This is a genomic window from Castellaniella denitrificans (assembly GCF_042653765.1).
GTDB lineage: Bacteria > Pseudomonadota > Gammaproteobacteria > Burkholderiales > Burkholderiaceae_B > Castellaniella > Castellaniella denitrificans.
The window spans coordinates 347869-404544 of the sequence record NZ_JBHSEZ010000001.1; the positions used below are offsets into that span (position 1 = coordinate 347869).

A 56676-nucleotide genomic window follows, 5' to 3' on the forward strand; every position below is an offset into this window, starting at 1 on the left:
GCCGCCGACGGCTACCTGTTCGCCGCCCCGGAAAACCTGGCGGCGCTCAGCGGCGCCATGAAGGAATGCCTGGACCGCAACTACTACCACGTGCTGGACCGGATCAACGGCCGGCCCTACGGCGCCCTGATCACCGCCGGCTCCGACGGCGACGGCGCCCGCCGGCAGCTCGAGCGCATCTGCACCGGATGGCGCCTGAAGGCCGTCGCCCCGACCCTGATCGTGCCCATGCGGGCCCAGACGCCCGAGGCCATCCTGGCGCCCAAGACCGTGCCCGACGACTGGCTGGCGCGCGGCGCCGAGCTGGGCGGCACCCTGGCCGCCCTGCTGCTCTGACCGTTCGCACTACCCGGCGCGCGGGATCTTCGGGTTCTCCCTGATAAATTCGGTAAAATCCCGACAGGCCCGTTTCAAGGCACCCGTCTGCAAGCCCGGAGCACCCTCATGACCCACGTCGTCACCGAAAACTGTATCAAGTGCAAATACACCGACTGCGTCGATGTCTGTCCCGTGGACTGTTTCCGCGAGGGGCCCAATTTCCTGGTCATCGACCCCGAGGAATGCATCGACTGCGCCGTCTGTGTGCCCGAATGCCCGGCCAACGCCATCTTCGCCGAGGAAGACGTCCCCCAGGACCAGCTCGACTACATCCCCCTGAACGCCGAACTGTCGCCCACCTTCAAGCCCATCAACCGCTCCGTCAGCCCGCTGGACCGCGCCGACGACTGGAACGGCGTCGCCGACAAGCTCAAGTACCTGGAACGTCCCTGAGTTCCGCCCGCGGCCGGCGCACGCCGCCGGCCGTTCCGTCTGCAAAACCCCACATTCGGGCCGTATATGGTTCATATACGGGAAATTCCGGTAGCGCCCTGTCACGATTCCCGGTACTTTAGGTCCGGATGACCGATACTCCGGCGCGCGATCCGCTCCGGACCAGACTGACGGGAACGCCTACTCATGCTGTACGACCTGCACGAGCTCCAACGCTCGATCCTCGCCCCCTTCACGGCTTTCACTGAAACCGGTTCACACCTGTTTTCCAACCCCTACAGTCCGCTGGCCTACACCCCGCTGTCGCGGCAGTTCGCCGCCGCCTACGAACTGGCCCACCGCGTGGGCAAGGACTACGAAAAGCCGGCCTGGAACCTGGCCTCCACCCAGATCGGCGGGCGCGAGGTCGCCGTGCACGAGGACACCGCCCTGGCCCTGCCCTTCTGCCGCCTGGTGCATTTCCGCCGCGACACCCGCCGCCACGATCCGCGCGTGCTGCTGGTGGCGCCCCTGTCCGGGCACCACGCCACCCTGCTGCGCGACACGGCGCGCACCCTGCTGCCCAACCACGAGGTCTACGTCACCGACTGGATCGACGCCCGCATGGTGCCGGCGGACGAAGGCACCTTCGGCCTGGACGACTATGTCCGCTACGTGCAGGCCTTCCTGCGCCACCTGGGTCCCGACACCCATGTGATCTCGGTCTGCCAGCCCACGGTGCCGGTCCTGGCCGCGATCTCCCTGCTGGCCGCCGCCGGCGATTCCTGTCAGCCGCGCAGCATGGTCATGATGGGCGGCCCCATCGACACGCGCAAATCGCCCACCCAGGTCAACCGCCTGGCCACGACCAAGCCCTACGAATGGTTCGAGGACAACCTGATCCACCGGGTGCCGCCGCGCTACCCGGGCGCCGGCCGGCTGGTCTACCCCGGGTTCCTGCAGCACGCCGGCTTCGTCGCCATGAACCCGGACCGGCACCTGAAGTCCCATTACGACTTCTACCTGCACCTGCTGCGCGGCGACGACAGCGACGCGGAAGCCCACCGCCGCTTCTACGACGAATACAACGCCGTGCTGGACATGCCGGCCCGCTTCTACCTGGACACCATCCGCATCGTCTTCCAGGAATTCCGCCTGCCGTGCGGCACCTGGACCATCGACGGCGAACGGGTCGATCCCTCCGCCATCCGCAAGACCGCCCTGATGACCATCGAGGGCGAACTGGACGACATCTCCGGCCAGGGCCAGACGCACGCCGCCCATCATCTGTGCGCCAACCTGTCCCCGTCCATGCGGGAAATCCACACCGCCGCCGACTGCGGCCACTACGGCATCTTCTCCGGACGCCGCTGGCGCCAGCAGATCTGTCCTAAAATTTCTTCCTTTATCCGCGCCCACGCCTAAGCGCGACTGGCCGTTTATCTCCGGGGGACGGCTCGCGCCGTCCCCCGTGCATTTCCACTGCCGTGCCTACACTGACCGACACCCTCGACGCCCTGCTGCCGCAGACCCAATGCACGCAATGCGGCTACGACGGCTGCCGTCCCTACGCCCAGGCCATGGCCGAGGGCCTGGCCGACCTCAACCGCTGCCCGCCCGGCGGCCCGCGCGTGATCGAGGCCCTGTCGCGGGCGCTCGGCCGCCCGGCGCGGCCCCTGGACCCCGCCCGCGGCACGCACCAGCCTTTCCGGGTGGCGCTCATCGACGAGGCGCATTGCATCGGCTGCACCCTGTGCATCCAGGCCTGCCCGGTGGATGCCATCCTCGGGGCCAACCAGTGCATGCACACCGTCATCGAGGCCGACTGCACCGGCTGCGAACGCTGCGTGGCGCCCTGTCCGGTGGACTGCATCGCCATGGTCCCCGCGGGCCGCGACTGGACCCCGGACGACGCCGACGCCGCCCGCCAGCGCTACCAGGCCCGCAACGCCCGCCTGCGGGCGCGCCACGACGAGGCCGCGGGCCCCGCCGCGCGCACCCTGGCCAACAAGCCCGTCCTGGCCGCCCCCGACCCTCACGACAAACAGGATCGCATCGCCCAGGCCCTGGCCCGGGCGCGCGCCCGACGCCCATGAAACGCGCCGCCATCGAAGAATGCTTCCGCCGCCTGCGCGAAGCCAACCCCGAGCCCAGGACCGAACTGGAATACGGCAGCGTCTTCCAGCTGCTGGTGGCCGTCATGCTCTCGGCCCAGGCGACCGACCGTTCCGTGAACCTGGCCACCCGCGGCTTCTTTCCCGGGCACGGCACGCCAGAAGGCCTGCTGGCGCTGGGCGAGCCGGGACTGGCCGAGGCGATCCGCACCATCGGCCTGTACAAGACCAAGGCGCGCAACGTCATCCGCACCTGCGAACTGCTGCTGGAACGGCACGGCGGCCAGGTCCCCGACCGCCGCGAAGACCTGGAGGCCCTGCCCGGCGTCGGCCGCAAGACCGCCAACGTGGTGCTGAACACGGCCTTCCGCCAGCCCGTCATGGCCGTGGACACGCACATCTTCCGCGTATCGAACCGGACCGGCATCGCCCCGGGCAAGACCGTGCTGGCCGTCGAGCAGGCGCTGCTGCGCCGGGTGCCCAAGGAATACCTGCTGGACGCCCACCACTGGCTGATCCTGCACGGCCGCTACGTCTGCGTGGCCCGCAAGCCGAAATGCCCCCAATGCCCGATCGCGGACCTGTGCGAGTACCCGGACAAGACCCGCCCGGACGGCACCTGAACCGCCCCGCCGCCCGGGTCCGCCGGGCCGTCTGGGCGCCGTTACTGCACCGCAATATCCGGCCAATGCCGCGGCAACTCTGTAAAACCCCTATGGAGTCACGGCCCGGACCGTTCCATACTTGAAGCATTCCGCCAACGGGCGCCGCACTGCGACATGGGACACAGGGCATCATGGGCACAGAACCCAGCATCATTCTCGAAACCCGCCGACTTTCAAAAACCTTCCTCGGCTTCACCGCCGTGGACAACGTGGATCTGAAGATCCAGCGCGGCCACATCCACGCGCTGATCGGCCCCAACGGCGCCGGCAAGACCACCTGCTTCAACCTGCTCACCAAGTTCCTCGTGCCCAGCCAGGGCCAGATCTTCTTCGACGGCCAGGAAATCACCGGCGACAAGCCGGCCGAAATCGCCCGCAAGGGCATCATCCGCTCCTTCCAGATCTCCGCCGTCTTCCCCCAGCTCACGGTGCTCGACAACGTGCGCATCGCCCTGCAGCGCGCCACCGGCACCTCCTTTCACTTCTGGCGCAGCGAAACCAGCCTGCGCCACCTGGACGGCCGGGCCATGGAACTGCTCGCCGAGGTCGACCTGGCCGACTTCGCCTCCCAGATGACCGTGAACCTGCCCTACGGCCGCAAGCGCGCCCTGGAAATCGCCACCACCCTGGCCATGGAACCCAGCCTGATGCTGCTCGACGAGCCCACCCAGGGCATGGGCCACGAGGACGTCGACCGCGTCACCCGGCTCATCAAGCAGGTCAGCGCCGGGCGCACCATCCTGATGGTGGAACACAACATGAAGGTGGTCTCCTCCATCGCCGACCGCATCACCGTGCTGGCACGCGGCGCCGTGCTGGCCGAAGGCGACTACGCCGCCGTCTCGAACAACCCCGCCGTGATGGAAGCCTACATGGGCACCACCCAGGGCGAACTCGAAGGGGCCCATGCATGAGCCTGGCACTCGAAATCTCCGATCTGCACGCCTGGTATGGCGAATCGCACGTGCTGCACGGCGTGGACATGCGCGTCGAACCCGGCCAGGTCGTCACCCTGCTGGGGCGCAACGGCGCCGGGCGCACCACCACGCTGCGCGCGCTGCTGGGCCTGACCAGCCGGCGCACCGGCTCGATCCGCATCCAGGGCACCGAATCCATCCACCTGCCCACCTACCGCATCGCGCACCTGGGCATCGGCTACTGCCCGGAGGAACGCGGCATCTTCGCCTCGCTGTCCTGCGAGGAAAACCTGCTGCTGCCGCCCACCGTGGGCGACACCCTGGGCGGGGGCATGTCGCTGGCCGAGATCTACGACATGTTCCCCAACCTGCTCGAACGGCGCCACTCGCCGGGCACCCGCCTGTCCGGGGGCGAGCAGCAGATGCTGGCCGTCGCCCGCATCCTGCGCACCGGGGCCAACCTGCTGCTGCTCGACGAGATCTCCGAAGGCCTGGCGCCGGTGATCGTGCAGGCGCTGGACCGCATGATCCGCACCCTCAAGTCCAAGGGCTACACCATCGTCATGGTCGAGCAGAACTTCCGCTTCGCCGCGCCCCTGGCCGACCACTTCTACGTCATGGAACATGGCCAGATCGTGGAACAGTTCCCCGCCAGCCAGCTCCAGGAAAAGCAGTCCACCCTCGACAGCCTGCTGGGCGTCTGACCGACACCCGCCCCTTTCTCACCGATCCGCCGGCACAACCGGCACATACAGGAGACTTCCCATGAAACTGCGTACCCTATCCGCCGCGCTGGCCGTTGCCGGCCTGGGCTTCGGCCTATCGGCCCAAGCCGCGGGGATTTCCGACGACGTGATCCGCATCGGCTTCATCGCCGACATGTCCGGCGTGTATGCGGACATCGATGGCAATGCCGGGGCCGACGCCATCCGCATGGCGATCGCCGACATGGGGGGCGAGATCAACGGGAAGAAGATCGAACTGCTCACCGCCGACCACCAGAACAAGGCCGACATCGCCTCGGCCCGGGCCCGCGAATGGTTCGACCAGCAGCACCTGGACATGCTGATCGGCGGCACCAACTCCGCCACCGCGCTGGCCATGGCCGCCGTCGCGGCCGAAAAGAAGAAACCCTTCCTGGTGGTGGGGGCCGGTTCCTCGGCGCTGACCAACGCGCAATGCACGCCCTACACCGTCCACTACGCGTACAACACCGTCGCCCTGGCCAACGGCACGGGTTCGGCCGTGGTGCGCGAAGGCGGCAAGACCTGGTTCTACCTGACGGCCGACTACGCCTTCGGCCATTCCCTGGAACAGGACACGATGAAGGTCGTGGAAAAATCCGGCGGCAAGAACCTGGGCGCCGTGCGCGCGCCGCTGGCCACGACGGACTTCTCCTCCTTCCTGCTGCAGGCGCAGAGCTCGGGCGCCCAGGTCCTGGGCCTGGCCAACGCGGGCGGCGACTTCATCAATTCCGTCAAGGCCGCCAAGGAATTCGGCATCACCAACACCATGAAGCTGGCCGGCCTGCTGGTGTTCATCAACGACGTCCACGCCCTGGGCCTGGAGAACACCGCCGGGCTGTACCTGACGACCGCCTGGTACTGGAACCAGGACGACGCCTCGCGCGCCTGGTCCAAGCGCTTCTTCGAGAAGCACAACCGGGCGCCGTCCTTCCTGCAGGCGGGCGACTATTCCGCCGCCAAGACCTACCTGGAAGCCGTCAAGGCCACCGGCACCGACGACGGCGACGCCATCATGAAGCAGCTCAAGAGCGTCAAGATCAACGACATGTTCATCAAGAACGGCTACGTCCGCAAGGACGGCCTGACGATGCACGACATGTACCTGGCCCAGGTGAAGAAGCCCGACCAGTCCAAGGCGGCCTGGGACTACTACAACATCGTGCGCACCCTGCCGGCCGAGTCGGTCTACGGCGCGGAATCGACCTCCACCTGCGCCCTGCTCAAGCAATAAGCGGCGCATGAGCTCCGGATTCCCGCCTTCGGGCGGGAATCCGCGATCCGCGACACCCCTTCCGCCCGATTCCGCCGCAGCCCTATGACACAACTTTTCGGTGTTCCCATCCAGGCCCTGCTCGGCCAGCTCCTGCTCGGCCTGGTCAACGGCTCGTTCTACGCCGTGCTCTCGCTGGGGCTGGCCGTCATCTTCGGCCTGCTCAACATCATCAATTTCGCCCACGGCGCGCTCTACATGCTGGGCGCCTTCGTCGCCTGGATGGGCCTGCAATACCTCGGACTGAACTACTGGGTCATGCTGGCCGCCGCCCCCGTGGTCGTGGGCCTGTTCGGCATCGTCCTCGAACGCCTGCTGCTGCGCCGCCTCTACAAGCTCGATCCGCTCTACGGCCTGCTGCTCACCTTCGGCCTGACGCTGCTCATCGAAGGGCTGTTCCGCAGCTTCTACGGCGTCTCGGGCCAGCCCTACAGCACCCCCGCCCTGCTGCAGGGCGGCGTGAACCTGGGCTTCATGTTCCTGCCCATCTACCGCGCCTGGGTCGTCGTGGCCTCCATCCTGGCCTGCCTGCTGACCTGGTTCGTCATCGAAAAGACCCGCCTGGGCGCGCTGCTGCGCGCCGGTACCGAAAATCCCAAGCTGGTCGAGGCCTTCGGCGTGAACGTGCCGCTGATGATCTCGCTCACCTTCGGCTTCGGCGTCGGCCTGGCGGGTTTCGCCGGCGTGCTCGCCGCCCCCATCCTGCAGGTCTCCCCGCTGATGGGCTCGAACCTGATCATCGTCGTCTTCGCCGTGGTGGTCATCGGCGGCATGGGCTCGATCCTGGGCTCGATCGTCACCGGCCTGGGGCTGGGCGTCATCGAAGGCTTCACCAAGGTCTTCTGGCCCGAGGCCTCCAGCACCGTGGTGTTCATCATCATGGTGATCGTGCTGCTGACTCGCCCGGCCGGGCTGTTCGGGAAAGAATCATGAATCGACAACTGATCGCCTATCTGGCCGCCATCGTCCTGCTGGCGGCGCTGCCCGCGCTGGGCGGCTATCCGATCTTCATCATGAAGGTCATGTGCTACGCCCTGTTCGCCTGCGCATTCAACCTACTGCTGGGCTACACCGGGCTGCTGTCCTTCGGCCACGCCGCCTTCCTGGGGCTGGCCGCCTACGCCTGCGGCCAGTCGCTGACCGCCTGGGGCTGGCCCACGCTGGCGGGGCTGATCTTCGGCACGGCGGCCGCCGCCGTGCTGGGCCTGGTGTTCGGGCTGCTGTCCATCCGGCGCAGCGGCATCTATTTCGCCATGATCACCCTGGCGCTGGCCCAGATGCAGTTCTTCTACTTCCTGCAGGCGCCGTTCACCGGCGGCGAGGACGGCCTGCAGGGCATCCCGCGCGGCAGCATCCTGGGGCTGGATCTGAGCCAGGACATCAACCTGTACTACGTGGTGCTGGTGATCTTCGTGCTGGGCTACGCCCTGATCTGGCGCACCGTGCACTCGCCCTTCGGCCAGGTCCTGAAGGCCATCCGCGAGAACGAGCCGCGCATGATCTCGCTGGGCTACGACGTGGACCGCTTCAAGCTGCTGGCCTTCGTGCTCTCGGCCACCCTGGCCGGGCTGGCCGGAGCCACCAAGTCGCTGGTGTTCGTCTCGGCCACGCTGTCGGACGCCACCTGGCAGATGTCGGGCATGGTGATCCTGATGACGCTGATCGGCGGCATGGGCACGCTCACCGGCCCGGTGCTGGGCGCGATCATCGTGGTGGCGCTGGAAAACAAGGTCGGCGAGTTCGGCCGCTTCCTGATGCACCAGACCGGCATCGAATGGTTCCGCGTCCTGGGCGAATCGGTCACCATCGTCATCGGCCTGATCTTCATCGTCTGCGTGCTGGCCTTCCGCCGCGGCATCGTCGGCGAGTGGCTGGCCTGGCGGCAGAGGGCCGGCTGATCCGTCATCCGGTCGATGCAGTCAACAAAAATGGCCCTGACGGGCCATTTTTGTTGGGGGATGCGCTCTCAAGAACGCGGCTGAGCGCCGGCAAGCCCCAGATAGCTCTCGATGACGCGGGGGTGGCCGGCCAGCATGCGCGATTCGCCTTCCAGGACGACGGCGCCGGTTTCCAGGACATAGCCGCGGTCGGCCACGTGCAGGGCCGCGCGGGCGTTCTGTTCCACCAGCAGGATGGACACGCCGGTGCTGCGCAGCTGGGCAATGGTCTGGAAGATCTCGCGGACCACCCGGGGCGCCAGGCCCAGGCTGGGCTCGTCGAGCATCAGCAGCGCCGGGCGCGCCATCAGGGCGCGGCCCAGCGCCAGCATCTGGCGCTCGCCGCCCGACAGCGTCCCCGCCGCCTGGCCGGCGCGCTCCCGCAGACGCGGAAACAGCGCGTAGACCTCGTCCAGGGTGTCGCGCCAGCCGCGCACGCCGGCGCGGTACAGGCGAAAGCCCCCCAGCAGCAGGTTGTCGCGCACGGACATGCTGGCGAACAGTTCCCGGCGTTCCGGCACCAGCGACAGGCCCTGGCCGACGCGGCGCTCGATGTCCCAGCCCTGCACTTCGGTGCCCTGGAACACGACCGAGCCCCGGCTGTGCCCCCGCAGGGGCAGCGCCCCCATGATGGCGCCCAGCAGCGTCGATTTCCCGGCGCCGTTGGCGCCGATGACGGTCACGATCTCGCCCCGGCTCACCGTCAGGTCGATGGGATCCAGGGCGGCCACCTTGCCGTAATGCGCCGACAGGCCCCGGACCGACAGGACGGGGGCGGCGACGGGCGCGGACATGCCCGTCCCGGCGGCGGCATGGTGTCCGGTGCTCATGGGGCGCTCTCCTGTGGCGTGGCGCGGGCGGCGACGGGTTGCGGCGCGGCATCAGGCACGCCCCAGGTCTCGTCGAGGCCGCCCAGGTAGGCCTCCAGCACGGCCGGATTGCGCTGGATGTCCGCCGGGACGCCCTCGGCCAGCATCGTGCCGAAATCCATCACCAGCAGGTGATCGGTGAGGTTCATCACGAAATCCATGTCGTGCTCGACCAGCAGCAGGCTCATGCCCTCGCGGCGCAACTGGTCCAGCACCGCCGCCAGCGCCTGCTTCTCCTGGTAGCGCAGACCGGCCGCCGGCTCGTCGAGCAGCAGCAGGATGGGGTCGCAGCACAGCGCCCGGGCGATCTCCACGATGCGCTGGCGGCCCAGCGGCAGGCTGCCGGCGGGCTGGTCGATCACGTCGCCCAGGCCCACCCGCCCGATCTGGCGCGCGGCCTCGCGCAGCAGGGACGCCTCGGCGGTCCGGTCCAGGCGAAGCGCGGCCGACACCGCGCCGGCGCGGCTGCGCAGGTGGGCGCCCAGGGCGACGTTTTCCAGCACGCTCATGTCCGGCAGCAGCTGCACGTGCTGGAAGCTGCGCGCCATCCCCCGGCGGGCGATCTCGCGCGCCGGCAGGCCGTCGATGCGGTCCCCCATGAAGCGCACCGCGCCGCCGGACAGGGGCGCCACGCCGCTGATGAGGTTGAAGGTGGTGCTCTTGCCCGCCCCGTTGGGGCCGATCAGCCCCATGATCTCGCCCGCCCGCAGGCGAAAGCCGATGTCGTTGACCGCCACCAGGCCGCCGAATTCCTTGCGCGCATGGTCGACTTCCAGCACCAGGTCGCCGGCCGCGGGCGCCGGACGGCGCGGCAGCTCGGGCGCGGCGGCCAGGCGCGCCGGATCGTGGCCATCGGACTCGGCGCGCCCGCCCAGTCGCCGCCACAGCCGGGCCAGCACGGGCCACAGGCCGTCGCGGGCGAACTGCAGCACCAGGATCATCAGCACGCCGAAGGCGAGCAGCTCCAGGTTGGCGGTGGTGCCCACCAGGCCGGGCAGGACGTTCTGCAGCTGGTCCTTGACGATCAGGATGGCGGCGGCGCCCGCCACCGCGCCCCAGACGCTGCCCGAGCCGCCCACCACGGCCATGAACAGGTATTCGATGCCGTAGCCCAGGCCGAAGGGGCTGGGGCTGACGGCGCGCTGCATGTGCGCGTACAGCCAGCCCGACACGCAGCCCAGGAGGGCCGCGTAGACGAAGATCACGACCTTGTAGTGCGCCAGGTCCACGCCGAAGGATTCGGCCATGGAGCCGCTGCGCAGGGCGCGGATGGCCCGCCCCGCGCGCGAGTCCAGCAGATTGTGCGTGGCCCACAGGGCCAGCAGCAGGATCAGCCAGATCAGCAGGTACATGCGCGGCCCGGTCCCCAGGGACCAGCCGCCGATCGACAGCGGCGGGATGCCGGCGATGCCGTCGTAGCGGCCCAGGAAATCCAGGTTGCCGTACAGGTAGTACAGCGCCAGGCACCAGGCCAGGGTGCACAGGGGCAGGTAGTGGCCGGACAGGCGCAGCGTGATGGCTCCCAGCGCGTAGGCCACCAGGCAGGTCAGCAGCAGGCCCGCGGCCAGCCCCAGCCAGGGCGACGCGCCGCCCGCCGTCGTCAGCCAGGCCGTGGTGTAGGCCCCCAGGCCGACAAAGGCCGACTGGCCGAAGGACGTCAGCCCGCCGACGCCGGTCAGCAGGACCAGCCCCAGCACCACCAGGCTGTAGAGCCCGATGTAGTTCATCTGGGTGATCCAGAAGGCGGGCACGCCCGGCAGCCAGGGCAGCAGCGCCAGAATCGGGACCAGGATCATCAGGGCGTGGCGCGGGCGCATCAGTCCTCCTCGTCCAGGTGAACGCTGCCGAAGGAGCGCCACAGTAGCACCGGGATGATCAGGGTGAAGACGATGGCCTCCTTGAAGGGACTGGCCCAGAAGGAGGAAAAGGCTTCGAGGACGCCGACGAACAGGGCGCCCGCCGCCGCGGCCGGGTAGCTGACCAGGCCGCCGAAGATGGCCGCCACGAAGCCCTTCAGGCCGATCAGGAAGCCCGTGTCGTAATAGATGGTGGTGATGGCGGCGATCAGCATGCCCGACAGCGCGCCGATGGCCGCCGCCAGGGTGAAGGTCAGGCTGCCCGCCACCCGCGTGCTGATGCCCACCAGCCGCGCGCCGCGCCGGTTGACGGCGGTGGCCCGCAGGGCGCTGCCGTACAGGGTGCGGCTGAAGAACAGCCATAGCCCGCCGATCAGTACGGCGCAGGTGGCCAGCACCGCGAAGGTCTGCGCGGTCCAGGCCACCGGCCCGATCTGCACCGTGCCCTCGACCAGGGCCGGGGTGCGCCAGCCTTCCGCGCCGAAGAACAGCAGTCCCAGGCCGGTCAGGGCGAAATGCACGGCGACCGACACGATCAGCAGCACCAGCACGCTGGCCTGCTCCACCGGCTGGTACACCAGGCGGTAGATCATCGGCCCCATGGGCACCACCAGCGCCAGCGCGAACAGCACCCGCAGGGCCAGCGGCACGTCCGGCCCGGCCGCCAGCGGCGCCAGGGCCTCCAGCGCCAGGGGCAGGACCAGCGCCCAGCCCAGGGTGCGGCCGTAGCCGCGCCACTGGCGCGCGCGCCAGCACGAGACCGCCTCGGCCAGGCACACCAGCACGCCCATCAGCACCAGCAGGTGCGCCGTCCCGGGCACCCGGCCGTTGGCCAGGAACGCCAGGGACAGGGCGCCGAAGGTGACGAATTCCCCCTGGGGAATCAGGATCACCCGCGTCACCACGAACACCAGCACCAGCGCCAGGCCCAGCAAGGCGTAGATGGCGCCGTTCAGGATGCCGTCCTGCAGCAGGATCAGCGCGATGGTCAGATCCACGGCGCCCCTCCGCCGGTGCGCGCGCCGGCGGCCGCGGCATGCCGGAAACCGGCCCGGAACACGGGAAGGGAGGCGCCAGGCAGCATCATCACAGGTCCGGCTGGTAGGTCCACGTGCCGTTCACGACCTGCACCATGACGCGGCCGCGCTCGTCCAGGCCGGCGTGATCGGTCGGACTCATGGTGAAGACGCCCTGGGAAGCGGGCAGTTCCTTGACCTGTTCCAGCGCGTCGCGCAGGGCCGCGCGGAATTCCGGCGTGCCCGGCTTGGCGCCGGTCTTCAGGGCGCGGGGGATGGCATCGTTGATCAGTTGGCCGGCGTCCCACATGTGGCCGCCGAAGGTGTTGGTCGTGCCCGCGCCGTACTTGGCCTCGTAGGCCTTGACGTACACCAGGGCGCTGGCCTTGGCCGGATTGCTGTCGGGCAGCTGGTCCGCCACCAGCAGCGGGCCGGCGGGCAGGATCATGCCTTCGCAGGCCTTGCCGCAGACCCGCAGCACGTCGTTGTTGGCCGCGCCGTGGGTCTGGTAGATGCGGCCCTTGTAGCCGCGCTCGACCAGCTCGCGCTGCGGCAGGGCCACCGGCGTGCCCGAGGCGCCGATCAGGATGCCGTCGGGCTTGGCCGACAGCAGCTTCAGGACCTGGCCGGTGACGCTGGTGTCGGGCCGGGCGAAGCGTTCCGCCGCCACGATCTTGATGCCCTTGGCCTCGGCGGCGGCCTTCATTTCCTGCAGCCAGCCGTCGCCGTAGGCGTCGCTGAAGCCGATGAAGCCCAGGGTCTTGACGTTCTGCTTGACCATCGCGTCCGCCAGGGCCGCGGCCATCAGCGCGTCGTTCTGCGGCGTCTTGTAGACCCACTTGCGCGGACCGTCCACCGGCTCGACGAGCTTGGCGTTGGCGGCCACGCTGATCATGGGCGTGCCGGTCTCGGCGGCCACGTCCGACATGGCCAGCGAGCCCGGCGTCACGGAAGTGCCCAGCACCACGTCGACGTGGTCGTCGGCCGTGAGCTTGCGGATGTTCTTCACCGCCTGGGTGGTGTCGGTGGCGTCGTCCAGCACGATGTACTGCACGGTCTGGCCGCCGATTTCCGTAGGCAGCAGGGCCACGGTGTCGCGTTCGGGAATGCCCAGGGAAGCGGCCGGCCCGGTGGACGACACCGTCACGCCGACCTTGATTTGAGCCGTGGCGGCCAGGGGCAACGCGGCCAGCAGCGCGGCCGCGCCCAGGGTGAGCCGCATGGAAACCGGAAATGTCATGTTTGTCTCCGAATGTTTTTGACGGACCGTGCAATTCATGGCCACGAACCCGGCGGGCCGAGGCATAAACACATGAACGGGCGTCATATTATCGCAGCCCGGCGCAATTTGCTGCCACGCGACGGGCAATCCTTCGCGGCGGCGCGCCGGGCGGCCCTGCCCGGCGCCCGCTTCCACCGGGGTGAAAGTCGATTAAGATGGAGGATTGAAGTGAAATTCCGGACAGGTTCCTCGTGGACAAGACAGACGCCGAATGGCGCGCGCAGCTTTCCCCCGACGAATTCGCGGTCACGCGGCTGAAGCACACCGAGCGCCCCTTCACGGGGCGATACTGGGACACCACCCAGGCGGGTACCTATCTCTGCGTCTGCTGCGGCACCCCGCTGTTCGCCTCGGACACGAAATTCGACGCGGGCTGCGGCTGGCCCAGCTATTTCCAGCCGGTGGCCCCGGACCGCGTGCGCGAACTGCGCGACACCAGCCACGGCATGATCCGCACGGAAATCGTGTGCGCCGTCTGCGACGCCCACCTGGGCCACGTGTTCCCCGACGGCCCGCCCCCCACGGGGCTGCGCTACTGCATCAATTCGCTGTCCCTGAAGTTCATCCCGGCCGAATGAAAAACCGCCTGTGAAAAAATTCCTCTTCGACCTCTTTCCGCTGATCCTGTTCTTCCTGGCGTTCCGCTTCGCCGACATCTACGTCGCCACCGGAACGGCCATGGCGGCGGCCGTGCTGCAGATCCTGTGGCTGCGCCTGACCGGTCGCGCGATCGAGCCCACGCACTGGATCAACCTGACGGTGATCGTCGTGTTCGGCGGCGCGACCCTGCTGTTCCACGACGACACCTTCATCAAGTGGAAGCCCACGGTCCTGTACTGGCTGTTCGCCGCCATCCTGATGGGCGCGCGCCTGTTCGCCGGGCGCAACCTGATGCGCCGCCTGATGGGCGACAAGGTCGCCCTGCCCGAACGCGCCTGGAACCGCCTGAACGACAGCTGGGCCGGGTTCTTCGTCGCCTCGGGCGCCCTGAACCTGTACGTGGCCTTCTCCGGCCGCTTCACCGAGGCGCAGTGGGTGAATTTCAAGGTCTTCGGCCTGATGATCCTGCTGCTGCTGTTCGTGGTGGCGCAATCCCTGTGGCTGGGCCGGCACATCCAGGCCGAATCCGCCGCGCCCCGGGCCGACGCGCCCGACGGCGAGCCGCGCGGATGAGCCCGCACGCCGCCGGCGCGGCCCCGGAAGGCCGCCCATGAACCCCGCCGAGACCGACCTGAAGGCCGTGCTGGCCGAGCGCCTGGCCGCGCTCGAGCCCGCGCGGCTGGAACTCGTCGACGAATCCCACCTGCACGCCGGCCATGCCGGCGCCCGGGGCGGCGCGCGGCACTTTCGCGTCCGCATCGTGTCCAATCAATTCCAGGGGCTCGGCACCCTCGCCCGCCATCGTCTTGTGTATGATTGCGTGCGGGATCTGATGCCCCATCCGATCCACGCCCTGGCCATCGAGGCCGGCACCCCTCCCATCGAAGGATTTTCATGAAACGTATCGCTGCTGTCGCCCTGGCCTGCTCCCTGACGCTGCCGGTCTGGGCCAAGGACATCGCCACCGTCAACGGCCAGGGCATCTCCCAGGCCAAATTCGACCAGTTCGTCAGCATGCTGGTCACCCAGGGCGCCCAGGATACGCCGCAACTGCGCGACCAGGTCAAGCAGGAAATGATCAACCGCCTGGTCGCGGTCCAGGCCGCCGAGAAGGCCGGCCTGCAGAAGGATCCCGCCGTCCAGCAGGAAACCGAGCTGGCCACGCAGAGCATCCTGGTGCGCGCCCTGATGGCCCGCTACCTGAAGGACCACCCCGTCAGCGAAGCCGACCTGAAGAAGGAATACGACACGATCAAGGCCGAACAGGCCTCGCGCCAGGAATACAAGCTGCGCCACATCCTGGTCAAGGACGAAGCCAAGGCCAAGGACCTGATCAAGTCGATCAAGGCGAAGAAGACCACGTTCGAGGCCGCCGCGAAGAAGGACTCGATCGACACCGGCAGCGGCAAGAACGGCGGCGAACTGGGCTGGGGCCCGACCAGCAACTACGTGCCCGAATTCGCCCAGGCCGTGGAAAGCATGAAGAAGGGCGACCTCAGCGCCCAGCCCGTGCAGACGCAGTTCGGCTGGCACGTGATCCAGGTCGAGGACGTGCGCCCGATCGCCTTCCCCTCCTTCGAGGAAGCCAAGCCGCAACTGGAGGAAATGATGCGCCAGCAGGCCCTGGCCGACTACCAGAAGAGCCTGGTGAAGGACGCCAAGATCGTGGACAAGGCTGAAAAGTAAAGGCCCCGCGCGGCCTGCGGCCGCCCGCTGTCCTCGACGGCCTCCCTCCGGGAGGCCGTTTTCATTGGATCAGGGATTCAGCCCTGCCCCAGCAGCGCCAGCAGCCCGGCCTCGTCGATCACGGGCACGCCCAGTTCGGCGGCCTTGGCGAGCTTGCTGCCGGCCTCCTCGCCGGCCACCACCCAGGCGGTCTTGCGCGACACCGAGCCGCTGACCTTGCCGCCGGCGGCCAGGACCAGGCGTGTGGCCTCGTCGCGGCTCAGGGTCGGCAGGGTGCCCGTCAGCACCAGGGTCTTGCCCGCCAGGGGCTTTTCGCCCGCCGGCGCGGCGTCGGCCTGGGGCTCGACCCCGGCGTCCCGCAGCGCGGCGATGACCTCGCGGTTGTGCGCCTCGGCGAAGAAGCGCCGGATCGAGGCCGCCACCACCGGGCCGACGTCCGGGACCTGCAGCAGCGCTTCCTCGGACGCGTCCATGATGGCCTCGATGGAGCCGAAATGCCGCGCCACGTCGCGCGCCGTGGTCTCGCCCACGTGGCGGATGCCCAGTGCGTACAGCAGGCGCGACAAGGCCGGGCGGCGGCTCCTGTCGATGGCGGCCACCAGGTTCTGCGCCGACTTGCGTCCCATGCGGGGATAGGTGGACAGCTCCAGCTCCTGCAGGCCGTACAGGTCCGCCAGGGTGCGCACGCGCCCGCTGTCCACCAGTTGCTCGATCAGCTTGTCGCCCAGGCCGTCGATGTCCAGGGCCTTGCGGCTGGCGGCGTGCCACAGGGTCTGCTTGCGCTGCGCGGGACAGAACAGCCCGCCGGTGCAGCGCGTGATCGCCTCGCCCTCCGGGCGCTCGACCGCCGAGCCGCACACCGGGCACACCGGACAGGCGGCCAGCAGGTCGAAGACCGGCGCACCGGCCGGGCGCAGCGACAGCACCGGCCCGACGACCTCCGGGATGACGTCGCCCGCGCGGCGCACCACCACGGTGTCACCGATGCGCACGTCCTTGCGGCGGATCTCGTCCTCGTTGTGCAGCGTGGCGTTGGTGACCGTCACGCCGCCGACGAAGACCGGCTGCAGCCGCGCCACCGGCGTCAGCGCCCCGGTGCGGCCCACCTGGACGTCGATGCCGATCAGCCGGGTGGTTTCCTCCTGGGCGGGGAACTTGTGCGCGATGGCGAAGCGCGGCGCGCGCGCGACGAAGCCCAGGACGTCCTGGGCGCGCAGGTCGTCGACCTTGTAGACCACCCCGTCGATCTCGTAGGGCAGGTCCGCGCGGGACGCCCCCACGGTCTCGTAGAAGCGCAGCAGTCCGGCTGCTCCCCGGCACGACGCGCGACCGGGGCTGACGGCGAAGCCGAAGCCCGCCAGCCAGTCCAGCATGCCGGAATGGGTCGCGCGCGGCCGCAGCTCGGCACCGTGCTCGTCCAGGATCTGCCCCCAGCCATAGGCGTAGAACCGCAGCGGACGGGTCGCCGTCACGCGCGGATCCAGCTGGCGCAGGCTGCCGGCCGCCGCGTTGCGCGGGTTGACGAAGGGCTTGTCGCCCCGGGCGACCTGGGCCTCGTTCAGCCGCGCGAAATCCGCCCGCGTCATCAGGACCTCGCCGCGCACCTCGAGCACGGCGGGCGCGTCGCCCCGCAGGCGCAGGGGCACCGAGCGCAGCGTGCGGATGTTGGCGGTGATGTCCTCGCCCCGGGCACCGTCGCCCCGGGTCGCCGCCTGGACCAGGCGGCCCCGTTCATAGCGCAGGCTGACGGCCAGGCCGTCGAACTTGTATTCGGCGACGTAGGCCACGCCGGGACCCGGCGCGGCGGCCCGTTCGGCAGGCGGGTCCTCGCTCAGCGGCAGCGCGCCCTGAATGGCGCCCCGGGCGGCCTCCTGGGCGGTGCCCGCGCCGGCCAGCAGGCCGGATCCGATCAGGGTGGACACGATCCGCTCGTCGAAGGCGACAATGTCCTCGGCCTCGAAGGCGTTGCCCAGCGACAGCATGCGCACGGCATGCCGCACGGTGGCGAAATGATCCAGCGGCGCCGCGCCGACCCGCTGCGTGGGGGAGTCGGGCGTCACCCAGTCGGGGTGGTCGCGCTCGATGGCCTGGAGGTCGGCCATCAGCCGGTCGTACTGCGCATCCGAGACGGAGGGCGCGTCCTCGACGTAATAGCGGCGATTGTGGGCCTCGATCTCGGCGCGCAGGGCCTCCAGGCGGCGCCGGTCGGCCGCCTCGCGGGCTTCGGCGGTCGCGCCGCCCGGCGCCGCCGTATCCGGCCGCGCGCCGTCCTGTCCGGCGGCGCCCGCGTCGGGGCGCGCGGTCACGAAAACACCCGTGCCGCGCGGTCCGTGCCGGCCAGGAACCCCGCCTGGTCGAGCTGATCGTACAGGGCGCTGATCTGCCGGTCGATGGCGGGCGAGGAGCTGTCCTGGAAGGTGCGGCCCTGGTCGTCCAGCACGTGGGCGTCCAGGCGCGCGGCCAGGTCGCGGCCCACGGTCACCATGCGGCTGAAGGCCTGGTCGTCGGGCAGGCTGTTGGGCACGTCCAGAACTAGGTCGACGCGGTGCGTGGATTCGCCGTCCTGGGCCTCGACCTGCAGGGCGAAACGCGGCAGGCCGTTTTCCGCCATCCAGGCCCACTGCCCGCGCGACTGGACGAAGCCCGCCTCGGCGGCCGCCTGGACGATCGCCGCCACCGGGCGCGGCTGGGCCAGTTGCAGGATCAGCCCGACCTGGGCGTCCATGGCGGCGCAGCGCGCGTCCAGGTCCGCCGCCTGGCGCAGGACCACGTCCTGGTCCGGGGCCTCGATCAGGCCCTCGAAGCGTTCCGCCAGATTCTGCGCCAGGGTCCAGAGGTTGGACCATTCGATGGCCGTCAGCGGACCGCTGCGGTTGGCCAGCACCACCGCCAGCTGCAGCGACACGTAGGATTCGCCCGGCAGGGCCTCGGCGCGGTGGCCGCCGCCTTCGCGTTCCGCGAACACGCGCACGGGCTTCTTGCCGACGCGGCCGATGGCCCGCAAGGCCTCGGCCAGGGCCTCGCCCGCCACGGGATGGGCCAGGGCGATGTCGATGACCGCCTCGCAGGCGGGATCGGCTTCCGCGCCGTCGTCGGCCGCGGGGCGGCCGGCCTGCCACAGGCCCGGCTCGCGCCGGGGCCCGGTATCGCGCATCAGCACGTCGTGGCCGGCCTCCGGCAGCGACTGGCGCATGCTGCGCCGCGCCCGCCAGTCCTGCCACGCGTTGTACAGCAGGACGACGACGATCAGCGCCACCCCGATCGAAATCAGCAAGATCTGCAAGTCGCTCATAGAACCCTCTTCATCCGGATCAGGCCGCCTCGGCCGCCCATTGCAGGGCCGAGTCCATGTCCACGGCCACGATCCGCGACACGCCCTGTTCCTGCATGGTCACCCCGATCAGTTGCCGGGCCATCTGCATGGCGATTTTGTTGTGTGAAATGAACAGGAACTGCGTCTGGTCGCTCATGCCGCGCACCAGGTTCGCGTACCGTTCGGTATTGGCGTCGTCCAGCGGCGCGTCGACCTCGTCGAGCAGGCAGAACGGCGCCGGATTGAGCTTGAACAAGGCGAACACCAGGGCCGTCGCCGTCAGGGCCTTCTCGCCGCCCGACAGCAGGTGGATGGTGCTGTTGCGCTTGCCCGGCGGCTGGGCCATGACCTGCACGCCGGCGTCCAGGATCTCCTCGCCGGTCATGGTCAGGCGGGCCTCGCCGCCGCCGAACAGGCGCGGGAACAGCTCGCCGAAATGGCCGTTGACCGTCTCGAAGGTCTGCGACAGCAGTTCGCGGGTCTCGCGGTCGATGCGGCGGATCGCGTTTTCCAGGGTGTCGATGGCCGCCAGCAGGTCGGCGTGCTGGGCGTCCAGGAAGTTCTTGCGTTCCCGCGCGGCCGTCAGTTCGTCCAGCGCCGCCAGGTTCACGGCGCCCAGCGATTCGATGTTCCGCGTGATGCGCTGGACCTCGGACTGCAGCCAGTCCAGGCGCCGCCACTGGGGCGGCTGCTCGTCCAGGTGGCGGCGCAGGGCGTCGCGATCCACCTGGCGGGCGTCGAGCTGCTCGGCGAACTGCTCGACCGACAGGCGCGAGGCCTGTTCCTTCAGTTGCAGTTCGGTGATGCGCGCCCGCAGGGGATCCAGGCCGCGTTCCAGCGTCAGCCGGCCCTCGTCGGCCTCGCGCAGGGCGGCCGCCGCCCGGTCCTGCTCCAGCCGCGCCTCGCGCAGGGCCTCTTCGCACGCGGCGCGGGATTCCAGCGCGTCCTGCAGGCCGGCCTGGGCCATGGATTCGTCCAGTTCGAAGAGCTCGCCCTGCAGGGATTCGAGCTCGGCCCCCGAACGGCGGGCCTGGTCCTCGGCCAATTGCAGGGTGCGGCGCAGTTCGTCCAGCCGGTGGCGCAGGGTGCGCACGGCGTATTCGGCCTCCTGGGCGGCGCGTTCCTGGTCGCGGCCCCGCTGGCGGGCCTGCTCGGCCTGGCTGGACAGGTCCTCGGCCTGCAGGTCCAGCTCCGCCAGGCGTTCCTGCTGTTCGGCCAGGACCTGGTCCAGCGATTCGAAGCGAGCTTCGGCCTCGGCCCGCCGGGCGTCCAGCGCAGCCTGCTGCCCGGCCAGTTCCTCCAGGTCGCGGGCCAGGCGGCGGGCCTGCTCGTCGGACCGCGCCGCCTGCTGGCTGAGCTGCTGGTGGCGGATCTGCGCGTCGTGCTGCGCCCGCATGCGCTCGGCGATCTGCTGGCGCGCGGGCTGGAGCGCCTGGCTCAGATTGCGGCAGGCGGCGTCGGCCTGGGCGTGGGCGTCCAGGGCCTGGTCGGCGATCAGTTGCGCCGCGCGGATTTCCAGGGCTAGGTTGTCGATCTGCTGGCGGCGCGCCAGCTGGCCGGCCTGTTCCGAGTCGGCCGCGTAGAAGCGCACGCCACAGGCATCGACCCGATGGCCATCGCGCAGCACCCAGACCCCGCCCGGCGGCAGCTCGCCGCGCCGCGCGAGGGCGGCGCCCAGGTCGTCGGCCACCCACGCGTCGCGCAGCCACACGGCCAGCAGCGGCCGCAGGGCGGGTTCGCGCGCATGCACGAAATCCAGCAGGCGCGGCGCGTCCGGCCCCGCCGCCGAAGGCGGCCCGGCGTCGCCGGGCACCTGGTAGAAGGCCAGCCGCGCGGGCGGGGCGTCCTGGGCGAAGGCGCGCACGTGATCCAGCGTGCGCAGGCCCAGGGCGTTCATGCGTTCGTGCAGCACGGCCTCCAGGGCGGTTTCCCAGCCCGCGTCGACCCGCAGCTGCTGCCACAGGCGGGGCAGGCCGCCCAGTTCCTGGCGCCGCAGCCAGGGTTCCAGCGCATCCTCGGACTGGATCTTTTCCTGCAATGCGATCAGGGCCTGGCGGCGGGCGTCGAGCCTTTCGAGATCCAGCCGGGCCGCCTGGCTGGCCTGCAGCGCCTCGGCCCGGGCGGCTTCCAGGTCCGGCAGGCGGGATTCGAGTTCCAGCAGGCGCGCCTGGGCTTCTTCCAGGCGTTCCTCGGCGACCGCGCATTCCCCCGCCCAGCGCTGCAGCTCGGCCGGATCCGGCGCGCCCAGAGCGGCACGCTCGTCCTCGAGGCGCGCGCGGCGGTCCTCCAGGGCGCGCCACTGGCCGTCGGCGTCCCGCTGGGACTGCGCGGCCAGCGCCAGGTCCTGTTCGGTGCGCGCCAGGGCGCGCCGCCATTCGTCCCTTTGGGCCGCCAGGTCGCGCAGCCGCGCGTCGAGTTCCGGCAGGCCGTCCTGGGCGCTGCGCGCCTGCTCGGACAGCTGTTCCGCGCGGGCCTCGGCTTCCTCGATCCGCGCCTGGGTGTCCTCGATCGAGGCCTGGCTGTGGGCGCGCTGGTCGCCCCATTCCTGCTGCTGGGCCTGCAATTGCGCGCGCCGGACCTGCAGCCGGTTGCGCGAATCGACCACGTGGCGGATTTCGGCTTCCAGGCGGCTGACCTGGGCGCCGGCCTCGAACAGTCGGCCCTGCGTCTGGTGGACCCGCTCGCTGGCCTCGAAGTGCGCGCCGCGGCGGGCTTCCAGGTCCGATTCCAGGGCGCGCAGCCCGGCCACGGCCGATTCCAGTTCGGCCTGGGCCCGTTCGGTTTCCACGGCCAGGGATTGGCGGCTTTCGCGCGCGGCCTGCTCGCGCAGCAGCCACAGGGCGTGCTGCTTGAGTTCGCCTTCGGCCTGCAGCGCCCGGTAGTCGGCCGCCACCCGGGCCTGGGATTCCAGCTTTTCGAGCTGGCCGGCGAGTTCGCGCAGGATGTCTTCCAGGCGAGTCAGGTTTTCGCGCGTGTCGCCCAGGCGGTTCTCGGTTTCGCGGCGGCGTTCCTTGTAGCGCGACACGCCGGCCGCCTCTTCGAGATAGACGCGCAGTTCCTCGGGGCGGGCCTCGATCAGGCGGTTGATCATCCCCTGGCCGATGATGGCGTAGCCGCGCGCGCCCAGGCCGGTCCCCAGGAAGATGTCGTGGATGTCGCGGCGGCGCACCGGCTGGTTGTTGATGAAGTAACTGCTGGCGCCGTCGCGGGTGAGCACCCGGCGCACGGCGATTTCCGCGAAGGCGGACCACTGGCCCGCCGCCCGGCCCTGGCTGTTGTCGAACACCAGTTCGACCGAGGCGCGCGCCGCCGGCTTGCGCTGGCCCGAGCCGTTGAAGATCACGTCCTGCATCGAGGATCCGCGCAATTCGGACGCCTTGGTCTCGCCCAGCACCCAGCGCACGGCGTCGATGATGTTGGATTTGCCGCAGCCGTTGGGACCCACCACGCCGACCAGCTCGCTGGGCGTGGGAATCACGGTCGGATCCACGAAGGACTTGAATCCGGCAAGTTTGATCTGCGTGAGGCGCACGGTGCTCGGGCTGAAGGAAAATCGAGGTGCGTGGATGACAGCGTATGATAACGCACCGGCTCCGGGCGACGGCCCGTGCGCGGCGCGGGCGCCCAGGCGGCAACCCGCTATACTGCAACTCTTTTTTACGGGCGCGCCTCGCGGCAGCCGCCCCCTTCGTCAACCACTTCGGGGTCCGCGATTGAACAAGGGCTTTTACATGGTCATGGCCGCGCAGGCGCTCTCGTCCGTCGCGGACAACGCCCTGCTCATCGCCGCGATCGGGCTGATCGCCGATCTCAGCGGCCCGGACTGGATGGCCCCCATGATGAAGTGGTGGTTCGCCCTGGCCTACGTGGTGCTGGCGGCCTTCGTCGGCGCCTTCGCCGACGCCTTCCCCAAGGGCCGGGTCATGTTCGCCACCAACGCGCTCAAGACCTGCGGCTGCCTGCTGATGTTCAGCTACGGCGCGTTCGGGCTCGGCCATGAGCACCAGCTGGTCCTGATCTTCGTGGCCTACACCGTCGTCGGCATCGGCGCCGCCGCCTATTCCCCGGCCAAGTACGGCATCGTCACCGAAATGCTGCCGCCCGAACTGCTGGTCAAGGGCAACAGCTGGATCGAAGGCCTGACCGTGCTGTCGGTCATCGTCGGCACCGTGCTGGGCGGGCTGCTCATCAGCCCGGCGGTCTCGGCCTGGCTGATGGCCTTCGACTGGGTGGACCGCCTGGCTGACAACGCCGCCCAGAGCGCCATCCTGATCATCGGCCTGGTCTACATCGCCGCCGCCCTCTGCAATCTGCTGATCCCCGACACCCACGCCTTCTACCCCCGCCAGCAGACCCACCCGGCGGCCCTGATCCGCAACTTCACCCGCTACGTCCGCATCCTGTGGTCCGACAAGCTCGGCCAGATCTCGCTGGCGGTCACGACCCTGTTCTGGGGCGCGGGCGCGACCCTGCAGTTCATCGTCATCGAATGGGGCGCCCAGCACCTGGGCTACCGCCTGGACCAGGCCTCCGTGCTGATGGGCGTGGCGGCCTTCGGCACCGTGATCGGCGCGATCTGCGCCGGGCGGGTGCCGCTGCGCCGCGCGCTGGCGGTCCTGCCGGTGGGCGTGGCCATGGGCCTGGTGGTGCTGCTGATGCCGGCCGTCTACACCACCTGGACGGTGTACTGCCTGCTGCTGCTGATCGGCGGCCTGTCGGGCTTCTTCGTGGTCCCCATGAACGCCCTGCTGCAGCATCGCGGCCACGTGCTGCTGTCGGCCGGCCATTCGATCGCCGTGCAGAACTTCAACGAGCAGTTGAACATCCTGCTGATGCTGGCCATGTACAGCCTGATGCTGTGGCTGGGCCTGTCGATCAACCTGATCATCGCCCTGTTCGGCATCCTGGTGGCCTGCCTGATGCTGGTCTTCATCCACTGGAACCGGCTCAACCACCGCGCTCATCCCGAACTGAGCCAGCTCATCGGCCAGACGGGCCACGGCACGGCGCTGAACTGATCCGAAGCCTCCGGCCCCGAAGAGGCCCCGGCCGCCGTCCCGAAGAAACTCGATCAGCCCTCGGCCCGGGGGGCGGCCGCTTCCGTCTCGCGAACGGCGGCGGCCAGGCCGGCCAGATCGCGCCAGGCCTCGGCCTTCCAGGCGGAGCGCACCAGCAGCGACGAGGGCTGGTGCGTGACCCAGACCGGAATCGGCTCGCCCTGGTCGGGCACGTGCCGGTGCGGGCCGCCGCGCAGTTCGTCCAGATCCCCGTCCGCCCCGATCACCGCCTGCGCGGCCACCCGGCCCAGCGCCAGGATCCAGTGCGGCCGCAGCAGGGCGATCTGGCGGCGCAGCCAGGGCTGGCAGGCCGCGATGTCCCGGGGGGACGGTTCCCGGCCGCCGACGGCGCGGCATTTCACGACGTGGGTCAGATAGGCCGATTCGCCGCGCGGCAGGCGCGCGGCCGCCAGCATGGCCGCCAGCAGGCGGCCCTGGTCGCCCTGGAACGGCCGTCCGCTGGCGTCGTCCTCGATGCCGGGCTGTTCACCGACGACCAGGTAGTACGGCCGGATCGCCTCGCCCGCCCCGGGCACCGCCCGGACGCGCTGGGCATGCCGCTCGCACCGGCCGCAGGCCGACACCGCCGCGTCCAGCGCGGCCAGGTCCGGGCAATCCGCCGGCGCGGCGGCATCGGGTACCGGCGCCGACGGGGCGACGAGCCCGACCGGGGCGCGGACGCGCGTCAGGCCCGGGGCCGGCGCCCGCGCCGACGGAGCACGGGACCCCGCCCCGGCATCGGGACGGGCCTCCGTGGCGGCCTCGGCGGCCGGGAAGGCCGCAGCGGGCGAAACCGCGGACAAGACATCGGCGGCCGGAGCGGCGGACAAGGCGGCGGCAGTGGACGCCCGGGCCGCGGACGCCGCCTCCGGACGCGCCGCCAGCCAATGGGTGTCCAGCCCGATCTCGGCCAGCCAGGCGATCTGGCCCGGGCGCAGCAGGGCGCGCGGCATCATGAGCGCCCCCAGGGCCGGGCGATGCCCAGCCCTCTCCCCGCGGGAGTCGAGGAAACCGGGGACGGCCCGGCGGTTCCTTGAGCGGCGTCCGCCGCCAGGGACAATGTCATGATCCAGGCGTCCTCGCGGCCCTGGAACGCCGGGTAATAGCCCCGCCGCAACCCGACCTGGGCGAAGCCGTACCGGTGATAGAAGGCGATGGCGCGCTCGTTGCTGGGGCGGACTTCGAGCGTCAGGGCCGGCAGGCCGGCCTGCCGGCAGTGGTCGACGCAACGGCGCAGCAGCCGCGCGCCCACGCCCTGGCGCTGGGCGTCCGGGCGCACCCCGATGACCAGCAGATGCGCCATGTCCGGCGCGTCCATCACCAGGGCGAAGCCGAGCATCGCCCCCATGCGGCGCACCACCCAGCCGCGATAGCCGGCGGCCAGGCCGTCGGCGAAATTCTTGCGGGTCCAGGGAAAGGACTGCACCCGGCCCTCGATGGCGGCGACCTCGTCGACGTCGGCGGCCGTCATGTCGTGCAGGGTCAGGGTCGCCGCGTCGACCTGGGGATTGCCGCCCAGCCCGCCGGCGCGCTCGACCGTGGTGTAGGCGACCTTGTCGCGCACGTAGGCGGGCGACGCCAGGGCGGCGTCCACCGCCCGCCCTTGCCGCCAGGCCTGTTCCGCCAGGCGGGCGATGGTGCCGGCCTGGGCGCGGGCGCCGTCCGGCGCCGCGGGCGCGAGGCGCGCGCCCAGGGCCTCGAGTTCGCGGTCCAGGCCGGGAAAGACGCCGAGCGCGTCGCCATGCGCCGTCCAGCCGCCCCCCGCCCGCATGTCCCAGCCGGCCGATTCGCGGGCCGCCCAGTCCGCCACGTCGGCGCGGGCCAGCAGGGCCGGCGCCTGCAGCGTGGCCCAGTCCGCGCCGCCCGCCCGGTAGGCGGCGGCATAGACCTCGTTCATGCGCGCGTCCTGCAGCACCACATGGACCCCGGCCGGATCGTCGCCGGCCCCCTGCAGCGCCACGGCGCACAGGGAATCCACCGGCAGCACGGGGATGTCCAGCGCCACGGCCAGCCCCTGGGCGACCCCGCAGGCCACGCGCAGCCCCGTGAACCCGCCCGGCCCCTGGCCGAAGGCGATCGCCGACAGGTCGCGCCGCGCCAGGCCGGCCTGGTCCAGCAGGTCCCGCGCCATGGGCAGGATGCGCTCGGCGTGCGCGCCGCGGCCCTGGTCATGCTGGGCCGTGCGCAGCCGTGTCCGGCCGTCCGCCCGGGACAGCAGCGCGACACCGCACAAAGTGCTTGATGTTTCAAACGCGAGAATGTGAAAATCGTCCATTGCCCGGACATTTTAAAGGAGAGGCCGAAGGGCGCCGCTTATTTCCGAAACAAAGACCAAACGCTTATTGTGTAATTTGTTGTGATAAGCGCTGGAACCCCTTTCCCGACCCTGTTACATTTTCCGCATGAACACGCAAACACAGACCCTCACCCGCAAGATCCTCATCGTCGACGACGATCCCAGGCTGCGCGATCTGCTGCGCCGTTATCTGTCCGAGCAGGGCTTCAACGTCTACGTCGCCGAGGACGCCAAGGAAATGGCCAAGCTCTGGCAGCGGGAGCACTTCGATCTCCTGGTGCTGGATCTGATGCTGCCCGGAGAGGACGGCCTGTCCATCTGCCGCCGCCTGCGGGGCAGCCACGACAACACGCCCATCATCATGCTGACCGCCAAGGCCGAGGAAATCGACCGCATCGTCGGCCTGGAAATGGGCGCCGACGACTACCTCACCAAGCCCTTCAACCCGCGCGAACTGCTGGCCCGCGTCAACGCCATCCTGCGCCGCCGCGGCACGGAGGAACACCCCGGCGCCCCCAGCCAGGAAAACGAATCCGTGGAATTCGGCCCCTACGTGCTGAACCTGTCCACGCGCACCCTGACGCGCAACGGCGAGGCCGTGCCCATCACCACCGGCGAATTCTCCGTGCTCAAGGTCTTCGCCCGCCACCCCAAGGTCCCGCTGTCGCGCGACAAGCTCATGGAACTGGCCCGGGGCCGCGAATACGAAGCCTTCGACCGCAGCCTGGACGTCCAGATCTCGCGCCTGCGCAAGCTGATCGAACCCAATCCCTCCAAGCCGGTCTTCATCCAGACGGTCTGGGGCCTGGGCTACGTCTTCGTGCCCGACGGCGGCCAGTAAGCCATCCTTTTCCGACCACGGGCCGCGCGCCCGTATCATCCCATGACTTTCCTGAGGCGGCTCCGGCACGGCATCCGTCCCCGGCTGCGGCTGGGGCTGTTCAGCCGTTCCTTCCTGCTGATCGCCTGCCTGATGCTGGTCAGCCTGGGCGCGTGGCTGCAGATCGTCTTCAACATCGAGGAAGGCCCCCGGGCCGCCCAGCTGGCGCAGCGGATCGCCACCACGGTCAGCATCACGCGCTCGGCCCTGGTGTACGCGCCGCCGCCCGTGCGCCCTTCCCTGCTGCTGGACCTGGCCACCCAGGAAAGCCTGCGCGTCCAGCCACGCGACCGGTCCGACGTGCTGGAGCCCCTGCCCCACACCGACTACTGGACCAACGTGTCCGGCGAGATCCGCAACCGCCTGGGCAGCCAGACGGCCATCATGTGGTCCGTGAACCAGGTCCCCGGCATCTGGATCAGCTTCAACATCAATGACGACCTGTACTGGCTGGTCTTCGACCGCGACCAGCTGCGCCTGACCACCGGCCGCGAATGGCTGGGCTGGGTGGCGGCGTCCCTGATGCTGGCGCTGCTGGGGGCGGCCATCAGCGTGCGCTTCATCAACCAGCCCCTGGCCCAGCTGGCCAAGGTCGCCCAGCAGCTCGCGCGCGGCGAAACGCCCACGCCCCTGCCCGAAAAGGGGCCGGTCGAGATCCGCGACATGAACATCGCCTTCAACCGCATGGCGCGCGACCTGCGGCAGAACGAGGCCGACCGGGAAATCATGCTGGCGGGGATTTCCCACGACCTGCGCACGCCCCTGGCGCGGATCCGCCTGGAAATCGAGATGAGCCACATGACCGACGAGGCCCGCCAGGCCATCGACGAGGACCTGGCCCAGATCAACCACAGCATCGGCCAGCTGATGGAATACGCGCGCCCGGCCGGCCAGGTGCCCGAGGCCGGCATCGACGTGTCCCGCGTGCTGCAGGACCTGTTCGAACGCGAGCGCAGCCACACCGAATCCCTGGGCGGCGAGCTGGACGCCTCCATCCAGCCCGGCCTGCAGGCGCGGATCAGCGCCAACGACCTCAAGCGCATCGTCAGCAACCTGATCGAGAACGCCCGCCGCTACGGCCGCAGCGCCAGCGACGGGCGCGCCCACATCCGCCTGGTCGCCTACCAGAGCGGCAACCAGCTGACCATCGAGGTCCGCGACCAGGGCGTCGGCATCCCCCAGACCGACATCCAGCGGCTGCTGCGGCCCTTCGCGCGCGGCGAATCCGCCCGCACCGGAGTCAGCGGCGCCGGCCTGGGCCTGTCCATCGTCGAACGGCTGCTGGGCCAGGTGGGCGGGAAGTTCACCCTGGCGCCCAATCCTCCCCAGGGCCTGCTGGCGCGCATCGAGATCCCCAAGGCCAAGGCCCAGGCAAAGGCCTAGGAGCGCGGCGCCCGGACCCCGCGCGGGCGGGGCCATGGCGTAGAATGGGGTGGCGGCCGCGATGGCCGTCCATCATCTCAGGAGCCCCGATGAAAACCATAGGCGACAAGCTCGAGGCCTTCCGCGTCACCGGCGTCAAGCCCGGATTCAACCAGCACGAGGAAAACGGCGTCTCGGCCTTCGAGGACATCACGGAATCGTCCTTCCCCGGCAAATGGAAGGTGATCTACTTCTACCCCAAGGACTTCACCCAGGTCTGCCCCACCGAGATCGTCGGCTTCAACGCCCTGGCCGACGAATTCGAGGAACGCGGCGCGGTCCTCATGGGCGGTTCGACCGACAACGAATACGTCAAGCTCGCCTGGCGGCGCGCCAGTCCCGAACTGGGCAAGCTCAACCACTACCAGTTCAGCGACACGGCGGGCGCGCTGGTCGATCCGCTGGGCATCCGCGACAAGTCCGAAGGCGTCGCCCTGCGGGCCACCTTCATCGTCGATCCGGACAACATCATCCAGCACGTGGCGGTCAACAATTTCAACGTCGGCCGCAGCCCCGAGGAAACCCTGCGCGTCCTGGACGCGCTGCTGACCGACGGCCTGTGCGCCTGCAACCGCCCCATCGGGGGCGGCACGCTGTAGCCTCCTAGACCTGGGCCAGCAGCGCCACGGCGCTGGCCGCGATGCCCTCGCCCCGTCCCAGGTAGCCCAGGCCCTCGTTGGTCTTGGCCTTGACGTTGACCATCGCCGGATCGACCCCCAGGTCGCCGGCGATGCAGGCGGCCATGGCCGGGGCGTGCGGCGCGATCTTCGGCGCCTGGGCGTGCACCGTGGCGTCCACGTTGACCACGGCCCAGCCCGCCTCGCGGGCCAGGCGCGCGGCCTCGCGCAGGAACAGGCGGCTGTCGGCCCCGGCCCAGCGCGGATCGCGGTCGGAGAAATGGCGGCCGATGTCCCCCAGCCCCGCCGCTCCCAGCACCGCGTCGGTCACCGCGTGCAGCAGCACGTCGGCGTCCGAGTGGCCGGCCAGGCCGCGTTCGTAGGGGATGCGCACGCCGCCGATGATGAGCGGCCGGCCCTCGGCCAGGACGTGCAGGTCGTGGCCCTGGCCGACGCGGAAAGGAAAGGGGGACGTCATGGGATGCGTGCTCCAGTGGGATGCCGTTCAGCGGACGCGCGGCTCGCGGCGCGCCGCGAGCCGGTCCTCGAACCAGTCGAAATCTTCCGGCCAGGTCAGCTTGTCGTTGGCCCGCGCGCCGCGCACCAGCAGCGGGGCGCGGTCCGGCGCGCAAGCCAGTTCCACCGCCGAGGCCTCGTCGGTCACCCGGGGATCGCCGGCGCACGCATCCAGCGCCGCCCGCAATTCCCCGGCGCGGAACATCTGCGGCGTCTGCGCCAGCCACAGGCCCTCGCGCGGCAGGGTCCGCGCCACCCGGGCGGGGCCGCCGGGCGCGTCCCCGGCCCGCTTGACCGTGTCGGCCACCGGCAGGGCCAGCAGCCCGCCCCGGTCCAGCGACAGGCAGGCGTCGATCAGACGCCCCAGGGCGTCGGTCGGCAGGCCCGGCCGGGCCGCGTCGTGCACCAGCACCCAGGCCGTATCGTCCAGCCCCGCGTCCCGCAGGGCGGCGCGCACGGTCTCGGCCCGCGTGGGACCGCCGCAGGGGCGCCAGACCGTGCGCGGCAGGCCGGCGAGCGCCTCGTCCGCCCAGGGGTCGCCGGGCGCCACCGCCACCCGGACCTGGGCGATGCGGGGATCGGCCAGCAGCGCGCGCACGGCATGGCGCAGCATGGGCTCGCCGCCCAGGGCGCGGTATTGCTTCGGCCGGCCGCCGGGGCCGCCGGCGCGCACGCCGACGCCAGCGGCCGGCACCAGGGCGATCAGGGTTCCGCTCATCGGGAAGGCCTCCCGTCCATGCCGGGCGGGGTCGTGGGCCGTGCCGCGGCGGGCGGGCGGAAGGATGCGTTCATGAGGAGCGATTTTAGCCCACGGCGCGCGGCGGTCCCGGGATCCGGTCCGGCCGGAAAAGTAGCTGGAATATCATGATCATGAAAATTACGAAGGCATTTCCTTTCACATGTAGAATGACTACATTCACCGTTTCGGCGCCCCGCCTCCCATGCCCATGAATGCTCTCGAACTGTTCGAACTCAGCCCCGTCATGCCGGTCATCGTGGTCCGCGATCCGGACACGGCCGTGGAGCTGGCCCGCGCGCTGGTCGCGGGCGGCGTCCGCACGCTGGAAATCACGCTGCGCTCGGCGGCCGCGCTGGACGCGATCGCCGCCATCCGGGACCGGGTGCCCGACGCCGTGGTCGGCGTGGGCACCGTGCGCACGCCGCAGCAGCTGGACGCCGCCGTGCACGCCGGCGCCCGCTTCGGCGTCAGCCCGGGCCTGACCGAAGACCTGGCCCTCGCCGCGCGCGCCTCGGGCATCCCTTTCCTGCCGGGTGTCTCCACGGCTTCGGAAGCCATGCGCGCGGCCGAACTGGGGTTCCTGGTGCAGAAGCTGTTCCCGGCCGAGGCCGTGGGGGGCGCGGCGCTGCTGAAGGCCTGGCACGGCCCCTTGCCCGACCTGATCTTCTGCCCCACGGGGGGCATCCATGCGGGCAACGCCGCCCGATACCTGGCCCTGCCCAACGTCGGCTGCGTCGGCGGCTCCTGGCTGACGCCCGCCGCCGCCGTCGATGCCCGTCAATGGGACGCCGTCACGGCGCTGGCCCGCGAGGCCTGCGCGCTCGCGGCAAGATGACCGATCGCGCGTTCGCCTGAACCCGTCAGGCGAGCGGATACGCCGCGCGCGGGGCCTCGCCGCGCAACACCATCAGCAGATTGTCGACCGCCATGGCGGCCATGGCCGTGCGCGTCTCGTGCGTGGCCGAACCGATGTGAGGCAGCGCCAGGATGCGCGGATGGCCGCGCAGCGGCGAATCCGGCGGCAGCGGCTCGACGTCGAACACGTCCAGCCCGGCCGCGCGCAAGCGCCCGCCCTCCAGCGCATCCAGCAGGGCGCGTTCCTGGACGATGGGGCCGCGCGCGCCGTTGATCAGGATCGCGCCGGGTTTCATGCGGGCGAAGGCTTCCGGCCCGATCAGGCCGCGCGTGGCCTCGGTCAGCGGCAGGACCAGCACCACGAAATCGGCCGTCTCCAGCAGCTCGTCCAGCCCGGCGGCGCGCGCCTTGCCGGGCGGCAGGCCGCTGTCGACCGGGCGCCGGGCGTGATAGACCACCGGCATGCCGAAACCCAGGGCCGCCCGTCGGGCCAGCGCCTGACCGATGCGGCCGTAGCCGACGATGCCCAAGGTCTTGCCGTGCACGTCCCAGCCGTATTCCTCGGGGCCGACGTTGCGCACCCACCGTCCATCGCGCACCAGGTTCGCCATGTCGCACAGCCGGCGGCTGGTGGCCAGCACCATCCCGAACAACAGGTCCGCCACCGATTCCGTCAGCACGCCGGGAGTGTGGCACAGCACGATGCCGCGCTCGCGCAGCGCGGCCAGCGGATAGGCGTCGACGCCCACCGAAATGCTGGACACCACCCGCAAGGCCGGCGCCCGGTCCAGCATCGCCGCGTCCAGGCGGAAGCTGGAGCCGATCATGCCCCGGGCCCGGCCCAGCGCCTGGAAGAACGCCTCGCGCTGGTCCTCGCGCCGGGGATCGGCCTGGATGACCTCGTGCTCCGCACGGATCCGCGCCAGTTGCGGCTCGGGCAGATCACGGTAGACGAGGACGGTTTGGCGTGTCATCACAGCCCCGCCAGCCGCAGCACGGTCCGCGTGGGCAGGCCCTCGGTGTCGCCCGGCACCTGCACCGCGCGGGCGCCGATCCAGGCCCCGCGCGCCACGGCGCGTTCCAGGGACAGGCCTTCGAGCAGGCCGCTGATCACCCCCACGGCGAAGCCGTCGCCCGCGCCCACGGTATCGACGACCCGCTCCACCGGACTGGCCGGCACGTGGCCGCTGCGCGCACCGTCATCGTAATACGCCCCGTCGGGGCCGAGCTTGACGACCACCAGCCGCGCGCCCCGATCCAGGTAGAAACGCGCGATGGCCGCGGGTTCGCGCTCGCCGGTCAGCAGGCGGCCTTCCTCGATGCCGGGGAGCACCCAGTCCGCCAGGGCGGCCAATTCGTTGACGCCCTCGCGCATGGTCTGGGTCGAGGGCCACAGCGTGGGGCGCAGGTTGGTGTCGAAGGACACGGTCCGGCCGGCCTCGCGCATCAGGCGCATGGTCCGCCGCGTGACTTCGAAGCTGTCGGCCGACACCGCCGCGAACACCCCGGTGGCGTGCAGGTGGCGGGCGGACAGCAGCCAGTCCCGGTCCACGTCATCCGGGCGCATGCGGCTGGCGGCCGAACCGGCGCGGTGGTATTCGACCAGGGGATCGCTGCCGTCCGTGACCCGGCTCTTGAACAGCAGGCCGGTGCGCTCGCCCGGCGCCAGGATCACGCGGGAGCAGTCCACGCCTTCGCCGCGCAGGCTGTCGAGCAGGTAGCGGCCCAGGGAATCCTGGCCCAGCCGGCTGCCCCAGCCGACCCGCAGGCCCAGGCGGGCCAGGCCGATGGCCACGTTGGTTTCGGCGCCGGCCGTGCGCTTGTGGAAAATTTCCACCTGTTCCAGCGGCCCGGGCCGCCCGGCCACCAGCATCACCATCGCCTCGCCCAGCGTGACGACGTCGAGCGGTTCATTCATTGCCATTGGAAGATTGCTCCAGTCGGCGCAGCGCGTCCAGCGCCTGGCCGGTGACCCGGCCGAGATCCGCGCCGGTCAAGGGATATTCGATGGCCCGGGGGGCGGCGGGCAGCGCCCGCAGCACCGCGCGCCAGGGCGCGGCGGACGATTCCAGCGGCACGGCCACCCAGCGGTCGGGGCGCCGCAGCACTCCCTTGCAATGCACGTAGCGGACCCGGGACGCGAACGCGCCGGCCGCCCGCAGGGGGCATTCGCCCACCCAGTGCCAGTTGCCCATGTCGAAAGTCATGCCCAGCGGCATCCCGGCGTCGTCGGCCGCGCGGAAGAAGGCCGCCAGGACCGGCACGGTGCCCGCCGATTCCGTCTGGTCGTTCTCCACCAGCAGTTCGACCGGATGGCCGGCCAGCAGGGTGCGCAGGGCGGCCAGGCCCGCCGGCGCGCGCGGCGCGAAGCCGCCGATCGACATCTTCAGCCAGCCGGCGCCCAGCCGGGCCGCGCGGTCCAGGCCTTCGCGGACCGCCGCCTCGTCGAGGCGGCCGGCCGCGTCCCACATGCCCCGCGGGCTGGAATAGACGCGGGCCAGGCCCACCTCGGCGGCCAGCGCCGCCAGCGCGTCGAGCTCGCCCCCGGCATCCTCGCGCAGCAGCTCGCCGCGCACCTCGACGCCGTCGGCGCCGGCCGCGCGCGCCAGGCGCGCGAACCAGGCCTGGCCATGGCGCCGGACTTCGTCGGCGCCGAACGCCGTCAGGGAAACCAGCGCGCCGCGCGCCGGAATGGATGCGTGCATGGCCGGGATCCTCAGTGATTCAGGATCTGGCCGAGGAAGCCGCGCGTCTTCTCGTGGCGCGGGGCCTCGAAGAACTGGTCCGGCGGCGCCTGCTCGATGATCCGGCCGTCGGCCATGAAGATCACCCGGTCGGCCACGCTGCGGGCGAAGCCCATCTCGTGGGTCACGCACAGCATGGTCATGCCGTCGCGGGCCAGGCCGATCATGGTGTCCAGGACTTCCTTGACCATTTCCGGATCCAGGGCGGACGTGGGCTCGTCGAACAGCATGACCTTGGGGGTCATGCACAGGGCGCGGGCGATGGCCACGCGCTGCTGCTGCCCCCCGGAGAGCTGGCTGGGGTACTTGTGCGCCTGCTCGGCGATCCGCACGCGCGACAGGTATTCCATCGCCAGGGCCTCGGCCTGGCCGGCCTTCAGCCCGCGCGAGCGCATCGGCGCCAGCATGCAGTTGCGCAGCACCGTCATGTGCGGGAACAGGTTGAACTGCTGGAACACCATCCCGACTTCCTGCCGCACGGCATCGACCCCGCGCCCGTCGGCGCCCAGGGCGATGCCGTCCACCACGATGCGCCCGTCCCGGATGGCCTCCAGGCCGTTGATGCAGCGGATCAGGGTGGACTTGCCCGAACCCGAAGGCCCGCAGATCACGATGCGCTCGCCCGCCGCCACCGTCAGGTCGATGTCGGTCAAGGCATGGAACTGCCCATACCATTTGTTGAGCTTCTCGATCTGGATGATCGGGGCGCCGGAGGGCGCATCGCGGGTCGGGGTCTCGGTCATGGCGGCGGGTCGGGAGTCGATCAGGATTGCTTCAATTGGGGCAGCGGCGTGCCCAGCCACTTCTGGTAGAGCTTGCTGAATTCGCCGTTCTGGATGTTGCGGTCGATCAGCTCGTTGACGGCCTTGAGCGTTTCCGGCTGGCCCGGGCGCATGGCCACCGCCATTTCCTGCTGCAACAGCACGAACTTGTTGTCGAAGCGGTCCGGAGCGCGCTTGGCGATGCCGGCGGCCACCGTGGTGGAGCAGCCGATCGCGTCGACCTGGCCCGACAGCAGGGCCTGCATGGCCGAGGCGTCGTCGTCGAAGCGGCGGACGTCGGCGTCCTTCGGGGCGATCTTGCTGACCGCGATGTCCTGGGTGCTGGCGCGCGCCACCCCGATCTTCTTGCCCGACAGGCCTTCCGGACCGGAGATCTTCAGGTCCTTGCCGCCGAACACCACGATCTGCGCGGCGGAATACGGATGCGAGAACTGCACCTGCTTGGCCCGTTCCGGCGTGATCGCCAGCGAGGCCACCAGCACGTCGACCTTGTCGGTCAGCAGGTAGGGGATGCGGTTGGGGCCGGTGACCGGCACGATCTTCACCTTCACGCCCAGGTCCTTGGCCAGGAGCTTGGCCACGTCGGCGTCATAGCCGTCGGGCTGGTTCTGGGTGTTCATGATGCCGTAGGGCGGGAAATCGACCAGCATGCCGACCGTCAGCTCGCCCTTCTGCCTGACCTGGTCGATGGTCTCGGCCGAGGCCGCGGGCGCCAGGCCGACGGCCAGGGTGGCGCAGGCGGCCAGCAGGGTGCCCCCCAGCATGCCGCGCAAGGTGTGATTCTTGAACATAATACGTCTCCGTGAGGTTGTCGGCCTGGGGCCTGTTGACACAGCAATGGGGCCGGACGCGCCCCGGAATCTTCCGTCCGCCTGTCAGCGCGCCTGGGCCAGCGACAGGCGCCGTTCCATCCGCCCCGCCAGCAGCGACAGCGGCCAGCACAGCAGGAAATACAGGGCCGCCACGATGGAGAACACCACCATGGGCTCGAACGTGGCGTTGTTCACGATCTGCCCCGCGCGGGTCAGTTCGGTGAAGCCGATGATGGCCGCCAGCGACGTGCCCTTGATGACCTGGACCAGGTAGCCGACCGTGGGCGGCACGGCGATCTTCAGCGCCTGCGGCAGGATCACGTCGCGCAGACGGTCGCGGTAGTTCAGCCCCAGGGCGGCGGCGGCTTCCCACTGGCCGCGCGGAACGGCCTCGATGCAGCCGCGCCAGATTTCGCCCAGGAACGAGCCCGCGTTCAGCGTCAGCGCCACGGCCGCGGCGGTCCAGGGATCGACCTCGAAGCCGATCACCGGCGCGCCGAAGAACACCAGGAACAGCTGCAGCAGCAGCGGCGTTCCCTGGAACACCTTGATGAATCCCGTGGCCAGCGCCCGCGCGGCGCGGTTCGCGCCGGTGCGCGCCAGGGCCACCGCCAGCCCGACCAGGCCGCCGCCGATGAAGGCGATGATCGACAGCAGCACCGTCCACTGGGCGGCCTGCAGGATGTACCAGAAATCGGAGGATCCGAAGGTTCTCATGAGCGGCCGTCCGGATAGCCGAGATACCGGTCGTGGATCCGGCGGAAGGCGTAGGAGAAGCACAGCGTCAGCGCCAGGTAGATCAGCGTGATGACGATGTAGATCTCGAAACTGCGGAAGGTTTCGGACTGCAGGGTGGCGGCCACCGAGGTCAGGTCGTCGGCCGAGATCACCGACACCACGCTGGAGGCCAGCATCAGCAGGATGAACTGACTGGTGAGCGCCGGATAGATGGCGCGCAGCGCGGGTTTCAGCACGACGAAGCGGAAGATCTCGACCCGCGTCAGGTTCAGGGCCAGGCCGGCCTCGATCTGCCCGCGGGGAATGGATTCGATCCCGGCGCGCACGATCTCCGTGGCGTAGGCGCCCAGGTTGACCGTCATGGCCACCAGCGCCGCCGTGTAGGGCGACCAGCGCACGCCGACGGCCGGCAGGGCGAAGAAGAAGAAAAACAGCTGCACCAGGAACGGCGTGTTGCGGATGAGCTCGATGTAGACCTGGATCAGCGCGCGCAGCGGCGCCGGCCCGGACGTCTTGCCCCAGGCGCACAGCACCGCCACCGCCAGGCCGAACAGCATCGCCAGGCCGGAGAGCTGGATCGTCATCCAAGTGCCGTGCAGCAGCAGCGGCCACGCCTGGAATACCGGACCGAACTGGAAGGTGTAATTCATGGGGATCGCCGGGAAATCCGCATCGATGAAACCGGTTTCATTGTACTGAAGCACGCGGGCTTTGAAAATCGGTGCTAACCCTGGAATCCCGGAGCCGGACCGCCTACGGATCCAGCCGCGTCGAGCCCCGCGCCATCAGCGTCCCGGGCAGGCGGATCGCGCGGGCGGGGACGGCCAGCCCGCCGATGCGCTCGATCAGGCACTGCGCCGCCAAGCTGCCCAGGGCGTCGGTCGGCTGGGCCACCGCGCTGATGCCCGGCCCGACGTACGGCGCCCAGGGCGTGTCGTCGATGCCGATCAGGCCGATGTCCGGCCCCAGGCGCCAGCCCAGTTCCGCCACGGCGGCCACGATGCGCATGGTCACGACCCCGTTGCCCGCGATCACGGCGGGCGGGCGGCGCGCGCCGGCGCGCAGATCCCGCAAGGCCCGCGCCAGGCCGGCCGGGTCGCCGGCGCCCGCCTCGATCCACCAGCCGGTGGCCGGCGCCCCCAGGGCCGCCAGCCGCGTCTCGTAGGCGCGGATGCGCTCGATGCGGGAACTGACCGCGCCCAGCGGCTCGCTGACGAACAGGAAATCACGATAGCCCGCCGCCATCAAGTGGTCGAGACAGGCATCGACGGCCTGGACGTTGTCCAGCGACACGAAGTCGACCTCCAGGCCCTGATGCAGGCGATCGACCAGCACCACCGGCCGGCCGCGCAAGGCCGGCGTCAGCACCGCGCCCTGCTCCAGGCCCATGGTGTTCAGGATGAAACCCTCGACCTGGTAGGTGGACAGCACCTGCAGGCCCACGCTTTCGCGCTCGCGTTCGTTGCCCAGGTTGAACAGCATCATCAGGTAGCCCGCCTGGCGGCAGGCCTGCTCGGCCCCGCTGAGCACGGCGACGGAATAAGGATTGGTGATGTCGGCCACCACCAGGCCGATCAGCCGCGAGCGGCCGCGCTTGAGCGCCCGGGCCATCGGGCTGGGCGTGTAGGACAGGGCCTCGACCGCGGCCTCGACCCGCCGGGCGATTTCCGGCGACAGCAGGGTGTCGCGGTGGTTGAGGAACCGCGACACCGTGGCCTTGGAAACCCCGGCGTGACGGGCCACGTCGGCGATCGTGCTGCGCGGCGGGTGATTGCTCATGAGCGGAAAGGTCCGGATGGAAGGTTCGGTCCGCCGGGTTCGCGCGCTGGGCCCGGCGCATGCGAACGCGCCGGACGGCGGCTCGATCCGGGCGCCTGTGCGGAAATTGCGGAACGCCTCATTTTATCCGTCCGGCGGGCGGCGCCGCGCGCTCAGCGCCCCGCCCACTGCGGCCATTGGAAGAAACAGGCGCCCTGCTCGGCCCCGTCCGCGTGGGCGCGGGCCACGCCGAACAGGTCCCGGCCGATCCCCTGCGCGGACGCCTCCGGGTCGAAACCCGCCGGCTCGCGCGCCAGCCAGGCCGCGTCTTCCCGCACTTCCAGCGTGCCGGCAACGGCGTCCAGCCGCACGAGATCCCCGTCGCGCAGGCGCGCCAGCGGACCGCCCGCGCAGGCCTCGGGCGTGACGTGGATCGCGGCGGGCACCTTGCCCGAGGCGCCCGACATCCGGCCGTCGGTGACCAGGGCCACCCGATGGCCCCGGGCCTGCAGCACGGACAGCGCGGGCGTCAACTGGTGCAGTTCGGGCATGCCGTTGGCGCGCGGTCCCTGGAAGCGCAGCACCGCCACCAGGTCGCGCTCCAGCTCGCCGCGCCCGAAGGCCTGGAGCAGCGCCGCCTGGCTCTCGAAGATCCGCGCGGGGGCCTCGACCACGCGGTGCTCGGGCGCGACGGCGGACACCTTGATCACCGCGCGCCCCAGGTTGCCGCGCAGCAGCTTCAATCCGCCGTCCGGGCTGAAGGGAGCGTCCGCCCCGCGCAGCACCGACTCGTCCGCCGAGGCGCGCGGGCCTTCTTCCCAGACCAGGGCGCCGTCGCGCAGCGCCGGGCGGCGCGTATAGGCCTCCAGCCCCCGGCCCATGATGGTGGTCACATCGTCATGCACCAGCCCGGCCTCGCGCAGGGCGCGGATCAGGAAGGCCATGCCGCCCGCCGCCTGGAACTGGTTCACGTCCGCCCCGCCGTTCGGATAAACGCGCGCCAGCAGCGGCACCACCGCCGACAGCTCGGAAAAATCGTCCCAGTCGATGGCGATGCCCGCCGCGCGGGCGACGGCCACCAGGTGCAAGGTGTGGTTGGTGGAGCCGCCGGTGGCCAGCAGGCCGACGATGCCGTTGACCAGCGCGCGCTCGTCGACGACCTCGGCCACCGGCGTGAAGCGCCCGCCTCCGGCGGCCAGCCCGAGCGCGTGGCGCGCGGCCTCGTGCGTCAGGGCCTCGCGCAGGGCGGTGCCCGGCGGCACGAAGGACGCCCCCGGCAGGTGCAAGCCCATGATTTCCATCAGCATCTGGTTGGAATTGGCCGTGCCGTAGAAGGTGCAGGTGCCGGGCGCGTGATAGGCGGCCATTTCCGAGGCCAGCAGGGCGTCGCGGCCCACCTCTCCCCGCGCATGGAGCTGCCGCACCCGGGATTTCTCTTCGTTGGAGAGGCCCGAAGGCATCGGCCCCGCCGGCACGAAAACCACCGGCAGGTGGCCGAAGCTGAGCGCGCCGATCAGCATGCCCGGCACGATCTTGTCGCACACCCCCAGGCAGACCGCCGCGTCGAACATCTGGTGGCTGAGCGCGATCGCCGTGGCCATAGCGATCACGTCGCGGGAAAACAGGCTGAGTTCCATGCCCGCCTGGCCCTGGGTGATGCCGTCGCACATGGCGGGCACCCCGCCCGCGAACTGGGCGCTGCCGCCGGCAGCGAACGCGGCCTGGCGGATCCAGGCCGGATAGCGGCCCAGCGGCTGGTGCGCCGACAGCATGTCGTTGTAGGCCGATACGATGGCCAGGTTGGGCCGTTCGGAGCCCGCCAGGCGCGCCTTGGCGGCATCGGGCTCGGCCGCCAGGGCGTGGGCCAGGTTGGCGCACGCCAGCCCGGCGCGCCGCGTCTTCGTCCCGTAGGCGGCGCGGCTGCGCGCCAGATAGCGTTCGCGCGTGGCGCGGCTGCGGGCGGCGATGCGCTCGGTCACGGACCGGACGACGGGATGAAGGATCACGACAGCCTCCGAAGGACGGGAGTGGACAGGGCTTCAGTATAGGCTGATTTTTTATTGAAACTACATTTTTTATGCATATAAGCAATCTTTATGATTTATATGTAATTTGATTACTTATACCGCCGGATCCGACCGGATTCGATAGGCATGGAATGGTCCGCAGGGACCATTCCATGTCCGATCTCATCCCGCCTTTATACTGGTGCCCTCATGAATACATCCATCCTGCCCGAGCTGCGCGCCCGTCTGCCCAGGCTGAGCCGCGCCGCCGCCCGCGTCGCGCGCCTGGCCATCGCCCATCCCGGCGACGTCGCGCGCATGACCATCGGCGAGATCGCCCGGGCGGCCGAAGTCAGCGAGCCCACGGTCATCCGCTTCTGCCGCGCGCTGGGCCACGCGGGATGGCCCGATTTCAAGGTCCGGCTGGCCGCCAGCCTCATGGCCGGGGTGCCCTACGTGCATTCCTCGCTGCGGCCCGACGAAAGCGTGGCCGGCCTGACCGGCAAGGTCTTCGACAACGCCGTCTCGGCACTGCTGCGCGTGCGCGACGCGCTCGACCCCGCCGCGGTCGAATCGGCCATCGACCTGCTGGCGCGGGCCCGCCGCATCGAGTTCTACGGCGTGGGCAATTCCGGCATCGTCGCCGCCGACGCACAGCACAAGTTCTTCCGCTACGACCTGGCGGTCGCCGCCTATTCCGACAGCCACGTCCAGGCCATGGCGGCCTCGCTGCTGGGCCCGGCCGACGCGCTGGTCGCCATCTCGCACTCGGGCCGCTCGCGCGAACTGCTCGAAGCGGTCGGCCTGGCGCGAGCCAACGGCTGCCCCCTCATCGCCGTCACCGCCTCCGGCACGCCCCTGGCCGAACTGGCGACGCTGCACCTGCGCGCCGACACCCAGGAAGACACCGCGCTCTACAGCCCCATGCTCTCGCGGCTGGCGCACCTGGCGATCATCGACGTGCTGGCCCTGGGCGTGGCCCTGCGGCGCGGCGACCAGGCCAGCCGGGTGCTGGAAAAGACCAAGAAAAGCCTGATCGGCAAACGCCGGCCGTAACTCCCGAACACCTCATGGATTCCTCGAGCACCCCCTTGTCCCTGCCCTCGATCGGCCCCACCCTGGCCGCCCTGCGGCCCGGCCAGCGCTACGCCCAGCCGCGCCCGCCGGGCTCCGGCGACGCCCTGCTGCTGGCCGCCCTGGCCCGCGAGGCCCGGCACCCCCTGGCCGCCTTCTGCGCCGACCCGCTGGCCGCCCGGCGCCTGGCCGACGAGATCGCCCTGTTCGACCCGGACCTGCGCGTGCGCTTCCTGCCCGACTGGGAAACTCTGCCCTATGACAGCTTTTCCCCGCACCAGGACCTGATCTCCGAACGCCTGCGCACCCTGCACGCCCTGAGCCAGGGCGCCGTGGACATCCTGGTGGTGCCGGTCACCACCGCCCTGGTCCGGCTGGCCCCGCCCGCCTTCCTGGCGGCCTACACCTTCCATTTCCGCCAGGGCGACGCCCTGGACGAAGAACGCCTGCGCACCCAGCTGACCCTGGCCAACTACAGCCACGTCACCCAGGTCGGCGCGCCCGGCGAGTTCTGCATCCGCGGCGGCCTGATCGACCTGTTCCCCATGGGGTCGGCCCTGCCCTACCGCATCGACCTGTTCGACCGCGAGATCGAGTCCATTCGCAGTTTCGACGGCGACACCCAGCGCAGCCTGTACCCGGTGCGCGAGATCGAACTGCTCCCGGGCCGCGAATTCCCCATGGACGAGGCCGCGCGCAACCGCTTCCGCGCGCGCTTCCGCGAAGTCTTCGAGGGCGATCCGTCGCGCGCCCTGCCCTACAAGGACATCGGCAACGGCATCGCCTTCGCCGGCATCGAATACTACCTGCCGCTGTTCTTCGAGCAGACGGCCACGCTGTTCGACTACCTGCCGCCCGACACCATCGCCATCACGCTGGGCGACGCCCCGGCGGCCATCGCACGGTTCTCCCAGGACGCGCGCAACCGCTGGCAGTTCCTGAAGTCCGACCCGGAACGCCCGGTCCTGCCGCCCGACACCCTGTTCCTGGACGACGAGGCCTTCCACGCCCGCCTGCGCGGCCTGGCCCGCCTGGCGCTGACCGACGAAGGCGCGCATCCGGACTTCGCCCCCTGCCCGCCCGCGGCCGTCAACCGCCGCGCCGACGACCCCCTGGCCGACCTGCGCCGCCACCTGGCCGCGACCCCGCTGCGCACGGCCCTGTGCGTGGACTCCGCCGGCCGGCGCGAGACCATCGCCGAACTGCTGGCCGACTACCATCTGAAGCCCGACGCCATCTTCGATACTTGGCAAGACTGCGTGCGGGGAGATGAGCGATTTTCCCTGGTCGTCGCACCGCTGACAGGCGGCTTCCAGGCGCCGCCCGCCGGGCTGGCGGTGCTGACGGAAAACGACCTCTATCCCGCCCAGGCCGGCCGCCCCGCGCGCACGCGCCGCCGCCACGAACAGAGCAGCGACGTCGACGCCATGGTGCGCGACCTGGCCGAGCTCCACGTGGGCGACCCGGTGGTGCACGTGCAGCACGGCATCGGCCGCTACCGCGGCCTGGTCAGCATGGACCTGGGCGAAGGCCCCATCGAGCTGCTGCACCTGGAATACGCCCGCGACGCCACCCTGTACGTCCCGGTCTCGCAGCTGCACCTGATCGCCCGCTACAGCGGCGCCGATCCGGACCAGGCGCCGCTGCACCCGCTGGGTTCCGGCCAGTGGGAAAAGGCCCGCCGCAAGGCCGCCCGCCAGGCGCGCGACACGGCCGCCGAACTGCTGGCCCTGTACGCCCGGCGCGCCGCCCGCGAAGGTCTGCGCTTCAAGTTCCCCGCCCGCGACTACCAGGCCTTCGCCGAAGGCTTCGGCTTCGAGGAAACCCCCGACCAGGCCGCCGCCATCACGGCGGTGATCCAGGACATGACCTCCGGACGCCCCATGGACCGCCTGGTCTGCGGCGACGTGGGCTTCGGCAAGACAGAGGTCGCCCTGCGCGCCGCCTTCCTGGCCGTCATGAACGGCCGCCAGGTGGCGCTGCTGTGTCCCACCACCCTGCTGGCCGAGCAGCACGCCCAGAACTTCGCCACCCGCTTCGCCGACTGGCCGGTGCGCATCGCCGAACTCTCGCGCTTCCGCACGAGCAAGGAAACGGCCAAGGCCATCGCCGGCCTGGCCGAAGGCTCGGTGGACATCGTCATCGGCACGCACAAGATCCTCTCCAAGGACGTACGCTACAAGCACCTGGGCCTGGTCATCATCGACGAGGAGCACCGCTTCGGCGTGCGCCAGAAGGAGGCCCTGAAGGCCCTGCGCGCCGAGGTCGACGTGCTGACCCTGACCGCCACGCCCATCCCGCGCACCCTGGGCATGTCCCTGGAAGGCATCCGCGACTTCTCCGTCATCGCCACCGCGCCCCAGAAGCGCCTGGCGATCAAGACCTTCGTGCGCCGCGAGGACGGCAGCACCATCCGCGAGGCCATCCTGCGCGAGCTCAAGCGCGGCGGCCAGGTCTACTTCCTGCACAACGAGGTCGAGACCATCCACAACCGCCGCGCGCGGCTGGAGGAACTCGTCCCCGAGGCCCGCATCGCCGTCGCCCACGGCCAGATGGCCGAGCGCGAGCTGGAAGAGGTCATGAAGGGCTTTTACCAGCAGCGCTTCAACGTGCTGCTGTGCACCACCATCATCGAGACCGGCATCGACGTGCCCTCGGCCAACACCATCCTCATCCACCGCGCCGACAAGCTCGGCCTGGCGCAGCTGCACCAGCTGCGCGGCCGGGTGGGCCGGTCCCACCACCAGGCCTACGCCTACCTGCTGACCCCGGGCGAGGACGCCATGACCGCCAACGCCAAGAAGCGCCTGGAGGCCATCCAGTCCATGGAAGAGCTGGGCGCCGGCTTCTTCCTCGCCATGCACGACCTGGAGATCCGCGGCAGCGGCGAAGTGCTGGGCGAATCGCAGTCCGGCAACATCCAGGAGATCGGCTACAGCCTGTACAACGACATGCTGGCCGCCGCCGTGCGCGCCCTGAAGTCCGGCGAGGAGCCCGACCTGGAATCGCCCTTCGGCAGCCAGTGCGAGGTCAACCTGCACGCCCCGGCGCTGCTGCCCTCCGACTACTGCGCCGACGTACAGGCCCGGCTGGGCCTGTACAAGCGCCTGGCGCACGCCGCCGACGCCGACGCGCTCACCCTGCTGCAGGAAGAGCTGATCGACCGCTACGGCAAGCTGCCCGAGGCCGGCCAGACCCTGCTGTCGCTGCACCGCCTGCGGCTGCTGGCCGAACCGCTGGGCGTAATCAAGATCGATGCCGGCGAGACCCAGGCCTCGATCCAGTTCTCCGCCCAGCCCAACGTGGATCCGATCCGCATCATCGAGCTGGTGCAGCAGGACCGGCAGGTCCGCCTGAACGGCCCCGACCGCCTGAAGATCACCTTCGGCGGCACCGTGGACGTACCCGGCCGCGTGCAGAAACTGCGCGGCTTGCTGCAAAGGCTGGCGGGCGCGGCGGCGTAGGCGTGCGCCGGGATTTCTCCGCCCATCCAGGATTTCCCCAGCGGACAAAACGTGTGCCATCGGCATCCCATTCAGCATGCGCCGGGTCATGCTGTCGGTTTGGTATCTCGTCTTCTATCCAAACCGCTTGGGTTTATATATACTATGGCAACCATCCTGCGATTCGACGGCTGGCGCGTCGTGATCTACGCCAATGATCACCGCCCGCCCCACGTCCATGTGATCGGCAACGACGCGGAAGCCGTCTTCCGACTGAACTGCCCGCACGGGCCGCCTGAACCGGTCCGAATCGCAGGGTTGGCGCACCATGCGCTGACGCAAATACGCAAACGACTGGAATCGCACACCCATCTGCTGTGCCTGCACTGGAGCATGATCCATGACGACACCTGATGCCCTCCCCGCGCCTCCTCCGGACGACGATCCCATCCCGGACACCGGCTACGCCGAAGCCGCGCACTACGACCCCGCTTCGCGGCGGATCGTCATCACGCTGCGCCACGGCCTCGAGCTGGCCATCCCGGTCCATCTGCTGCAAGGACTGGCGGACGCGCCGCCGGCTTCCCTGGACAGGATCGACATCAGCCCCGAAGGCACCGGACTGCACTGGCCGGATCTGGACGTGGATTTATATGTGCCCGCCCTGATCCAGGGGCTGTTCGGCACGCGCCGCTGGATGGCGAGCCTGCTGGGCCAAGCCGGCGGACGGGCTCGCTCCGAAGCCAAGACCCGGGCCGCACGCGCCAACGGTCTCAAGGGCGGGCGACCACGCAAGCGGCCGGATGGCGGCTGAGATCACGTACCGCCAGCTCGAAAGACAGGCGCACCGCCGCCAGGCTCGCCGATCTGACAATTTACTTAACATTTGAACTGATAATTATTATTGTTTAGAATTTGCCTCTCATTCATGGTGGAGCTACAAGGCACGCCTGATCCAGAGAGGGGAAATTCGCGCGAAGCCTGCGGCGGGTCCAGAACACCCGTGGGGCGTTCACACCCTTTCCGCTCCCTTCATCGTCCACCGGCCAGGAAAGACATGCGGAACTCCATTCATACCCCCAAGAAAACCTGGGCGGCGCTCGCCGCGACCGGGTGCCTCGCGCTGGCATCGGCCCCCGGCCATGCGCAGAACACCGAGACGAACACGGGCACCGCCGGCACCACGGCGGCACCCGCCGGTACGGACGGCCAGCCCGTCAAGGAGCTCGGCGCCGTCACCGTGACCGGCTCCGTCGGCGACCTGCAGAGCCTGGACTTCTATGCGCCCAATTCCAGCGCCGTGATCAGCGCCAAGGACATCGAGGCCCAAGGCGCGCGCAAGCTCGACGAAGCCCTGCAGTACCAGGCGGGCATCCTCAGCGAACCCTTCGGCGCGGACAACAAGGTTGAATGGTTCAAGATCCGCGGCTTCGACGCCTCCACCTCGCTGGACGGCACGCCGACGACCCCGAACGGATTCTTCGTCTGGAAGCCCGAAATCTTCGGCGTCGAACAGGTCGAAGTGCTGAAAGGCCCGAGCGCCCTGGAATTCGGCGCATCCGATACAGGCGGCGTGGTCAATCTGGTCACCAAGCGGCCCCACAAGGAAAAATCCCTGCTGATGAACGCCGAGGCGGGCCATCGCGGCCGTCTGGGCCTGGGCATCGACTACAACGGGATCGCCAACGACGAGGGCAACGTGTACTACCGCATCGTCGCGCAGGCCCGCCGCGCGGACGGCACGCAGCGGGACACGGACATGAAGAGCTATTATCTGGCGCCCAGCCTGACGATGGACTTCAGCGACCACACCTCCCTGACGCTGCTGACCAGCATCCAGCGCGAGGACGGCCGCCCGACCAACGGATTCCTGCCGGCCTACGGCACCCTCATCGACACCCCCTACGGCAAGATCGACCGGCGCCTGAACGCGGGCGAGCCCGGCTTCGACCACCTGAAACGCACCCAGGCGAGCGCCGGCTGGCTGTTCAGCCACAAGTTCAACCCCGACTGGACCTTCACGCAGAACTACAAGTTCTCGTACCTGGACCTCGACCAGCGCAACGTGTTCGCCTACGGCTCCGACGGCAACCGCGAACTGCTGCGCGGCTATTCGCTCACCGACGGCAGCACCCGCAACCACTACATCGATCACCGCATCAAGGGCCGCGTGCGCCTGGGCGACTCGGTGGAGATCCTGCCCATCTTCGGCGTCGACTACCTGAAGTCCAGCACCTCCGGCCGCAACAACGGCTTCGGGGGAGCTCCAACCCTGGACATGTTCGATCCAGTCTACGGTCAGCCCTTCGCAGTCACCGCGACACCCTACGACCTGAGCTCCAACCAATTGGGCCTGTACGCCTCCGCCCAGGCACGCGTCGGATCGCGCTGGAACTTTAATGCCGGCATCCGCCACGACCGCGCCAGAAGCGACGGCACGATCGCCGGCACGACCTCCGGCTACGACATCAGCCACAACAGCGTGAACGTCGGCGCCATGTACATCAGCGACTACGGCGTTTCGCCCTACGTCAGCTATTCCGAGTCCTTCAAGCCCATCGTCGGCGTCGATGGCTATGGCCGTACCTATCAACCCTACATCGGCAAACAGAAGGAAGTCGGGGTCAAGTTCGAGCCGGACTGGCTGAACGGCACGCTGACGCTGGCCTATTTCGACATCGAGGAAAAGAACGCCCTGATCGCGGACGCGTCCAACATCCAGGTGCAAGGCGGCAAGCGCACCAACAAGGGCGTGGAACTGCAAGGCGACTTCCGGATCACGCCACGCACCGGCGTGAAAGTCACCTATACCTACAGCCATGCCCGTCAGGACATCGGTGAAGCACAAACGATCCGCGCTCCTCTGATCCCCCGCCACCAGGCCAGCCTTTGGGTCGATCATCGATTCGACCTGCCCAATAGCGGCGCGCTGACGGTTGCCGCTGGCGTGCGCTACAACGGCTCGACCGAAGATCAACACTATTACCCAGGCGATATCATCCCCAGCTACACCCTATTCGACCTGATGGCGCGCTACCAGATCGACCGCAACTGGGCCGTGCAGCTGAACGCGCGCAACCTGACCGACAAGACCTACGTCAGCGGCTGCGACTTCTACTGCTACTACGGCGGCGAACGCACCATCGACATGCAGCTGCAATACCAATGGCACTGAGTTCAATGGCGCTGAATCAATGACCCTGACCCCGGATCCATCCCGGGACGCCGCCTGCCCTGGACAGTCCGCCTGGACTGTCCAGGGCATTTTCACGGTCGCCTTCCTGGGCATCGCCGCCGGCCTGCAGATGGCCGACGTCGGCCTGCAGGCCGTGTCCCTGTCCGCCATCCAGAAAAGCTTCGGCGTCGGCGATGCGGCCCTGGGCGCACTGCAGGGCCTGGCGGGCATCCTGATCGCCAGCGCGCTGGCGATCCCGCTGGCGCGCTTCGCGGACCGCTACTCGCGCAAACGGGTGCTGCTGTGCCTGATCGCGGCCTCATCCGCCCTGATGGGGCTGAGCGCCATCGCGCACACGTTTCCGCTCTTCTTCATCGGCCGTTCGGCCGCGGGCATCACCGAATTCGCCATGGTCCCGCTGGTCTACTCCATGATTCCCGACCTGGCGCCGGAACGGCACCGGGTGGCGGCCAATCTCGGCTTCGCGGCCCTGATGGCGGCCGGGGCGAGCGGCGGCTTCTATTTCAGCGGCGCCATCCTGTCCACGGCGGACACGCTGTTCGCCTGGCACGCGGAACCCTGGCGCAAGGCCTTCCTGCTGCTGGGCACGGCCGGCCTGCCCCTGCTGCTGCTCGGCGCCCTGACGGCCGATCCCGTCCGGCACCTCGGCGCGGACGACCGCGCGGCCCATGGATCGCTGCGGGCCTTCCTGCGGCTGCGCTGGCGGGCCGTCGGCCTGTTCGTCGGCACGGCCGGCTGCCTGATCACCGCGGTGCAGGCGCTCAACCAGCTGATCGCGCTGTCGCTGGAGCGCCGCTTCGACGCCGCCCCCGGCGACATCGGCCACGCCATGGGGCTGATCATCCTGGTCACGAGCATCGGCTGCCTGCCGGTGGCCGGGCTGCTGGACCGCGCCCTGGCCCGGCGCATCGGCCAGGCGGCGCGCCCCCTGATCATGGGCGCGTCGGTGCTCATCGCCATGCCGGTGCTCCTGCTGCTGACGGCCATGCGCACGCTCGATCACGCCTTCATCGCCGTGGGACTGTTCCTGTTCATGACCTGCACGGCCAACGCCCTGGTGCCCACCATGCTGCAGGACCTGGCGCCCGCGTCCCTCAGGGCGCGCTGCTTCGCCCTCTGGAGCTTCATCGTCTCGCTGTTCGGCGCCGCGGGTCCGCTGCTGGCCGGCACGTTCTCGGACCGGCTGTTCGAAAAGCACCTGCTGAACGCCGTCGCCGCCGTCGCCGTGCCGGCGCTGACCGTATCGGCCGCCTGCGCCCTGCGATCCGTCCTGCGGACGCTCAGGGAACGGCGGCTGGCGGCGGAAAGCCCCGCCTAGGAGCACCCCGCCCCATCCGGCGGCACCGGCACACCCACGCACTGGCAGGCGAAGGCCCAGAACAGCGCCGCCTGCTCGAATGCCCGGTCCCGGTCGTCGCTGCCCTGGTGGCCGCTGTCCGGGTCCAGGACCAGGATCGCCGGCCGGTCGCCCGTTCCCCGATGGCGGATGTTCGCCACCAGTTTGGCCGGTTCCCAGTAAGGCACGCGGTCGTCCTTCAATCCGGCCGTGCACAGCAGGGGCGGATAGGCGACCCGTCTCACGTTCTCGTAAGGCGAGATCGCTGCGATCCAGTCGTAGGCCTCGGGGTCGGCCAGGGGGTCGCCCCAGTCCGGACGCAGCAGCGGCACCAGCGGGTGGTCGGCGTCGCTCATGGTGTTGAGCATGTCGACGAAAGGCACCTGGGCGATCACGCCCGCCCAGAGCTCCGGCGCGCTATTCATCGCGCCGCACACCAGCAGCCCACCGGCCGACACGCCGTGGGCCACGATCCGGCCGGGTTCCGCATGGCCGGTCTCCACCAGATGGCGCGCGCACGCGATGAAATCGGTCATGGAATTGCGCTTGCGCCCGCGGCATCCGTCCTGGTACCAGCGCGCGCCCTTCTCGGATCCGCCGCGCACGTGCGCGATGGCGTACCGGAACCCGGCATCGACCAGCACGGCCGCCGGCCAGGAGAAATCCGGTTCCCGGGCGATGCCGTAGGCGCCGTAGCCCGTCAGCAGCAGGGGCCGGGGCCCCTTCGCATCCTTGCGGGACAGCACGGTAACGGGAACCATTGCCCCGTCGGGCGCCCGCGCCTCCAGGCGCTCGACGCGGTACGCGCCGGGATCGAAACCGCGCGGATCGGCTCGTCCCGCCACATGCCGCCGGCCGCTCGCCAGGTCCACGTCCACCCAGCGCGGCGGGCTGGCCGGCGTCTGGTGCGTGATGCGCACCCGCCTTGCGCCATATGGCTGGGAAGCGGCAAGCTCGATGCAATAGGCGGGCTCGTCGAAACCGATCCGGGTTTCCCGCCCGTCGGCATGCGTCAGCACGAGACGATGCAGGCCCTGCGCGCGCTCCAGCCGGACCAGCGCCTCGGCGAAGGGCCGGACCGCGATGATGGGCACGCCAGCGCGGTGGGGCACCAGTTCGTCCCGGACCGTGAAGCTGACGGGATCGAGGCGCAGCAGCTTGCGGTCGATCGCCCCGTCCGCATCGGTCAGCATCAGCAGGGCGCCATTCCACTCATCCACTTCATAGCGCACGCCCCGCCGGCGCGGCCGCACCGTCCGGGGCGGATCCGTCTCGGCACCGGCGGGGATCAGGCGGACCTCGCCGGTATCCGGACCGGCCAGCGTCAGCGTCACGAAACGATCGGCGGCCGTGCGCGCCACCCGCATGAAGATTGCGGAATCGCGCTCCTCGTGGACCAGCACCGGCTCGCCGCCCTCGACCGGAGAACGGTACAGGCGGGTCGGACGGCTGTGCTCGTCGCGCCAGATCCAGAACAAATGACGGGACGAGGGCGAAAAGGTGAAGCCGCCATAGCCGAACGCATCGGACGCCACCAGGATGCGGATGGCGCCGCTGTCGATGTCGAGCAGGCAGATCCGGTGGCGGTCGTCGCCGATCACGTCTTCCGCCCAGGCGAAATAGCGGCCGTCCGGGCTGGGCTGATGGTCCGTGGCGCGATAGTAGGCATGGCCCTCGGCGCGCACGGCCTCGTCGAGCAGGCGCTGGGTCCGCCCGTCCGCGCCGGTGCGGGAAAAGACGCGGTGCGAACCGCCCTCGGGCAGTCCGGCGTGGTAGCGCCAGCCCCCGGATGCTCCGGCCGCCGGCTCGCGGACATCCGGAGCGCCTGCCGCCAGGCGTTCGCGGAACCACCGCGCGGCGGGCTCCAGGGGACCCAGGAGGTCCCGCGCATACCGCGTCTCGGCATCCAGGTGCCCGCGCAGCCGCGGCGGCAGATTGTCCAGCGTGCGCGTGCCGGACGGAGGGATGAACCGCATCCAGGCGTAGGCATCGACGCGCGCGCGTCCGAGCTGCCTGATTTCATGGGGTTCGCGGGGCGCGATGGGGGGAGTGATCACGGGCCAGGGAGTGGCCAAACCGTGTGATGGGACAGAGGGCATGATCTGAAGACTGAATCTCGCCGGGCGGCCCGGCATGGCAGGGGCATCGGCCCGCCATTCGGCCCGCGCAACCCACCCTGAACCGTATCATTCTTTCATAATTCCTACACAATTTGAACTACGAACAATTCTTGTTTAGAATTCCATCCCTAATTGAGAATGATTTTCATGACATTTATCATTTCAGGGAGAATTTGCGTGGAAGACACTCTAGAGTCCCGGACGGGCAAGCTGGCCGGCGGCCTGGCCACGGCGCTGGCCACCCCCGGCCTGTTCCTGCTGCCGCAAGCCGCCGCCCAGGCCCAGAACACGGACCCGGCCCAGCTCAGCCCCATCAAGGTCCAGGGCGAACGGCCCGCGCCCTTCCTGGTCAATGAGTCGGCCTCGCCCAAGTTCACCGCCCCCGTCCTGGACACGGCCAAATCCCTGCAGATCATCCCGAAAGAACTGATCCAGAGCCAGGCTGCCACCACACTGACCGACGTGCTGCGCAATTCCCCGGGCATCACCTTCGGTGCCGGCGAAGGCGGCAATCCCCTGGGCGACCGCCCCTTCATCCGCGGCTACGACGCCCAGTCCAGCACCTTCGTCGACGGCATGCGCGACATCGGCGCGACTTCCCGCGAGGTCTTCAACCTGGAACAGGTCGAAGTCATCAAGGGCGCGGACGGCGCCTACGCGGGCCGCGGCGGCGCGGGCGGCAGCATCGACCTGATCAGCAAGACCGCCAAACTGCGCGACTTCACCGACGTGTCGGCCGGATTCGGCACCGCCAAGTATTTCCGCCAGACCGTGGACAGCAACTGGCAGCTGGGCGAATCCACCGCCTTTCGCCTGAACGCCATGAACCACAGCCAGGACGTGGACGGCCGGGATGCCGTGGACTACAAGCGCTGGGGCGTGGCGCCGACCATCTCCTTCGGGCTGGGCACACCCACCCGCGTGACGCTGAGCTATTTCCACATGGAATCGGACGACACTCCGGACGGTGGAATTCCGTACACGATTTCACCCAAGGGTTCCAACGATCCGGATTTCCATCGCAGCCCGATCACCAGCGTGGATCGCGACAACTTCTATGGTCTGGACAGCGACTACCGCCGCACGCGCAACGACATGGGCACGCTGCTGGTCGAACACGACTTCACGGACCACCTGACCCTGCGCAACCGCACCCGCTATACACGCAGCACGCAACGGTATGTCTGGACGCAGCCGGACGACAGCCAGGGCAATGTGAACAAGGGCATGGTCTGGCGCCGCACCAATACGCGCGACAGCCGCATCAGTACCTGGGCCAACCAGACGGAACTGCAGGGTGAATTCCAGACCGGGCAGTTAAAGCATCGTTTCCTGACAGGGCTCGAACTGTCGGTGGAAGACGCACGTTCGGACAGCCTGAACGTGGACCGTGGCAACAGCAAGTGCCCCGCCGGCATCGGCGCGGCCGGAAACTACACCTGCACCAGCCTCTATGACCCGAACCCCAGCGATCCCTGGGTCAATCCGCTGAATGGCGGCCCCAAGGGCGCACCTACCTACACCCGCACCCTGACCAAGTCGATCTACGGCTTCGATACGATCGAGTTCAACGAGCATTGGCAAACGACGCTGGGGCTGCGCGTGGATGACTACGCCACGCATCGGGACCCCACCGGTGGAGATCGCGTCGACCGCCACGACACCCTGTTCAACTATCAACTCGGCCTGGTCTACAAGCCGGCCCCCAACGGTAGTATTTACGTGTCCTACGGCACCTCGTCGACACCGGCCGGCGCCACCATGGGCGAAGGCAGCGAAACGCAGGGCCTGACGCCGGGACGTGGCGGCGTAGGCCCGAACGCCGCCGATCTGGCGCCGGAAAAGAACCGCACCATGGAAGTGGGCACCAAATGGGACTTTCTGGATGGGCGCCTGGGCCTGACCGCCGCCGTGTTCCGCGTCGAGACGACCAATGCGCGCATTACCCTGCCCGACAACACCTACGCCATGGCGGGCGACAAGCGCGTGGACGGCTTTGAACTGGGTGCGTCCGGCAACATCACGCCGGAATGGCAGGTCTATGCGGGCTATACCTACCTGAAGAGCCGTATCGGCGACAGCGGCAAGAACAGCACGTACGAAGGCAATGTCTTCCCCAATACGCCGAAAAGCAGCTTCAGCCTGTGGAACACCTACGCCTTCACGCCGCAATTCACGGCCGGTGTCGGCGCCTACTATGTGGACAAGCAGTACGGCAACGAGGCCAACACCATCAGCATTCCGTCCTACTGGCGTTTCGATGCCATGGCCAGCTACAAGTTCAACAAGACCGTCGACCTGCAGATCAACGTGAACAACCTGTTCAACAAGACCTACTACGACAAGGCCTATCCGTCTCATTATGCGTCCATCGCTCCGGGACGCTCGGCCGTCGCCACGGTGAACCTACACTTCTGACCGTGAGCAGCCTCGCATCACCCGCACAGGCACCCGGGGCGGGCCATCCGCCCCGGCCCCCGGCCCCGGCCGGGGCGCCGTCTCCGGCGGACGCCTCATCGCACGCACAGGCCGAAGGCGCACCGCCTTCGGCCTGTGTGCTGGACAGCCACGCCATCAATCGGACCTCTCCCGAGGCCCTGGCCGCCAGCCTGCAGCGCATCCTGGCCGGTCCGCCCGAACAGGCGGCCGCTACGCTGCGCGCCGCCGCCGAGGGCGGTGTCGTGCAGGCGCAGCTGGTCTACGGCCAATGGCTGCTGGACGGCCGGGGCGTCGCCTGCGACCCGGCCCAGGCTGTCCAGTGGTTCCACCACGCCGCCCGCGAAGGCGAACCGATGGCCCTGAACATGCTGGGCCAGTGCCACGCCCATGGCTGGGGCATGCCGGCCAATCCCCTGCTGGCCGCGTACTGGTTCCGTCTGGCGGCCCAGGGCGGCCTGGACTGGGGCATGTACAACTACGCCACCGCGCTGGCTCTGGGCCAAGGGGTGGAGCGGGACCACGCCACCGCCCTGGACTGGTTCCGCAAGGCCGCCGCGCTGGGCCACGCCAAATCCAGCAACATGATCGGCGGTTTCTACGAGGACGGCTGGGTCGTGGAGCGGGACGAGGACGCCGCCCTGGAGCACTATCTGCGGGCCGCCGCGGGCGGCGACTTCAGGGGGAGGTTCAACGCCGCCCGGCTGCTCATCGCGTGCGGCCGGCTGGACGAGGCCATGCCCTGGCTGGACCGGGTCCCGGAAACCGCCACCCCGGCCTTTCTGCGCAAAGCCGCCACTTGGCTGCGATCCTGGATCGAACCCGAAGACCGGACCGCGCCGGCACCCGCTCCCGAAACCGCCGATTCGATCCGGCGCCTGATCCGGATCTACGAGCAGCATCCGGGCACGCCTCCGCCCGGAGCGGAGATCGCCGGCCTGCGGGCCTGACTTTTGCCGCCCGCGCCGAACACCCGACCCGAACACCGTCATGCTGATTTCCATCCCCGACCTGCTGACCCCCGACGAAGTGCGGCAATGCCGCGCCGCCCTGGAGGCCGCGCCGTGGACGGACGGCCGCCGGACGGCGGGCCATGTCGCGGCCCACATCAAGGCTAATCGCCAACTGGCCCTGGACGACCCCATGGCCCGGCGGATCGGCGAACGCATCGTCCAGGCGCTAAGCCGGCACCCCGTCTTCCAGTCCGCCGCCCTGCCCGCCCGCATCCTGCCGCCGCGCTTCAATCGCTACGAAGGCGGCGAGCACTACGGTTTCCACATCGACAACGCCATCTTCCAGGTGCCCGGCGAACCGGAACGCATCCGCACCGACGTGTCCACCACGGTATTCTTCAGCGACCCGGACGAATACGAGGGCGGCGAACTGGTCATCCAGGACACCTACGGCGAACAGCGCATCAAGCTGCCCGCCGGCCACGCCGTGATCTACCCCGGCACCAGCCTGCACCGCGTCACCCCCGTCACCCGGGGCGTGCGCTACGGCTCGTTCTTCTGGACCCAGAGCCTGGTGCGCGACGACGGCCGCCGTGCCCTGCTGCTGCAACAGGACGTCGCCATCCAGCGCCTGATCCAGGCCGGCGCCGACCCCGAAACCATCGCCCAGCTCACCGGCGTCTATCACAACCTGCTGCGCATGTGGTCGGAGCTGTAGAGCAACACGCCGCTACATGACCTTCGTAGTTCCCCGCACGGACATTTCCGTGCCGACGGCGCGCATGCGCCAACGGGGACGGGCATACTAACTTCGCTCACGCCAATTCAGAGCGAAGACCCAGCCTCTTGGCCCACCTCCAGCCCACGCCATGCCGCAGTTGACGCGGCATGATCTGTCACATCTATGCTTTTGATAGATACTATTTTTTGGTATCATTTAAATGAAAAGCAGACATCGCAAGACATTAGCGCTCATCTTCTCCAAGCCCACCCCAGCCGGTGTGAAATGGGCCAACGCCTGCGCACCGCTGACCGAGTTGGGTGCCGACCTGACCGAACGCGAAGGGTCCCGCGTCGCGATCTTCTTGTACGGGCAAGTGAAGGTCATGCACCGGCCGCACCCCTCTCGAGACATGGACAAGGGCGCCATCGCCTCACTACGGCGCTGGCTCGAAGAGCACGGAGTACAGCCATGAAGAACATCATGACGATCAACGGCCATCACGCCGTCATCAACTACGATCCCGACCTGGAAATGTTCCGGGGAGAATTTATCGGGCTCAATGGCGGCGCTGACTTCTATGCCAGCGACATCGTCGGATTGCGGCACGAAGGCGAGCAATCGCTCGAGATATTCCTGGAAGAATGCCGTCGGCGCGGAATCGAGCCGCGAAAGCGCTTCTCGGGCCGGTTCGTGCTCCGGCTCCCGGCCGATACACACGAAGCCGCAACCCTGGCGGCAGCCGCGCATGGAGAAAGCCTGAATCAATGGGTCGCCAGAATACTGGGCAGCGCACTGAATCGCCCCCCAAGCAAACCGACCCGGACCTCGCTGCTGGACGCCTAATGCCGCAACCTGAACCAGTTCAGCACCGCGTCCAGCGGACTGTGGTCCAGGGCGAAGCGCGCCTGCGCGCGCACCACGGGCTTGGCCCGGTAGGCCACTGAATAGAACGCCTGCGCCATCATCGGCAGGTCGTTGGACCCGTCCCCCAGCACGATGATCTGTTCCGGCGCCGCGCCCGTCGCTTCGGCCAGCGCGCGCACGTGACGCGCCTTGCCCGCACCGTCGACGATGTCGCCCAGCACCCGGCCCGTCAGCACGCCGTCCTCGACCTCCAGGGTGTTCGCGTGGGCCTCGTCCAGCGCCAGCCC

General features: G+C 69.6%; 52 protein-coding genes (1 of these 52 only partly in view). 30 read left to right on the plus strand and 22 right to left on the minus strand.

The window, feature by feature from the left end; translation table 11 throughout:
- The 10 genes from ACFO27_RS01700 to ACFO27_RS01745 all read left to right on the plus strand — a co-directional run.
- Positions 1-336, plus strand: a 336-nt coding sequence (locus tag ACFO27_RS01700) for an NAD(P)H-dependent oxidoreductase (protein WP_376815731.1), incomplete at its 5' end; no start/stop codon positions are given.
- A 108-nt stretch (positions 337-444) separates the two neighbouring features.
- The gene (fdxA, locus tag ACFO27_RS01705; RefSeq protein WP_376815732.1) at positions 445-771 is read left to right on the plus strand and encodes a ferredoxin FdxA; all 327 of its coding nucleotides are present in this window, start codon (positions 445-447) and stop codon (positions 769-771) included.
- A 186-nt stretch (positions 772-957) separates the two neighbouring features.
- The gene (locus ACFO27_RS01710) at positions 958-2175 is read left to right on the plus strand and encodes a polyhydroxyalkanoate depolymerase (RefSeq protein WP_376815733.1); all 1218 of its coding nucleotides are present in this window, start codon (positions 958-960) and stop codon (positions 2173-2175) included.
- Positions 2176-2237: 62 nt separating this feature from the next.
- Positions 2238-2846: an RnfABCDGE type electron transport complex subunit B gene (locus tag ACFO27_RS01715; protein ID WP_376815734.1), complete on the plus strand. Its 609-nt coding sequence runs from the start codon at positions 2238-2240 to the stop codon at positions 2844-2846.
- On the plus strand, positions 2843-3487 hold the full coding sequence (gene nth / locus ACFO27_RS01720; RefSeq protein ID WP_376815735.1) for an endonuclease III: 645 nt from the start codon (positions 2843-2845) through the stop codon (positions 3485-3487). The genes ACFO27_RS01715 and nth overlap by 4 nt, the downstream gene beginning before the upstream one ends.
- Positions 3488-3660: 173 nt before the next feature.
- Complete coding sequence (locus ACFO27_RS01725) at positions 3661-4443, plus strand: ABC transporter ATP-binding protein (protein ID WP_376815736.1); 783 nt, start codon at positions 3661-3663, stop codon at positions 4441-4443.
- The gene (locus ACFO27_RS01730) at positions 4440-5150 is read left to right on the plus strand and encodes an ABC transporter ATP-binding protein (protein ID WP_376815737.1); all 711 of its coding nucleotides are present in this window, start codon (positions 4440-4442) and stop codon (positions 5148-5150) included. Before ACFO27_RS01725 ends, ACFO27_RS01730 begins: the two co-directional genes overlap by 4 nt.
- Positions 5151-5211: 61 nt before the next feature.
- Positions 5212-6423, plus strand: a complete 1212-nt coding sequence (locus ACFO27_RS01735) for an ABC transporter substrate-binding protein (RefSeq protein WP_376815738.1) — start codon at positions 5212-5214, stop codon at positions 6421-6423.
- Positions 6424-6507: 84 nt separating this feature from the next.
- Positions 6508-7395, plus strand: coding sequence for a branched-chain amino acid ABC transporter permease (locus ACFO27_RS01740; RefSeq protein ID WP_376815739.1), 888 nt, complete (start codon positions 6508-6510; stop codon positions 7393-7395).
- Positions 7392-8360 (plus strand): branched-chain amino acid ABC transporter permease, encoded by a 969-nt coding sequence (locus ACFO27_RS01745; RefSeq protein ID WP_376815740.1) that lies wholly within the window; start codon positions 7392-7394, stop codon positions 8358-8360. Before ACFO27_RS01740 ends, ACFO27_RS01745 begins: the two co-directional genes overlap by 4 nt.
- Positions 8361-8428: 68 nt before the next feature.
- Here ACFO27_RS01745 and ACFO27_RS01750 read toward each other — a convergent pair whose 3' ends face one another.
- The 4 genes from ACFO27_RS01750 to ACFO27_RS01765 all read right to left on the minus strand — a co-directional run bounded on the left by ACFO27_RS01750 (position 8429) and on the right by ACFO27_RS01765 (position 13380).
- Positions 8429-9229: an ABC transporter ATP-binding protein gene (locus ACFO27_RS01750; protein WP_376815741.1), complete on the minus strand. Its 801-nt coding sequence runs from the start codon at positions 9227-9229 to the stop codon at positions 8429-8431.
- Positions 9226-11085 (minus strand): branched-chain amino acid ABC transporter ATP-binding protein/permease, encoded by a 1860-nt coding sequence (locus ACFO27_RS01755; RefSeq protein ID WP_376815742.1) that lies wholly within the window; start codon positions 11083-11085, stop codon positions 9226-9228. Before ACFO27_RS01755 ends, ACFO27_RS01750 begins: the two co-directional genes overlap by 4 nt.
- Positions 11085-12122 carry a branched-chain amino acid ABC transporter permease gene (locus ACFO27_RS01760; protein WP_376815743.1) on the minus strand — a complete coding sequence of 346 codons (1038 nt, stop codon included), beginning with the start codon at positions 12120-12122 and terminating at the stop codon, positions 11085-11087. Before ACFO27_RS01760 ends, ACFO27_RS01755 begins: the two co-directional genes overlap by 1 nt.
- Before the next feature lie 88 nt (positions 12123-12210).
- On the minus strand, positions 12211-13380 hold the full coding sequence (locus tag ACFO27_RS01765; protein WP_376815744.1) for an ABC transporter substrate-binding protein: 1170 nt from the start codon (positions 13378-13380) through the stop codon (positions 12211-12213).
- A 233-nt stretch (positions 13381-13613) separates the two neighbouring features.
- Between ACFO27_RS01765 and msrB the strand changes: the two genes are divergently transcribed.
- From msrB to ACFO27_RS01785, 4 genes are read left to right on the plus strand one after another with little or no spacing between them, the layout of a single operon-like run.
- On the plus strand, positions 13614-14000 hold the full coding sequence (msrB, locus tag ACFO27_RS01770) for a peptide-methionine (R)-S-oxide reductase MsrB (RefSeq protein WP_323025477.1): 387 nt from the start codon (positions 13614-13616) through the stop codon (positions 13998-14000).
- Positions 14001-14010: 10 nt separating this feature from the next.
- Complete coding sequence (locus tag ACFO27_RS01775) at positions 14011-14595, plus strand: septation protein A (protein ID WP_323025478.1); 585 nt, start codon at positions 14011-14013, stop codon at positions 14593-14595.
- Positions 14596-14632: 37 nt separating this feature from the next.
- Positions 14633-14920 (plus strand): BolA family protein, encoded by a 288-nt coding sequence (locus tag ACFO27_RS01780; protein ID WP_376815745.1) that lies wholly within the window; start codon positions 14633-14635, stop codon positions 14918-14920.
- Positions 14917-15708, plus strand: coding sequence for a peptidylprolyl isomerase (locus ACFO27_RS01785; protein WP_376815746.1), 792 nt, complete (start codon positions 14917-14919; stop codon positions 15706-15708). Before ACFO27_RS01780 ends, ACFO27_RS01785 begins: the two co-directional genes overlap by 4 nt.
- Positions 15709-15785: 77 nt before the next feature.
- On the opposite strand, the gene ligA is transcribed toward ACFO27_RS01785, so the two are convergent.
- The 3 genes from ligA to smc all read right to left on the minus strand — a co-directional run bounded on the left by ligA (position 15786) and on the right by smc (position 22553).
- Positions 15786-17903, minus strand: coding sequence for an NAD-dependent DNA ligase LigA (gene ligA, locus ACFO27_RS01790; RefSeq protein ID WP_376816376.1), 2118 nt, complete (start codon positions 17901-17903; stop codon positions 15786-15788).
- 107 nt (positions 17904-18010) lie between these two features.
- Positions 18011-19000, minus strand: coding sequence for a cell division protein ZipA C-terminal FtsZ-binding domain-containing protein (locus tag ACFO27_RS01795; protein ID WP_376815747.1), 990 nt, complete (start codon positions 18998-19000; stop codon positions 18011-18013).
- A gap of 19 nt (positions 19001-19019) precedes the next feature.
- Complete coding sequence (gene smc / locus ACFO27_RS01800; RefSeq protein ID WP_376815748.1) at positions 19020-22553, minus strand: chromosome segregation protein SMC; 3534 nt, start codon at positions 22551-22553, stop codon at positions 19020-19022.
- A 181-nt stretch (positions 22554-22734) separates the two neighbouring features.
- Here smc and lplT point away from each other — a divergent pair, with 181 nt between their 5' ends.
- Positions 22735-24039 (plus strand): lysophospholipid transporter LplT, encoded by a 1305-nt coding sequence (lplT, locus tag ACFO27_RS01805; protein WP_376815749.1) that lies wholly within the window; start codon positions 22735-22737, stop codon positions 24037-24039.
- Positions 24040-24092: 53 nt separating this feature from the next.
- Here lplT and ACFO27_RS01810 read toward each other — a convergent pair whose 3' ends face one another.
- A complete protein-coding gene (locus ACFO27_RS01810) occupies positions 24093-25034 on the minus strand; it encodes a uracil-DNA glycosylase (RefSeq protein ID WP_376815750.1) in 942 nt (313 codons plus the stop codon).
- On the minus strand, positions 25031-26353 hold the full coding sequence (tsaB, locus tag ACFO27_RS01815) for a tRNA (adenosine(37)-N6)-threonylcarbamoyltransferase complex dimerization subunit type 1 TsaB (protein WP_376815751.1): 1323 nt from the start codon (positions 26351-26353) through the stop codon (positions 25031-25033). The genes ACFO27_RS01810 and tsaB overlap by 4 nt, the downstream gene beginning before the upstream one ends.
- 127 nt (positions 26354-26480) lie before the next feature.
- Here tsaB and ompR point away from each other — a divergent pair, with 127 nt between their 5' ends.
- The 3 genes from ompR (at position 26481) to ACFO27_RS01830 (ending at position 29275) form a co-directional block, all read left to right on the plus strand.
- Positions 26481-27215, plus strand: coding sequence for an osmolarity response regulator transcription factor OmpR (ompR, locus tag ACFO27_RS01820; protein WP_043680797.1), 735 nt, complete (start codon positions 26481-26483; stop codon positions 27213-27215).
- A 42-nt stretch (positions 27216-27257) separates the two neighbouring features.
- Positions 27258-28637, plus strand: coding sequence for an ATP-binding protein (locus ACFO27_RS01825; protein ID WP_376815752.1), 1380 nt, complete (start codon positions 27258-27260; stop codon positions 28635-28637).
- Between the two features lie 89 nt (positions 28638-28726).
- Positions 28727-29275: a peroxiredoxin gene (locus ACFO27_RS01830; RefSeq protein ID WP_323025487.1), complete on the plus strand. Its 549-nt coding sequence runs from the start codon at positions 28727-28729 to the stop codon at positions 29273-29275.
- A 4-nt stretch (positions 29276-29279) separates the two neighbouring features.
- On the opposite strand, the gene ispF is transcribed toward ACFO27_RS01830, so the two are convergent.
- Positions 29280-29771 carry a 2-C-methyl-D-erythritol 2,4-cyclodiphosphate synthase gene (ispF, locus tag ACFO27_RS01835; RefSeq protein ID WP_323025488.1) on the minus strand — a complete coding sequence of 164 codons (492 nt, stop codon included), beginning with the start codon at positions 29769-29771 and terminating at the stop codon, positions 29280-29282.
- Positions 29772-29798: 27 nt separating this feature from the next.
- Positions 29799-30527: an IspD/TarI family cytidylyltransferase gene (locus ACFO27_RS01840; protein ID WP_376815753.1), complete on the minus strand. Its 729-nt coding sequence runs from the start codon at positions 30525-30527 to the stop codon at positions 29799-29801.
- Positions 30528-30756: 229 nt separating this feature from the next.
- On the opposite strand from ACFO27_RS01840, the gene eda reads away from it, so the two are divergent.
- On the plus strand, positions 30757-31383 hold the full coding sequence (eda, locus tag ACFO27_RS01845) for a bifunctional 4-hydroxy-2-oxoglutarate aldolase/2-dehydro-3-deoxy-phosphogluconate aldolase (RefSeq protein ID WP_376816377.1): 627 nt from the start codon (positions 30757-30759) through the stop codon (positions 31381-31383).
- A 25-nt stretch (positions 31384-31408) separates the two neighbouring features.
- On the opposite strand, the gene ACFO27_RS01850 is transcribed toward eda, so the two are convergent.
- The 9 genes from ACFO27_RS01850 to edd all read right to left on the minus strand — a co-directional run bounded on the left by ACFO27_RS01850 (position 31409) and on the right by edd (position 40243).
- Positions 31409-32377 carry a 2-hydroxyacid dehydrogenase gene (locus ACFO27_RS01850; RefSeq protein ID WP_376815754.1) on the minus strand — a complete coding sequence of 323 codons (969 nt, stop codon included), beginning with the start codon at positions 32375-32377 and terminating at the stop codon, positions 31409-31411.
- Complete coding sequence (locus ACFO27_RS01855; RefSeq protein ID WP_376816378.1) at positions 32377-33321, minus strand: sugar kinase; 945 nt, start codon at positions 33319-33321, stop codon at positions 32377-32379. The genes ACFO27_RS01850 and ACFO27_RS01855 overlap by 1 nt, the downstream gene beginning before the upstream one ends.
- Complete coding sequence (locus ACFO27_RS01860; protein ID WP_376815755.1) at positions 33314-34108, minus strand: sugar phosphate isomerase/epimerase family protein; 795 nt, start codon at positions 34106-34108, stop codon at positions 33314-33316. The genes ACFO27_RS01855 and ACFO27_RS01860 overlap by 8 nt, the downstream gene beginning before the upstream one ends.
- Before the next feature lie 11 nt (positions 34109-34119).
- The gene (locus tag ACFO27_RS01865) at positions 34120-34890 is read right to left on the minus strand and encodes an amino acid ABC transporter ATP-binding protein (RefSeq protein WP_376815756.1); all 771 of its coding nucleotides are present in this window, start codon (positions 34888-34890) and stop codon (positions 34120-34122) included.
- 20 nt (positions 34891-34910) lie between these two features.
- Positions 34911-35720 (minus strand): transporter substrate-binding domain-containing protein, encoded by an 810-nt coding sequence (locus ACFO27_RS01870; protein WP_376815757.1) that lies wholly within the window; start codon positions 35718-35720, stop codon positions 34911-34913.
- Between the two features lie 84 nt (positions 35721-35804).
- The gene (locus ACFO27_RS01875; protein ID WP_376815758.1) at positions 35805-36458 is read right to left on the minus strand and encodes an amino acid ABC transporter permease; all 654 of its coding nucleotides are present in this window, start codon (positions 36456-36458) and stop codon (positions 35805-35807) included.
- Positions 36455-37129, minus strand: a complete 675-nt coding sequence (locus ACFO27_RS01880) for an amino acid ABC transporter permease (protein ID WP_376815759.1) — start codon at positions 37127-37129, stop codon at positions 36455-36457. The genes ACFO27_RS01875 and ACFO27_RS01880 overlap by 4 nt, the downstream gene beginning before the upstream one ends.
- Positions 37130-37232: 103 nt before the next feature.
- Positions 37233-38258, minus strand: coding sequence for a LacI family DNA-binding transcriptional regulator (locus ACFO27_RS01885; RefSeq protein WP_376815760.1), 1026 nt, complete (start codon positions 38256-38258; stop codon positions 37233-37235).
- 152 nt (positions 38259-38410) lie between these two features.
- Positions 38411-40243: a phosphogluconate dehydratase gene (gene edd, locus ACFO27_RS01890; RefSeq protein WP_465251348.1), complete on the minus strand. Its 1833-nt coding sequence runs from the start codon at positions 40241-40243 to the stop codon at positions 38411-38413.
- 222 nt (positions 40244-40465) lie between these two features.
- Here edd and ACFO27_RS01895 point away from each other — a divergent pair, with 222 nt between their 5' ends.
- The 6 genes from ACFO27_RS01895 (at position 40466) to ACFO27_RS01920 (ending at position 49274) form a co-directional block, all read left to right on the plus strand.
- Positions 40466-41299, plus strand: a complete 834-nt coding sequence (locus tag ACFO27_RS01895; RefSeq protein ID WP_376816380.1) for an SIS domain-containing protein — start codon at positions 40466-40468, stop codon at positions 41297-41299.
- A gap of 14 nt (positions 41300-41313) precedes the next feature.
- Positions 41314-44781 (plus strand): transcription-repair coupling factor, encoded by a 3468-nt coding sequence (mfd, locus tag ACFO27_RS01900; RefSeq protein WP_376815761.1) that lies wholly within the window; start codon positions 41314-41316, stop codon positions 44779-44781.
- 144 nt (positions 44782-44925) lie between these two features.
- Positions 44926-45174: a DUF4160 domain-containing protein gene (locus ACFO27_RS01905; protein ID WP_376815762.1), complete on the plus strand. Its 249-nt coding sequence runs from the start codon at positions 44926-44928 to the stop codon at positions 45172-45174.
- Positions 45161-45574 (plus strand): DUF2442 domain-containing protein, encoded by a 414-nt coding sequence (locus ACFO27_RS01910; protein ID WP_323025500.1) that lies wholly within the window; start codon positions 45161-45163, stop codon positions 45572-45574. Before ACFO27_RS01905 ends, ACFO27_RS01910 begins: the two co-directional genes overlap by 14 nt.
- 243 nt (positions 45575-45817) lie before the next feature.
- Positions 45818-47935: a TonB-dependent siderophore receptor gene (locus tag ACFO27_RS01915; protein WP_376815763.1), complete on the plus strand. Its 2118-nt coding sequence runs from the start codon at positions 45818-45820 to the stop codon at positions 47933-47935.
- Between the two features lie 19 nt (positions 47936-47954).
- Positions 47955-49274, plus strand: a complete 1320-nt coding sequence (locus ACFO27_RS01920) for an MFS transporter (RefSeq protein WP_376815764.1) — start codon at positions 47955-47957, stop codon at positions 49272-49274.
- Here ACFO27_RS01920 and ACFO27_RS01925 read toward each other — a convergent pair.
- The gene (locus tag ACFO27_RS01925) at positions 49271-51349 is read right to left on the minus strand and encodes a S9 family peptidase (RefSeq protein WP_376815765.1); all 2079 of its coding nucleotides are present in this window, start codon (positions 51347-51349) and stop codon (positions 49271-49273) included. The two genes, ACFO27_RS01920 and ACFO27_RS01925, sit on opposite strands and share 4 nt — an antisense overlap.
- 240 nt (positions 51350-51589) lie before the next feature.
- Between ACFO27_RS01925 and ACFO27_RS01930 the strand changes: the two genes are divergently transcribed.
- The 5 genes from ACFO27_RS01930 (at position 51590) to ACFO27_RS01950 (ending at position 56368) form a co-directional block, all read left to right on the plus strand.
- Entirely contained in the window at positions 51590-53830 is a 2241-nt protein-coding gene (locus ACFO27_RS01930) for a TonB-dependent receptor (protein WP_376815766.1), read from the plus strand.
- A 155-nt stretch (positions 53831-53985) separates the two neighbouring features.
- Positions 53986-54798 carry a tetratricopeptide repeat protein gene (locus ACFO27_RS01935; RefSeq protein ID WP_376816381.1) on the plus strand — a complete coding sequence of 271 codons (813 nt, stop codon included), beginning with the start codon at positions 53986-53988 and terminating at the stop codon, positions 54796-54798.
- Positions 54799-54838: 40 nt separating this feature from the next.
- Positions 54839-55519: a Fe2+-dependent dioxygenase gene (locus tag ACFO27_RS01940; RefSeq protein WP_376815767.1), complete on the plus strand. Its 681-nt coding sequence runs from the start codon at positions 54839-54841 to the stop codon at positions 55517-55519.
- Between the two features lie 223 nt (positions 55520-55742).
- Complete coding sequence (locus ACFO27_RS01945) at positions 55743-55997, plus strand: type II toxin-antitoxin system HicA family toxin (RefSeq protein WP_376815768.1); 255 nt, start codon at positions 55743-55745, stop codon at positions 55995-55997.
- Positions 55994-56368, plus strand: coding sequence for a type II toxin-antitoxin system HicB family antitoxin (locus ACFO27_RS01950; RefSeq protein WP_376815769.1), 375 nt, complete (start codon positions 55994-55996; stop codon positions 56366-56368). The genes ACFO27_RS01945 and ACFO27_RS01950 overlap by 4 nt, the downstream gene beginning before the upstream one ends.
- Here ACFO27_RS01950 and serB read toward each other — a convergent pair.
- A protein-coding gene (gene serB, locus ACFO27_RS01955) for a phosphoserine phosphatase SerB (protein WP_376815770.1) crosses the window boundary here: on the minus strand, positions 56365-56676 show its 3' portion. 540 nt of this gene lie beyond the right edge of the window; the window shows 312 of its 852 coding nt (coding positions 541-852); its start codon lies beyond the right edge, outside the window; the stop codon is at positions 56365-56367. The genes ACFO27_RS01950 and serB overlap by 4 nt on opposite strands.

Excerpts from the sequence above, each read along its gene's own strand:
- fdxA (WP_376815732.1), top strand. The coding sequence starts at position 445 with ATGACCCACGTCGTCACCGAAAACTGTATCAAGTGCAAATACACCGAC.
- ACFO27_RS01710 (WP_376815733.1), top strand. The coding sequence starts at position 958 with ATGCTGTACGACCTGCACGAGCTCCAACGCTCGATCCTCGCCCCCTTC.
- nth (WP_376815735.1), top strand. The coding sequence starts at position 2,843 with ATGAAACGCGCCGCCATCGAAGAATGCTTCCGCCGCCTGCGCGAAGCC.
- ACFO27_RS01725 (WP_376815736.1), top strand. The coding sequence starts at position 3,661 with ATGGGCACAGAACCCAGCATCATTCTCGAAACCCGCCGACTTTCAAAA.
- ACFO27_RS01730 (WP_376815737.1), top strand. The coding sequence starts at position 4,440 with ATGAGCCTGGCACTCGAAATCTCCGATCTGCACGCCTGGTATGGCGAA.
- ACFO27_RS01735 (WP_376815738.1), top strand. The coding sequence starts at position 5,212 with ATGAAACTGCGTACCCTATCCGCCGCGCTGGCCGTTGCCGGCCTGGGC.
- ACFO27_RS01740 (WP_376815739.1), top strand. The coding sequence starts at position 6,508 with ATGACACAACTTTTCGGTGTTCCCATCCAGGCCCTGCTCGGCCAGCTC.
- ACFO27_RS01745 (WP_376815740.1), top strand. The coding sequence starts at position 7,392 with ATGAATCGACAACTGATCGCCTATCTGGCCGCCATCGTCCTGCTGGCG.
- ACFO27_RS01750 (WP_376815741.1), bottom strand. The coding sequence starts at position 9,229 with ATGAGCACCGGACACCATGCCGCCGCCGGGACGGGCATGTCCGCGCCC.
- ACFO27_RS01755 (WP_376815742.1), bottom strand. The coding sequence starts at position 11,085 with ATGCGCCCGCGCCACGCCCTGATGATCCTGGTCCCGATTCTGGCGCTG.
- ACFO27_RS01765 (WP_376815744.1), bottom strand. The coding sequence starts at position 13,380 with ATGACATTTCCGGTTTCCATGCGGCTCACCCTGGGCGCGGCCGCGCTG.
- ACFO27_RS01780 (WP_376815745.1), top strand. The coding sequence starts at position 14,633 with ATGAACCCCGCCGAGACCGACCTGAAGGCCGTGCTGGCCGAGCGCCTG.
- ACFO27_RS01785 (WP_376815746.1), top strand. The coding sequence starts at position 14,917 with ATGAAACGTATCGCTGCTGTCGCCCTGGCCTGCTCCCTGACGCTGCCG.
- ACFO27_RS01795 (WP_376815747.1), bottom strand. The coding sequence starts at position 19,000 with ATGAGCGACTTGCAGATCTTGCTGATTTCGATCGGGGTGGCGCTGATC.
- ACFO27_RS01810 (WP_376815750.1), bottom strand. The coding sequence starts at position 25,034 with ATGATGCCGCGCGCCCTGCTGCGCCCGGGCCAGATCGCCTGGCTGGCC.
- tsaB (WP_376815751.1), bottom strand. The coding sequence starts at position 26,353 with ATGGACGATTTTCACATTCTCGCGTTTGAAACATCAAGCACTTTGTGC.
- ompR (WP_043680797.1), top strand. The coding sequence starts at position 26,481 with ATGAACACGCAAACACAGACCCTCACCCGCAAGATCCTCATCGTCGAC.
- ACFO27_RS01825 (WP_376815752.1), top strand. The coding sequence starts at position 27,258 with ATGACTTTCCTGAGGCGGCTCCGGCACGGCATCCGTCCCCGGCTGCGG.
- ACFO27_RS01830 (WP_323025487.1), top strand. The coding sequence starts at position 28,727 with ATGAAAACCATAGGCGACAAGCTCGAGGCCTTCCGCGTCACCGGCGTC.
- ispF (WP_323025488.1), bottom strand. The coding sequence starts at position 29,771 with ATGACGTCCCCCTTTCCTTTCCGCGTCGGCCAGGGCCACGACCTGCAC.
- ACFO27_RS01840 (WP_376815753.1), bottom strand. The coding sequence starts at position 30,527 with ATGAGCGGAACCCTGATCGCCCTGGTGCCGGCCGCTGGCGTCGGCGTG.
- eda (WP_376816377.1), top strand. The coding sequence starts at position 30,757 with ATGAATGCTCTCGAACTGTTCGAACTCAGCCCCGTCATGCCGGTCATC.
- ACFO27_RS01850 (WP_376815754.1), bottom strand. The coding sequence starts at position 32,377 with ATGACACGCCAAACCGTCCTCGTCTACCGTGATCTGCCCGAGCCGCAA.
- ACFO27_RS01855 (WP_376816378.1), bottom strand. The coding sequence starts at position 33,321 with ATGAATGAACCGCTCGACGTCGTCACGCTGGGCGAGGCGATGGTGATG.
- ACFO27_RS01860 (WP_376815755.1), bottom strand. The coding sequence starts at position 34,108 with ATGCACGCATCCATTCCGGCGCGCGGCGCGCTGGTTTCCCTGACGGCG.
- ACFO27_RS01865 (WP_376815756.1), bottom strand. The coding sequence starts at position 34,890 with ATGACCGAGACCCCGACCCGCGATGCGCCCTCCGGCGCCCCGATCATC.
- ACFO27_RS01870 (WP_376815757.1), bottom strand. The coding sequence starts at position 35,720 with ATGTTCAAGAATCACACCTTGCGCGGCATGCTGGGGGGCACCCTGCTG.
- ACFO27_RS01875 (WP_376815758.1), bottom strand. The coding sequence starts at position 36,458 with ATGAGAACCTTCGGATCCTCCGATTTCTGGTACATCCTGCAGGCCGCC.
- ACFO27_RS01880 (WP_376815759.1), bottom strand. The coding sequence starts at position 37,129 with ATGAATTACACCTTCCAGTTCGGTCCGGTATTCCAGGCGTGGCCGCTG.
- ACFO27_RS01885 (WP_376815760.1), bottom strand. The coding sequence starts at position 38,258 with ATGAGCAATCACCCGCCGCGCAGCACGATCGCCGACGTGGCCCGTCAC.
- mfd (WP_376815761.1), top strand. The coding sequence starts at position 41,314 with ATGGATTCCTCGAGCACCCCCTTGTCCCTGCCCTCGATCGGCCCCACC.
- ACFO27_RS01905 (WP_376815762.1), top strand. The coding sequence starts at position 44,926 with ATGGCAACCATCCTGCGATTCGACGGCTGGCGCGTCGTGATCTACGCC.
- ACFO27_RS01910 (WP_323025500.1), top strand. The coding sequence starts at position 45,161 with ATGACGACACCTGATGCCCTCCCCGCGCCTCCTCCGGACGACGATCCC.
- ACFO27_RS01915 (WP_376815763.1), top strand. The coding sequence starts at position 45,818 with ATGCGGAACTCCATTCATACCCCCAAGAAAACCTGGGCGGCGCTCGCC.
- ACFO27_RS01920 (WP_376815764.1), top strand. The coding sequence starts at position 47,955 with ATGACCCTGACCCCGGATCCATCCCGGGACGCCGCCTGCCCTGGACAG.
- ACFO27_RS01940 (WP_376815767.1), top strand. The coding sequence starts at position 54,839 with ATGCTGATTTCCATCCCCGACCTGCTGACCCCCGACGAAGTGCGGCAA.
- ACFO27_RS01945 (WP_376815768.1), top strand. The coding sequence starts at position 55,743 with ATGAAAAGCAGACATCGCAAGACATTAGCGCTCATCTTCTCCAAGCCC.
- ACFO27_RS01950 (WP_376815769.1), top strand. The coding sequence starts at position 55,994 with ATGAAGAACATCATGACGATCAACGGCCATCACGCCGTCATCAACTAC.